Here is a 55,246-nt window from a genome sequence, read left to right as displayed (position 1 = left end):
GGACTCATCTGGCGCAATCTCGGCATAGACGGCGGCCAGTTCTGGGTGCGGCTGGGTATCCCAGGCCTTCTTCAGCACACGGCCCGCATAGCGGCCTTTGCCTTGTTCAATGTAGCCACGCGCAGCCATTACGGCGGCGGGGATCAGGTCCGGCGACAGGCGGTTGGCTTCAATCGCGGCCTCGCGCGCCTCAATAGAGCTGCCTTCCGCAATCACATCCTTAGCTTCCGACAGCGCCAAGACCGCGTCGCGGCGTTTGTGGACATCGCGTGGCAGGGAACCGTATTTCAGCTTCGCGTTCAGCGTCTTGCGCGCCGCCGACCAATCCTCATTGCCAGCTTGCAGCTTCAACAACAAATCTTGCGTTTCTTCATGCTTGGGTTTCAGGGCGAACGCCTTCTCAGCCAATTTCAGCGCCGTGTCAGTATCCCCCTCAGCCAGCTTTTGCTTCATGATGCCACGCACTCCCACAAAACGCGTTCGTTCGTCGCTCAACAGCCGTTTGTACACATCCTGCGCCTTGCGTGTGTCGCCTGATTGCTCGGCCGCTTGTGCCGCGATCAGGTTGGTCAGCTCCGGGCGCTTGAGATATTTCTCCGCCTTGGCCGCCTTGGCCATTGCGGTCCGCCCCTCGCCCGACGCAAGCGCCATTAAGCCATCCGCCAGTGCCTCAAACCCTTTGCGTTCGCGCGAGCGGTCAAAATAACGCGAAATTGCGGTCTCGTCGCCGTTGAGGAACCGGAAGGTCGCTACCAGCAGGCTCAGAAGTTTCAACGCCACCCAAAACGCGAAAAGCAGCACAATAAGGCCGACAATCGCAACCAAAGGCGTCAGCGTGTATTCGGTATTCGCCACCGATATGCGCACCTCGCCGCTGGTTTCCAGAAGCTGTGTCACGCCAAGGGTCAACCCAATGACAACCAGAACGAAAACCAGAATTTTAACCAAAGACCAAATCATCTAAACTGTCCTAACTGCCGTTTAACGCGGCAGACACCGCTTCATATCCGCTGACTGCGCCCAACCGCGCCTCAACCTGTGCGCGCCACCCGTCAAATGCGGCGCGTGCTGCATCCGGAAGCCCTTCGATTTCCGTCAAAGCTTGCGCGTAGTCCTCGGCCTTCACGGCCGCTTCCGCGCGCGACAAAATTGCGTCGCCGTCATCGCCTTCGCGCGGGGTCAAGGAACGCGCACCAAGCTGATCCTTCAAAAATAATTGCAGCCGGCTTTGCGTGTCATCACCTGCCTCGGCGCGCATCGCCTGCGCAAGCGCGGCCCGCGCAGCGCTTGGAAAAGCCTCCTGCACGCTGCCCGCTGTCGGCGCACCCTCAGCGGCCACGGCTTGAAGCCCGTCCGGCACCTCAACCGCCCCCGCAATATCGCCCAATGCAGCATCAAACGGCTCGCCACTGACCAATGCAAGGCGCACTTTTTGCAAAGCGCCGCGCGCGATCACACGGGCCTCGGCCTCCTCCGCGCTGATTTGCTGCGCCGCTGCTGCCTCCATCTGGTCTTGCGCCGCCGCAGCCATGTCGGCCACTTGCGATTGCAGCTGCGCCAATTCCTCACGCTGCGTGTTGAGCAAAATCTGCACATCATCGGGCAGCTTAGTCGTGCCGTCGCTGCGCGTTAGTGCGTCCAGACGCTCCGACAGCGCAGTAATTTCAGATTTGAGCGCCTCGGTCGCGCCATTCAGGTCGGACAATCCCGTGCCCACTGTGTCGCCAAGCGCAGCTACATCGCCCGACACTGAGTCAATCATCTCAGATTTGCTTGCCAGATCGACCTTGGCCGCTTCCAGTTCCGCCTTGATCGCGGTCAGCTCGGACATGTCGCGTTCTTGCCATCCCTGCGGGAAAGCGAGCATGGCAATAGCAAACCCAATCGCACCCGCAAAGACGCCGCCCAACACCGGCCCAAACATTCCGCCGGATTTTTCCGCAGCGACCGGCGCGTTAACGGGCTCTGGCTGTTCGTCAGGCACATCATCCGCCTCACCCAAATCTTCATCCGGGGCAGGCTCCAACTTTGCTTGATCTTGGTCGTTCACTTCGTGGTCAACAGGTTCAAGCTCAGTATCATGCTCATCAGCTGGCGGCGCGTCCGGCGTCTTGTCGTCGTCTGCCGACGATTCCGCAGACATCGCCTCATCCGTAGCCGGCTTGATGCTGTCATCAAACACGGCCCGCTCAGAGGTTTCAGACCCAGTTTCGACGATTTCTGCGTCTTCCACGCGCTCCTCAGCACGCGGCTTGGAGCCTTTTTTTCCAGACGAAGACTTAGGAGTTTTGGCCAAATCAGGCCTCCATTCTTGAAATCACAGACGAGTCGGAACATGCGCCCCGATGCAGCATAGACCGGAATTCAAATAAGCCTCAAGCGCGCAGGGCTGCGGCCAACTGCGACAACTCCGCCAACATAGATGGCGCATTTGGCGCGTCGCAAATGCGGATCGAGGCATAGCCTTCCGGGTCCAGAGGCTGCGCGATTGCGGGGCTTAGGCAAACAGCATGCAGCTTGGCCCGCACCCCGGAAAAAAGATTGCTTTGAAACAGCCGAGCGGTTCGCGGGGAAAAAAGTGGCACAACCACCTCTTGGTCGACCTCCAGCATATCCAAGGCGCGCGCGCTTAGCGTCATTTCGCGCTGACGGTAGGCCACCAGCCGTTCCGCTCCATCGACGTCACCCGCAATCGCGGCACCGCTCAGATGCAGCAGCTGCTCACCATGGCTTTCGCGCTTGATCAACGCGTTCAGCGCCGCCAAATCGCCATTTGCCGAGATCGTCGAAGCGCCCGCGCTGCGCGCCACTTGCGCGGTCCGCGCGCCCACACAAAACGCCCGCATCCCCACCGGTCCATTGAGATGACGAAAAGCAATCGCCCCGTTCTGCGACGTCAGCGCAACCGCGCCATAGGCGCTAAAATCTACCTCTAAATCCAGAAACTCTGGTTCCAGAAGCGACGAAATCACAACCCCCAGATCACCGCCAATCGCACGGCGCAGCTGCAATGCGAAGCGCTGCGATTGCGCCTCTGGGCGCGTCAACAAAACCTGCATCACCGGGGTCTGAGCATTGTAAGGATCATGCTTGGGTGTTACCTGCCTCCTGCATCCCGCGCAACATCGGAGCCCGCTATGGCCCAGAGTTTGACCAACTGTTTGACCCTGCTTGGCATTGAAAGCAGTTGCGATGACACCGCCGCCGCGGTGGTACGGCAAGGGCCCGACGGGGCGGGGCAAATCCTCAGCTCGACCGTCTTTGGCCAAACGAGGCTGCATGCGGCCTTCGGTGGTGTCGTCCCCGAAATTGCCGCACGCGCACATGCCGAAAAGCTCGATCACATGGTCGAGGCGGCCTTGGAGCAAGCCGAAACCACACTCTCAGACATAGACGCCATTGCCGTCACCGCCGGACCGGGTCTTATTGGCGGCGTCATGTCAGGTGTCATGTGTGCCAAAGGCATCGCCGCGGGCGCACGCAAACCCTTGATCGGCATTAACCATCTGGCCGGGCACGCGCTGACCCCACGCCTGACGGATGGCTTGGCGTTTCCATATCTGATGCTGCTCGTCTCAGGCGGCCACTGCCAGTTTCTGCGCGTCACATCTGCCACAGACTTCACCCGCCTCGGCGGCACCATAGACGACGCCCCGGGGGAGGCCTTTGACAAAACCGCCAAGCTCATCGGACTTGCGCAACCCGGCGGCCCGGCTATCGAACATGCCGCCAAATCAGGCGATGCCAAACGGTTCAAACTGCCGCGCCCGCTGCTGGACCGCGAAGATTGCGACATGTCATTTTCTGGACTGAAAACCGCCGTTCTGCGCGCCCGTGATGCGCTGATCGCGGCGCAAGGCGGCCTCTACGTCCAAGACCAAAACGACCTCGCAGCAAGTTTTCAAGCCGCCGTCAGCGATGTTCTGGCCGAAAAGTCCCGACGCGCACTGGCCCAAGCCGGGGTCGACACAATCGCAGTGGCAGGCGGTGTCGCGTCGAACCAAACCATCCGCGCAGCGCTTGAACAGGTCGCGCAGGACGCGGGCGCCACCTTCGCAGCGCCGCCACTCGCGCTATGCACTGATAATGCGGCGATGATCGCCTGGGCGGGGATCGAACGCTTCCGGTTGGGCCTGTTCGATGACATGTCCCTCGCCGCACGCCCTCGCTGGCCGCTCGATCAATCAGCACGCCCCATGCTCGGGTCAGGTAAAAAAGGGGCCAAAGCATGAGCAAAATCATCGTTGCAGGCGCCGGCGCGTTCGGCACAGCTTTGGCACTTGCCATTGAAAAGCCCGTGACATTGACCGGGCGCGATATTTCCGCGCTTCAGAAAACCAGAACCACCGACAGGCTGCCCGGCGTTACCTTGCCCGACCGCATCACGCTCGACCCCGACCCAATCGTCGGCCCACAAGACACGCTGTTGGTCGCGATCCCGATGCAGGCCATGTCCGGCTATTTGAAGGGTCGCAGCATGGCCCCCAAAGCCGCAATCGCCTGCTCAAAAGGCATCGAACTTGCCACCGGGCGCGGCCCCAGCGCCGTGCTGAAAGAAACCTTGGGCGTCCCCACCGCGGTCCTGACCGGCCCAAGCTTTGCCACCGACATTAGCGAAGGCAAACCCACCGCGCTGACGCTTGCTTGCGAAGACAAAGGCCTCGGGTCTGAACTGCAAACTGCGCTCACCTCCGACACGTTGCGCTTGTACCTATCCGACGACCCGGTCGGGGCCGAACTGGGCGGGGCATTAAAAAACGTAATCGCCATTGCCTGCGGGGTCTGCATGGGTGCGGGCCTTGGCGAAAGCGCACGCGCTGCACTCATGACACGGGGCATGGCCGAAACCGTGCGGCTGGCGCTAAAAATGGGGGCAAAGCCCGAAACGCTCAACGGCCTGTCAGGCTTTGGCGATCTTGCGCTGACATGTACCTCCGCCCAATCGCGCAATTATAGCTTTGGCTTCGCACTTGGGGCCGGCGAAATGCCACCGGAAGGCAAAACCGTCGAAGGACGCGCAACCGCTCAGGCAACCTTGGATGTGGCGAAAAATTTCGGCGTAGATATGCCGATCACGCGGGTGGTGGCCGGTTTGACGGCGCAGGACTTGACCGTCCCGCAAGCCCTGTCGCAGCTTTTGTCCCGCCCGCTGACATCGGAATAAGGAGTGCGAACCATGGCGTATTGGCTATTCAAATCGGAAACGACCACATGGTCCTGGGACCAGCAAATGGCCAAAGGTGAGGCTGGCGAAGAATGGGACGGTGTGCGCAATTATCAGGCCCGCAACTTCATGCGGCAGATGAAAATCGGCGATCAGGGTTTCTTCTACCATTCCCAAAAGGACCGCGAAATTGTCGGGCTGGTCGAGGTGATCGCCGAGGCGCATCCAGACAGCACCACAGATGATGAGCGCTGGGAATGCGTTGATATCAAAGCCATTTCGTCGCTGCCAACGCCCGTGCACCTCGATGACATCAAAGCACGCGAAGACCTTGCCGATATGGTGTTGGTCAAGAATTCGCGCCTGTCTGTGCAGCCCGTGACCGAAGCCGAATGGCGCATCATTTGTGGTATGGGCGGACTCTAAACGAGCTTTGAACAGACCAACAAAAAAGAACGGGACCCCAACAAACGTTGGAGCCCCGTTTCTACCCCACGCGCTGCATCGCTTCGCACCACATGACTATTCTCGCACTCGTACAATACGCGATTTGATCGGTCGCACGCAAACAAATTGCCCCGAGCATTCATGTCAATTTCGACACAAATGCAAACGCCCGCCACTATGATGGGGCGGGCGTCGCGTTAAATCGGTCGTGCTGGCTTAGCCGTAAACGGCCTCTTTGCCGAAATGCTTGGTCAGCATGTAATAAACAACCGCGCGGTATTTGTTGCGCTCAGATTTGCCATAAGTTTCGATCACGGAATTGATCGCTTCCATCAGCGCGGGGCTGTCGGCGAGACCCAATTTCTTGATCAAGAAGTTGTTTTTGACGGTTTCCAGCTCGTCCGGCTGGCTGCCCGCAACGGTCGAGGCATCCGCGTCATAGATCGACGGGCCGCAGCCGATTGTGACCTTGGTCAGCAGGTCCATGTCGGGCGTCATGCCACATTTGTTTTTCAGATCATCTGCGTATTGCGCGATCAGGTCATCTCTTTTGCCCATATGAGCGTCTCCCACCTTAGTGTGTTCACCCCGAAATTTGAGGCCTCAATCGCCCTGAACTGCCGGGCGTGGATCAGAGGTTAATGTCTAAAGAAGCCAAAACAAAGGGGAAATTCTGTGCGGCAGGCACTCGGCTTTGGCGACCTTACCTGCATGTCCCCCAACCGCGCGATTGCAGATGGAAATGATCGGCATGCAAGCTGTTGTAATCCGGGCTCAAGACCGTCTCAAACCACCGGCAGGCTTGGTCGCGGATCGTCTCAAAGAATGGCAATTCGCGGTCCCAATCAGTGATCAGGCTCACGCGGCGGCCGTCGGCCAGCGCAAACCCTGTGATATCAATCGCCTCCGCCGTCGCATGCAAACTCATCCGGGTGCTCGACCCGCGAATGGGCCTGCAATTGTAGCTCGACAAATGCCCGATCCTGACGACGTCGCTGCCCAAATGCGCCCGCGCCGCCGGTTGCAAGCTGTGCCGTTCCCACATCGCCATCCGCAAAGCCACGCTGCAGGTTGTCTCAACAGTGGTGAGCGCAGCACCGCCTATCCCCGACAAAGCCACCCGGTTTTCGATCCCGCAGCTCTCTGAAACCTCCAAATCCGCCATCGGCGTGAACGCTGAATCTGCCTGCCCCAAAACCGCCATGCACAACGCGGGATCATTGGCCGCACTGTTCAATTTGTAGGGGGTCAGAAACGTCACTGGGTCCGCAACGTAAAGCCGTTTCAATGGGTTCCAGTGGCGCGGTACAGGCGATGAAGGGTGGATCAGCGCCAGATATCCTAGCCCCAGCACAACACAAAGCAGGATCGACAAGAAAACAAAACGCAGCGCTGACATGCTCAGTTCAGAACCACGCCCGTCTTGGCCCCATGATTGGTCTTTTTGTCAAACGCCCGGTCGGCCCTGTTATACTTGCGAACAATCGGGCGGGTTTTCTTGCAGTTGGCCTGCTCGATTTCATGCGCCGCAGCGATCCCATGCGCCCCATGCTGTTCTTCATGCTGCTTCAGGGCGGCAATCATCCGGTCCCAATTGGCCCGAAACGCGGGGCTCAGCGCGCTGCGGTTGGTGTGTTTCGGCATTGTGTAAGTCACGACAACGCGCACCTCACACGCCGCAGACCACTTGATGTCCCAACGCGTGTAGGCCCAATAATTCTTGGGCCCACGCCGCTTCATCTGTGCGCCAAGGTCTTTGGCGGTGAGGCCGTCGACCTTGTAAAACACCTCCCTGATCTTGATCTCAGGCACGGCAATCGCTGGGGCCGACAAAAGCCCCAACACACACGCGGTCAGTGTCGCGCGCAACGCCAAATCAGTAGCGATAATGTTCCGGCTTAAATGGGCCATCCTGCGCAACCCCAATGTAGTCCGCTTGTTCTTTGGCCAGCTTGGTCAACTTCACGCCAATGCGGTCAAGGTGCAAACGCGCGACCTTCTCGTCAAGATGCTTGGGCAGGATGTAGACCTCGTTCTTATAGGCCTCGCCATTGGTCCAAAGCTCCATCTGGGCCAAAACCTGGTTGGTAAACGATGCCGACATCACGAAAGACGGATGCCCGGTGGCGTTGCCAAGGTTCAGCAAACGCCCTTCGGACAGCAGGATCAACCGGTTGCCGCTTGGCATCTCGATCATATCCACCTGCTCTTTGATGTTGGTCCATTTGTGGTTCTTCAGCGCGGCCACCTGAATTTCGTTATCGAAATGGCCGATATTGCCCACGATCGCCATGTCCTTCATCTCGCGCATATGCTCGATGCGGATCACGTCCTTGTTGCCGGTAGTGGTAATGAACACGTCAGCGGTTGACAGCACGTCTTCCAGAAGCACGACCTCAAAACCGTCCATTGCCGCTTGCAACGCGCAGATCGGGTCAACTTCGGTGACTTTCACGCGCGCGCCCGCGCCCGCCAGTGACGCCGCAGACCCTTTGCCTACGTCGCCGTAGCCCATGACAACGGCAACTTTACCAGCCATCATCGTATCAGTCGCGCGGCGGATACCGTCTACGAGGCTCTCTTTACAACCGTATTTGTTGTCGAATTTCGACTTGGTCACCGAGTCGTTCACGTTGATCGCGGGGAACGGCAATTGCCCGTTCTTGAACAGATCATACAGACGATGCACGCCGGTCGTGGTTTCTTCAGAGACACCTTTGATCTGGTCGCGCATCTTGGTGAACCACCCGGGGGAGGCCGCCATGCGTTTGGCGATCTGTTGTTTGATCACCTCTTCTTCTTCAGATGTCGGAACGGCCAGAACTTCTTCGCCCGCCTCAGCGCGCGCGCCCAGCAGGATGTAAAGTGTCGCGTCGCCGCCATCGTCAAGGATCAGGTTGGGGCCGTCTGGGAACATGAAAGACTTATCAAGATAGTCCCAATGCTCTTCCAGAGATTGGCCTTTGACCGCGAAAACTGGCGTGCCGCCCGCAGCAATCGCCGCCGCCGCATGGTCTTGCGTCGAAAAGATGTTGCACGACGCCCAGCGAACATCTGCGCCAAGTTCAACCAGCGTCTCAATCAGAACCGCTGTCTGAATGGTCATATGCAGCGAACCCACGATCCGCGCGCCCGACAAAGGCTTGCTTTCACCGTATTCCGCGCGCAACGACATCAGCCCCGGCATTTCCGTTTCTGCAATGTCCAGTTCCTTGCGGCCAAAGGCGGCAAGCTCGATATCTTTTACAACGTAGTCTTGGGCCATCTGACCAGCTCCTGCATCCAAAATTTGCTTGCGAATAACACCTCACCGCCCCCTCGACAATGCGTCTTGCCCATGGAAGAAAATGTGCCGCAGCAAGGGGGCGACAAATGGCCAAACAACCGCGCGCATGGCAGCGCATGTTATCCGGACGCAGGCTTGATCTGCTCGACCCAACCCCAATGGATATCGAGATCGAGGATATCGCCCACGGGCTTGCCTTCGTCGCCCGTTGGAATGGGCAAACCTATGGCGACTTCCCCTATTCCGTGGCCGAGCATTCGGTGCTGGTCGAACAGCTATACAGCGCTGCCAACCCGGACGCGCCGACCAAATGGAAGCTCGCGGCCCTTCTGCATGACGCGCCGGAATACGTCATCGGCGACATGATCTCCCCTGTAAAATCCGCTGTGGGACCGGGCTACGCCGAGCTTGACGACCGCCTGACCGCCGCAATCCACCTGCGCTTCGGCCTGCCCGCCGCAATCCCTGTGGCCGTCAAAAAGCAAATCAAAAAAGCCGACAAAATCTCTGCGTGGCTGGAGGCGACCCAAATCGCAGGCTTCTCAATCGAGGAGGCAAACAAGTTCTTCGGCGCGCCGGCAAGCGATCTGCTCCTGCCCAACGTCTTAAAGCCCCGCCCACCAATGGAAGTGAAAGCTGATTTCATCGCCCGCTTTCAGGATCTTTCGTCATGAAAATCCGCCCCGTAACCCCCGCCGACATCCCGCAAATCACCGCGATCCTGAACGCCATTATCGAAATTGGTGGCACCACGGCCTACGAAGACCCGCTCGACGCCAGCTATTTCGACCGCTTCCTGCATCCCGAAAACGCAAAGACCTTTCTCCATGTTGCCGTGGCGGAAGATGGCATCGAAGGTCTGCAATGGATGAGCCCCAACCCCGCCCCCGAGGCAAATATCGGTGGCATCGCCACATTCGCGCGCCCTGGCACCACCGGGCGCGGCATTGGCACGGCACTGTTTGAAGCGACCCGCGCCGCCAGCATCGCGGCGGGATTTACCGTGCTAAACGCCACCATCCGCGCCGACAACACCAGCGGCCTCGCCTATTATTCCAAAATGGGGTTCGTGGATCATTCGATCACCCCCCAAGTCCCGCTCAAAGACGGCACGCTCGTTGACCGCGTCCACAAACGGCTTTCGCTCTAGACGCTCGATTTCAACCAGTCGGCAAAAACCTTCAACCGGTCAACGCGCTGCCCGGGCTTCGTCAATATGTAATACCCCAGCTCTGTTTGCTCGGCCGCAAACAGGCAAACCAGACGCCCAGCCGCGATGTCGGCCTCAACCAAGGCCAATCCCTGCAGTGACAAACCATAGCCCGCGCGCGTCGCGGCCAGCACCATCGTATTGGCGGTAAAGTTGGTCACATCGGCCGCATCCAGATCAAGCCCCTGTTCCGCAGCAAAGAGGCGCGGTTCGGCCCGGCCCGGTTCCAATAACCATTTCTGCTTTTGAAGCGCGGCGATATCGCCGCATTCGATCCCCTTTGCGCGCTCAGGGGTAGCGACGACCACGTTGCCGGCGCTGACCAGATATTCTGCATCAACACCGTCCCAGCCCCCGCGCCCGTACCGAATGGCCATGTCAAACCCGTCACGCGCCAAATCAACAAGTTCATAGCCCGGAACAAGCGCAAGCTTCACCTCTGGGTGCTCCGCCCAAAATCCACCAATGCGCGGCATCATCCAGTTTTCCGCAAAACTTGGCGTCATGGCGATTTGCAGCGGGCGATCCGCACCGACCTGACGCGTGGCCTGGACGCCATGCGCAATCTGGGAAAACCCGTCCTGCAACGCGTCGGCCAACACCCGGCCCGCTTCCGTCAACGCCATACCGCGTCCTTCCCGCACAACAAGGCTTTGGCCCAACTCGGCCTCTAGACTGCGCACATGCTGCGCAATTGCAGCATGGGTCACATTCAGCTCCCGCGCCGCTGTTGAGAACCCGCCCAACCGCGCCATAGCCTCAAAAGCCCGTAACGCCGCAAGGGAGGGGATATCACGCCACTCCATATGTAACCCTAACTTACATTACAGAATTCTTTCTGACTCTCATATTTTGCCACTAAGTGCAACAAATAGGGCAACGCAACATCAGAAAGGAGAAAGCCATGCTTTCAATCATCGCCGATGCCCTTATGACCGCAACCCGCCAGGATCAACGTCCATGGCGCCACCATGACAAGCATCACGCCGACCGGTTCATCCCGGAGGCGCGCAAGCGGGCCGACAGCGAGGCCCGCCGTCACAACCCCTATTCCTACTTCCAGTAATCAATCGAAGGAGGTTCATCATGACCCCGCAAATCTTGCGCGCCTTGTACGAAAAACAACAAAAGCCGCGACGTAAATCATCAAAAACGACCATTCTGTCCCCTCGCGCAAGCAAGGCAAACAGCATCGCCGGACCAAGGCGGTTCCTATGACCAGCACCGACACCATCCTCCCCGGTCTGGGCGAAAAAGAGCGTATCGCATTCGTCTTGAAATGGGTGGCCGCAGCGATCCAAATCCTGGGCTACGCCGCGACAGCCTTCGCCATCACGCCATGGAACATCTATCTGTTTCTGATCGGTGTGCTGGGCTGGTTCGTCGTAGGCCTGCTCTGGAACGACCGCGCCATCATACTGATCCACATCGTGGCGCTCGGGGCGATGATCGCAGGTCTGGCCAGCACCTAAGCTGGCGCGCAATCGCGCCCGGCACGCGCGGTGGTTCCGTCACTCTCCCGGCGGGACCACCCGACAAAATCACCACCGGCAAAGTGCAACACAATACCACCGTCAAAAGCGGCGTAACTGCCCCCTCGCAAGCAAGCGCCCTGCGAAACGGGGCCAGAGCCCAGCAGCTTTTCCATGGCGAAAACCGCGGAATGATCCGTCCGGCCAAAATCTATGCGCTGCGGGCGGCCTAAAAGCTGGACACCACCGGCGTCCAAAGAAAACGGGATCGTGGGCACCGGCGGCGCGACCGTGCCACATGCGGACAACGCCAGAGCACAAAAACCCGCGAAAGCGCGCATCAGCGCGGGCTGCGCTTGGCCAAAATGCGCTGCAAAGTCCGACGGTGCATGTTCAATCTGCGCGCGGTCTCAGATACGTTGCGGTCACACAGCTCATAGACCCGTTGAATATGCTCCCACCGCACGCGATCAGCCGACATCGGGTTCTCAGGCGGCGGCGGCAGCTCGTCATCGCCTGCAAGTAGCGCGTTGGTCACATCATTGGCGTCGGCAGGTTTCGAAAGATAGTCCGTCGCGCCGATTTTCACCGCGGCCACAGCCGTCGCAATCGCGCCGTAACCAGTCAAAACCACGATCCGCGCATCCGGGCGTCGGGCGCGCAGCACTTCCACCACGTCCAGCCCATTGCCATCTTCCAGCCGAAGATCGACAACCGCGTAGGCTGGTGGGCGCGCAGTCGCGACAGCCTTTCCGGCAGCCACGCTTTCAACAGCCTCAGGTTCAAACCCGCGTTTTTCCATGGCCCGCGCCAAACGGCGCAAAAAGGGTTCGTCGTCATCAACAATCAGCAGCGAGCGGTCATCACCAATTTTGTCCAGCAATTCGGCCATAGGACATCTTTCCGATTAAGTTCCGTGTTGGACAGTAGGTAGCACCATCTGCCAGCCGGTCAAACCACCCATCAAGACGCGGCCTGCGCGTAGCAGGCCACCGTCGCGGCCATATCTTCCGGCAACGCGTCGCGGCGGAAGAAATCTACAAACCCGTGTTCGGGCAACACCAGATAGGTAAACGTGGAATGATCCACGAGGTAGTCATCCCCACCCCCGGCCTGCCGCCGGTAGAAAGTGCGATACGCTTGGCTGGCGGCTTTCACCTGCTCAGGCGATCCCGTCAGTCCGATCATCTTGGGGTGCATGACATCAGCAAATTCGGCCACCACCTCTGGCGTGTCCCGTTCCGGATCGACCGAGATAAACACTGGTGTCGCGTCAATGCCCCGCTGCGCCAAAGCGTCCACCGCCTCGCCGTTGCGATACACATCCAACGGGCACACGTCCGGACAATAGGTGTACCCAAAGTAAATCAGGCTTGGCTCGGTTATCACATCCGTATCCGTCACGGTCTCACCCGCGCCCGACACCAACGTGAACGGCCCGCCAATGTCGCCGCCCGCGACGGCGCCTTGGGTGCATTGTGCAAACTGATCATCGTCGTCGCCTGAGCCTTTGATCATCGTGTAGCCGAAAACCCCAGCAAGCATCACCACCAGTAGCCCTGCCGCCACCCAAACCAGTTTCTTGTCCATGCCGTTTCCTTTTCACGCCGATTTGCCACGTTGATCCGCCATTCGGCCTCCAGTATCAATCAGCCATGTTGACGCTGCCAATCACAATCCGCTGATGCTGTTCAGCACCCCCGCCATCGGGCAGTATTCCGCGCGCAACGGCATCGTTCGGCTGCGCACGCTCATCATTCTCAGGTGGCTCGCAATCTTGGGGCAGGGCGGCACGATCTTTGTCGCCAGTCAGGTGCTCAGGCTCGACATACCGTTGGGGGCCTGCATGCTGGCTGTTGGTGCGTCCGTCATTTCAAACATCGTCACAATCGCCATTTTCCCCGAAAACCGCCGCCTGTCGGAGCGTGAGGTCTCGCTGACATTGCTGTTCGACCTCACCCAGCTTGCGTTTTTGGTGTTCCTGACCGGCGGGCTGAACAACCCGTTTGCGCTGCTGATCCTCGCCCCCATCACCGTCTCGGCGATGACCCTACGCAGCAAGTCGGCCTTGCTGATTTGCGGGCTGGCCGTGGTTTTGGTCAGCGTGCTGGCCCGCTACTACGTGCCACTGCGAACCGAACAGGGCGCCATCCTCGAAATGCCGCTGGTCTTTTTGGCAGGCTTCTGGGTCGCGATCATGATCGGCATCGTGTTTCTGGCAATTTATGCAGGGCGGGTCACGTCAGAAACCCACGCGATGAGCCAAGCCCTGCTGGCCACCCAAATGGCCCTCGCGCGTGAACAAAAGCTAACCGATCTGGGCGGGGTGGTCGCCGCTGCAGCGCATGAGCTGGGCACGCCGCTCGCCACCATCAAGCTGACCAGTGCTGAGCTGATGGAAGAGCTTGAAGACAGCCCTGACCTGAAAGAAGACGCCGCCCTGATCCGCGAACAGGCCGACCGATGCCGCGACATCCTCCATTCGATGGGCCGGGCGGGCAAAGACGATCTGCACTTGCGCAACGTGCCGCTCAGCGCGCTACTCGAAGACGCCGCCGAGCCGCATCTCGACCGCGGCAAACAGGTCGCCTTCGACTACACCATGCCAGAGGATGACGACGCCCATATGCCATTGGTGACCCGCAAACCCGAGGTCATACACGGGCTGCGCAACCTGATCCAAAACGCCGTCGATTTCGCTGATCAACGGGTGTGGATCGACGCAAGCTGGTCGCAGGACCGCATCACGATCCGCGTCATAGATGACGGGCGCGGCTACCCGGTCGATCTGCTCGGGCGCATCGGCGATCCTTTCATAAGGCGGCGCAAACGCAACAAGGACGTAGCGCAGAGGCCGGAATATGAAGGCATGGGGTTGGGGCTGTTCATCGCCAAAACCCTGCTGGAACGCACCGGCGCCGAGGTGCAATTCGCCAATGCCACAACAGGGTCCGTGGCCGGCGCACAACCCGGCCGCACCGGCGCGATTGCACAGGTCAGCTGGCCCGCATCAGCGATTTTAGCCGACACCCAAACCGGGCACTCAAAGGGTCTCGGGGAAAACACACAAATCCAGATTTAACGCACCATTAACCGAGTTGTGGAATCTTGCCAGCGTTTCGCTGATCATTCCCAAAGGATGTGCCTGTGCCCGCAATGCTGCTCTCGCCCTATTTGGCCGTATTCCTAGCTGGCTTGGCCTTGGGCGCCATCGCCTGCTTTTCGACGCGAATGACACGCAAGACATCACAAGGTCACAACACTGGCGAACCTGAACCGCAGGAAATGGTGTTTGACGGCGACCAGTTGGTCAGCGCCTCCGCCTCCGCCCGGATCGCCCTGTCGCCGGAAGACCTCGAAGACGGACCTCTGCCCCGCCTTGTCCAGCGGCTGGGTGAGCTGTTCCCGCAATTCACCCTCGCATTTGATGCTGCCCGCAAAGAAAGCGCACAGTTCGAGCTGATGGAAACCTCGACCTCCGGGGTGATCAAGGTCGCGGTCGATTGCGACGGCCCGCGCGCCGCGTTCAAAATCACCGGGCTGCCCGATCTGCTGGCCAGCCGGGTGTTGCTCGACCGCGCCGTGTCAGAGGCCAATGAACACGAATTGGCTGTGCTGCGCGGTACTGTGTCCACCTCGCCGTCGATCATCTGGCGCGAAACCCGCATGGGCGAAATTGACTGGGTCAATTCAGCCTATATTGCGCTGGTCGAACAGGCCGATGAAACACCGCAAACCGGCTGGCCCCCACGCCGCCTGTTTGAAGGTGCCTCCATCACTGCACTGGGCGAGTCCCCGCACCCCCGCCGCTCCCCCATCACGCTGGCCGACGGCACCACCCATTGGTACGACGTCACCAGCTTCGGCCATGGCAACAGCACGCTGCATTACGCCACCGACACCAGCAAAACGGTCCAGGCCGAAGAGGCGTTGCGCAATTTTATGCAGACCCTGACGCAAACCTTCGCCGCATTGCCCATTGGCCTCGCTATTTTCGACCGCACGCGGCAGTTGCAACTGTTCAACCCCGCCCTGATGGACCTCACCACGCTTGAACCCGAATGGCTTGCCGCACGCCCAACGCTCTATGATTTCGTCAACCGAATGCGCGAAAAGCGGATGTTGCCAGAACGCAAGGATTTCAAGGACTGGCGCGCCAAGATCAATGAGCTCGACAAGCTCGCCGTCGACGGCACCTATGCCGAAACATGGGTTCTACCCACCGGCCAGACCTACAAAGTCACCGGCAGGCCGCACCCGGAAGGCGCCGTCGCGTTTCTGATCGAAGATATCTCGGCTGAAATTTCACTCACCCGCAAATTCCGCCGTGAGCTAGAGCTGAGCCAATCGCTCATCGACAACCTTCCCGATTCCATCGCTGTGTTCGACGCAGACGGCAACATGGTCCTGTCGAATGAAGCCTATTGCGCGCTTTGGGACGTCGACCCCGAACTTGTCATTGGCCAGGCCAGCATCGTTGAGGCCACACGCCAATGGCAGAGCAAGAGCCTGCCAACGCCGCTTTGGGGCGATATCCGTGAATTTGTCGGCCACGCCGGCGACAGGGCCGAATGGTTTGGCTCCGTCGATCTTGAAGACGGGCGCCAATTGGCGTGCCGCCTGATGCCGCTTGCGGGCGGCGCGACCTTGGCCAGTTTCGCCGATATGACCGCCACCGCTGAGCCGCTGCGCGAGGTTGCTGGCGCCACGCTCTGATCTTGCCTTGCGAGCGCTGCGTGTTGGCGTAAAACTGCGCCAATGGACCGCGCGCTTAACTTTGACCTCTCGCTTGACGATCTGCCCGCGACCGATGCGCTCGCTGCAGCGCTTGCCGACATTGCGCATCCGGGCCTTGTCATCTTGCTCGATGGTCCCGTCGGTGCCGGCAAAACCACCCTCGCGCGCAAGACCATCCAAACATTGCTGGCGGCCTGTGATCTTTATGAAGACGTCCCATCCCCGACCTTCACCATTGTACAAACATATATGGCCGACACGTTGGAGATCTGGCACGCAGACCTCTACCGCCTGACCGCCACCGACGAACTGGTGGAATTGGGCCTCGACACAGCCTTTGACGACGCGTTTTGCCTGATTGAATGGCCCGACCGGCTGGGCCAAAGCGCGCCCGAACATCTCTCCATTGATCTCAGCTACGCCGACGCGGAAGACGCCAGACACGCGCGCATTTCAGCAACCCATGGCGCGCAAGACGATTTGGCAAGCTTGCGCCAAAGGCTCGCTGCATGACGGATCGCAAAGCCCAAATTGCGACCTTCCTGACACTGTCGGGCTGGGGCAACGCCCGACGCCATACCCTCGCAGGCGATGCGTCAAACCGCAGGTATGACCGGCTCGAAAAACCAAACGGCAGCTGCGCCGTGTTCATGGACGCCCCTCCGGACAAAGGGGAGGATACGACCCCTTTCATCCAGATCGCAGAATACCTGCGCCGCAACGATTTAAACGCGCCCGAAATCTACGCCCGCGACACGCAAAACGGGTTCCTGTTGATCGAAGATTTAGGCGACGATCTCTTCGCACGGGTCCTCCAAGACGCGCCCGAAAATGAGCCCACGCTGTATCTCGCAGCCACCGACGCCCTGCTGCATTTGCACGCGCAAAACCCGCCAGACATCCCCGGCTACGGCCCGGTTGAAATGGCGCAAGCCGCCTGCCTCGCCTTGGATTGGTACGCAAAATTTGCGGGCCAACCGGTCAGAGAAGATACGCGCCAGACCTTTGAAACCCTCGTCAAAGATGCCCTCAACTCAGTGTTTACGGACAAAAGCGTCACCGTGCTGCGCGACTACCACGCCGAAAACCTGATCTGGCTCCCGGATCGCACCGGCCTTGAACGCGTCGGTCTGCTCGACTTTCAAGACGCGATGTTGGGCCATCCGGCCTATGATCTCGCCTCCCTTCTGCAAGACGCGCGCCGCGACGTGGGCACCGAAGCGCAAGAGATCTGTATCACACACTATGTTCAGAAAACCGGCACTGACGCGGACACCTTTGAGCGAGCCTTCGCAACTTGTAGTGCCCAGCGCAATCTGCGGATCATTGGCGTTTTCACACGGCTGTGCGTGCGCGACGGCAAGCAAAGCTACCCAGACCTTTTGCTGCGCGTCTGGCGCAATCTCTTGCAGGACCTGAACCACCCCAGCCTGACACCACTCGGCACATGGGTCCGTCAAAGCCTGCCAGCGCCCACCCCGGAAATCATCGCGCGCATCAAGGCCGCGCATGTCTAAGCGCGACATCATGATCTTCGGCGCGGGTTTTGGTACCCGTATGGCGCCGCTGACCAACACCCAGCCAAAGCCCTTGATCAAGGTCGCGGGCAAGGCGCTGATTGACCACGCCATCAACCAAGCGCGCGACGTTGCAGGAACAATCCACGTAAACGCCCATCACCGCGCAGACCAACTCGCGCAGCATTTGCCGACGGAAATAACGCTGCACCGCGAAGAACCAGACATACTCGACACAGGTGGCGGCCTGAAAGCCGCGCTTCCGCAAATGCAGGGCGACAGCCTGTTTACCCTCAATTCCGACGCCATTTTTGCGGGTCCCAACCCGCTGCACCTGCTGCAGCAGGCATGGCGTGACGACATGGACGCGCTCTTGCTGCTGGTCCCGCTGGGGCGCTGCGTCGGGTACACGCGCGAGGGCAATTTCAGCATGCGTGACGACACCACGCTGCTGCGCGACAGCGCGGGCGACGTCTATACCGGCGCGCAAATCATCCGCCACGACGTGATCAGGGAGGTGCCGGACACAGTGTTCTCCCTTACCACCGTTTGGAAAAACCTGCTCGATCGGAAAACCGCCTTCGGGCTGCGCTATCCCGGCCGCTGGGCCGATGTCGGCACCCCCGCGGGCATCAAGCTCGCTGAAGACATGCTGCGCGATGTTTGATCCCTGCGACCACCCGCGCGTCTTCGGCCTGCCCATCGGTGTCGACTTCCCGCAAGCGCTGGTCGCCGGGCTCAAGCACCGATTGAAAGATCACCCGCCCGAGGCCATGGCCCGTGTCGAGATTTACGTCAACACCAGCCGCATGCAGCGCCGTATCCGTCAACTGTTCAACGCAGACGGCGCGTATTTGCTGCCGCAGGTCAAGCTTGTGACTTCGCTGCACGCCGACCCTGCCCTTGATCTGCCACAACCCGTTGACGGCCTCGCGCGTCGGTTGCAGCTGGCCCAGCTGACCCAAAAGCTGATCGACAGCGATGCCAGCCTCGCCGCGCGCGACGCCGCCTTTGATCTGGCCGACAGCCTCGCCGACCTGTTGGAAGAAATGCAGGGCGAAGGCGTCACGGCAGATGACATCGCCAAAGTCGACGTCGAAAATCACTCTGCCCATTGGTTGCGCAGCCAAAAATTCATCGCTCTGGTGCAGGATTTTCTGGGGCTCGACGCGCCCCCGGATACAGAACGCCTCCAACGTGATGCGGTCGAACGTCTCGCATCAATCTGGCAAGCGAAACCGCCCGTGCACCCAATTTTGGTCGCGGGCTCCACCGGCTCGCGCGGTACCACCCGCGCGTTCATGCGCGCGGTTGCGCAGCTGCCCCAAGGCGCGCTGCTATTGCCCGGCTTTGACAACGACATGCCGCAAGCCGTCTGGGACCAGCTCGGCGGGAAACACCCGCACGAAGATCACCCGCAATTTCGCTATTTCGCCCTGATGCAGGAACTGGGCCTCACCCTGCGCCAGATCCAGACTTGGTCAGACGCCAAGCCGCTCCATCCCGGACGCAACGCGCTGACCTCCCTTGCGCTGCGCCCCGCGCCCGTCACCGATGCGTGGCGCGACGAAGGCCCAAAACTCGGGGCGCTGTCCGAGGCTGTTGAAACGCTGACACTGCTGGAGGCCCCGACCCAACGGCTCGAAGTTCTCACAATCGCCCTGCGCCTGCGCGAGGCCGTCGAAAACCGCGAAACCGCCGCGCTCATCACCACCGACCAAACCTTGGCCCGCCGCGTCAAAGCCGCCCTGACCGCGTGGAGCATTGAACCCAATGACAGCGCCGGGGCGCGGCTGGACTTGTCGCCACCGGGTCGGCTGTTGCGCCTCAGCGCCGCCATGATCGGCAAACCGGTTGAACCCACCGCCCTACTGGCGCTTCTCAAGCACCCGCTGATCTATGCCGACGACCGCCGCGCCCATCTGGCGCGCACGCGGTCACTGGAAATGACCCTGTTGCGCGGCGCAGGCCCCGTGATCAACCGCGCCGAAACCACCCGTTGGGCGGAGGATCGCGAGCCTGAAGACCCCGGCAGCATCGCGTGGAACACGTGGCTTTGGGACTGTCTCGACGCGCTTGCAAGCAGTCAAACGACTGCGCTTGAAACACTCGGCACGATGCACGCCGAACAAGCCCTGCGCCTGACCAAAGGCCCCGAAAATGGAACGCCGCACCTGTGGCTCAAAACGGCGGGCGAAGCCGCGCAAACCCTGATGCGCAAGCTGCAAGACGCCGCCGCCTCCGCCGGTCCGCACAGCGCTTCAGACTACGCCGCCCTCATCGCCAAGCTCCTAGCCCGCGAAGAGGTGCGGGAACCCTTCTTCACACATCCCGACATCATGGTCTGGGGCACGCTCGAAGCCCGCGTTCAGGGCGCCGGCCTGGTGATCCTTGCGGGCTTGAACGACGGCACGTGGCCGCAACTGCCCGATCCCGATCCGTGGCTAAACCGGCAAATGCGCAAAGACGCGGGCCTGCGTCTGCCGGAAGCGCGCGTCGGCCTGTCTGCTCATGATTTCCAGCAAGCCATAGCAGCGGGTGAGGTTTGGCTAACCCGCGCCACCCGCGATGCGGAGGCCGAAACCGTGCCCTCCCGCTGGATAAATCGCCTGTCCAACCTGATGCAGGGCCTGCCAGATGGCGGGCAACAGGCCTATGCCGAGATGCAGGCGCGTGGCAAAAAATGGCTCGATCTCGCGCGGGCCTATGAGGCACCGCGCATCAAATTGTCGCCAGCTCCGCGCCCGTCCCCGCAACCACCACTTAGCACGCGCCCGAAGGAGCTGTGGGTCACCCATATCGAAACCCTGATCCGCGACCCTTACGCCGTCTACGCGCGCCACATCCTGAAGCTGAAGCCGCTCAAACCCCTGCAGGCCACGCCGGATGCCGCCCTGCGCGGCGACGTCATCCACAAGATCCTGCAAGCCTTCATTGCGGAGCATCCAGACACTCTCCCCGACAATGCAGAGACCCTGTTCGCAGCCCGCGCCCAGCAGTTTTTCGACCGCCATATCAGCTGGCCCGCCACCCGCAGCTTCTGGATGTCCAAGCTGCGCCGCGCGATCCCGTGGTTCATCCAGACAGAACGCGCCCGCCGCGCCCTTGCCGCACCAACCGCGTTTGAGGCGGATGGCACGCGAACCAGCGCACAGCTCGATTTTCAGCTCAATGGCCGCGCCGACCGCATTGACCGCGACGAGGCGGGTGCGCTGGTGCTCTACGACTACAAAACCGGGCAGCTGCCCAGCGACAAGGTACAAAAGCACTTCAACAAACAGCTGCCGCTGCTCAGCGCGCTCGACTACGAAGGCTTCAAAAACGCCCCCGTCAAACAGGTCAGCTATATCGGCCTCGGCGCTAGCCCGGCGGAAATAGCCCTACCAACCGATCCTAACGAACAAGCGGAAACTTGGGCCCAACTCGAAGCGCTCATTGCCGAATACACGGACCTTGAAAAAGGCTACACCTCCCGCCGCGCGGTGTATGAGGAACGCTGGTCGCAAGATTACGACCTCCTCGCGCGCTGGGGCGAATGGGACCGCACCGATGAGCCGCAGCCGCAAAAGGTATCGCATGGTTGACGACGCCACCCGCGCCCAGATCGACGCCGCAGCGCCCCAACGCTCCACATGGCTATCGGCCAATGCGGGGTCCGGCAAAACGCGCGTGCTCACCGACCGCGTGGCGCTGCTGTTGCTGCAAGGCACCCAGCCGCAGCACATCCTGTGCCTGACCTACACCAAGGCCGCCGCCTCCGAGATGCAGAACCGGCTGTTCAAACGCCTCGGCGCTTGGGCAATGATGGATGACGATGCGCTGACCCAAAGCCTGCTCGATCTTGGCGTGGCGCGCGGCGAATTGAACAGCGACACGCTGCGCAAGGCCCGCGTGCTGTTCGCCAAAGCGATTGAGACGCCAGGCGGCCTCAAAATCCAGACGATCCACTCGTTTTGCGCAGCACTCCTGCGCCGCTTCCCGTTAGAGGCGCAGGTTTCCCCCGCCTTTACCGAGATGGACGACCGCGCAGGCACCCAATTGCGCGCCGAAGTCCTCGATCAAATGGCTGCAACTGACCCAGATGCGCTGGACGCGTTTACGGCGCATTTCACAGGCGAAGACCCCGATGCGTTGCTGTCGGAAATAATCCGCAATCGCAATCACTTCGCAACGCCGCGCGAAGATACCGCCCTGCGACAGGCCTTCGGTCTGCACCCCGAAACCACAGCCGAAACGCTGCTCGCCACCGTGTTCACCGGTACTGAGGCTGACCTCATCGCCACCATCCTGCCCGCGCTTGAAGCCGGAAAAGACAGCGATCAAAAACTGGCGCGCGCGCTCGCCCGGCTGGATCTCAGCGACCCCAATCTAAACACCTTGGCGGTACTGGAAACCCTGTTCCTCTCCGGCGCCAAAACCAAGACCCCGCATCGGCCCAAAAGCTTCCCTCCCACAAAGCCAGTCGCCCAATCCATGGGCCCCGCCTTTGACGCGTTCAATGACTGGCGCACCCGCACAGCCGATGCCCGCGACACCCGCCTCGCGCTGCAATCCTACGCCCGCACCAAAGCGCTCAATGCCTTTGCCCAGCCCTTTCTGGCCCGCATCGAGGCCGCCAAATTGCAACGTGGATGGCTCGATTTTGACGACCTGATCCGCAAAGCCCGCGACCTGCTGACGGACCCTTCGGTCGCCGCTTGGGTGCTGTTCCGGCTCGATGGCGGCATTGACCACATCTTGGTCGACGAAGCGCAGGACACGGCGCCGATGCAATGGGACGTGATCCGCCTGCTGTCAGAAGAATTCTTCACCGGCCAAGGCGCGCGTGACACGCAGCGCACGATCTTTGTGGTCGGCGACAAAAAGCAATCGATCTATTCCTTCCAAGGCGCCGACCCGGCGGAATTCGACCGGATGCGCGCCTATTTCGCGCAGCGCCACGCTGAGGCCGAAACAGCCTTCGCCGCGCGTGAGCTGCTCTATTCCTTCCGCTCCGCCGCGCCCATCTTGCAGCTCGTCGACACTGTCTTCACCGATGATCTGCGCCGCGGCATGGGCGCGCCGCTCGATCACCGTGCCTTCCGCGCAACCCTGCCCGGCCGCGTCGACCTCTGGCCATGGGTGGAGGGTGAGGAAACCCCCGAAGAAAAGGACTGGTTCGACCCGGTCGATACTGTCGGCCAGGATCACCCCTCCGTCCAGCTGGCGCGCAAAATCGCCGAACATATCCGGTACCAGATCACGCATGGGCAAATTACCCAAGCAGTGCGCAAAGACGGCCAGGACCAGCTCGAAACCCGCCGCCTGAAAGCCGGTGACTTTCTGATCCTGGTGCAGTCACGCTCTGCACAGGGCGGGTTGTTCCATGAAATCATCCGCGCCTGCAAAACCCTTGGCCTGCCCATGGCCGGCGCCGACCGCCTGCGCATCGGCGCAGAGCTCGGCGTGCGCGATCTGGTCTCGCTGCTGTCGTTTCTCGAAACCCCGCAAGACGATCTTGCCCTGGCGGAGGTCATCCGCTCCCCCTCGGCAACCTGTCGGAGCAAGACCTGTTCACCCTCGCCCACGGTCGCGACGGGACCCTTTGGGACCGGCTCGACGCGCGCGCGACCGATTTCCCCGACCTGCACGCGATGCTTCTCGATCTGCGCGACAAAGCGGATTTCATGCGCCCTTACGACCTGCTCGAACGCGCGCTGACACAGCATCACGGGCGCACCCGTTTGCTGGCGCGCCTCGGCACAGAGGCCGAAGACGGCATCGCCGCATTGCTCGATCAAGCGCTCGACTACGAACAATCGGAAGCGCCCACGCTCACCGGGTTTCTCAGTTGGCTCGCCACCGATGACGTCACCATCAAGCGTCAGGTCGACAGCGCCGGTGACGTTATCCGCGTCATGACGGTGCATGGCGCCAAGGGTCTGGAAGCCCCGATTGTGATCCTGCCGCAAACCGGCGCCACGACCACGACGATCCGCGACGACATCTTGCAAGGCGCGCATGGCCCGATCTGGAAATCCAAATCCGCTGACGCGACGGAGCAGCAGATCGCCGTCACAGACGCGATGAAGCAGCTCGACGCACAGGAAAACATGCGCTTGCTCTACGTCGCCCTCACCCGCGCAGAAAGCCAGCTGATCATCTGCGGCGCGGGCAAGCAACCCGTCAAAGGCGACAGCTGGTACGAGATCGTGGAACGCGGCCTGAAAGCCGCGGGCGCAGAACCCACCACGGACCTCGCCCTGCACCTGTCAAACGGCGATTGGCCCGCGACCATCGACGCGGCGCAAGCCGAAAAAGCGCAAACCACGCCGGACCTGCCGGTCTGGGTCACTGGGCTCGCGCCGCCCCCAGTCGCGAAGCTTGATCCTTTGGCGCCGTCCGATCTTGGCGGTGCCAAGGTGATGCCCGGCCCGCCCGATACCCTGACAGAAGCGCAGGCCAAAGCGCGCGGAACCATCATTCACAGCCTGCTCGAACATCTGGCCAATTGCCCGCCAGAAGACCGCGCGCCGCGCGCCGCGCGTCTCTTGCAGGGCTACGAAAACCCTTTGGCCGAAGACCTCGCAGCCTACGCCATCCGCGTCATCGACTCTGCCGAGCTCGCCCCCGTCTTCGACCCCAGCGCATTGGTCGAGGTCAGCCTGACCGCTACCTTGCCGGAGCTGAACGGGCGGCGCGTCGCGGGCGCGATCGACCGACTCATCGTCAATGATGACACCGTCCGGGCCATCGACTTCAAATCCAACCGCGACGTTCCCGCCCGCGCGCAAGACGTGCCCGAAGGCGTCCTGCGCCAATTGGGGGCTTACGAAGCGGCGCTGTCGCAAATCTACCCCGACAAACGCATTGAGACCGCGATTCTATGGACACAAACCGCCACGCTCATGCCGCTCACGCACGAGATCGTGAGGCAAGCCCTCCTACGTGCCCATATATCTTGACGCGGGCCCCAGCGCTTCATAGGTATCTTACCCAATCAACTCTTTTTCTCCCGGAGGGAATCTCTCATGGCCACTGTATCCGTGACCGACGACACTTTTGATGCTGAAGTCCGCCAATCCGACGTCCCCGTGGTCGTTGATTTTTGGGCGGAATGGTGTGGCCCCTGTAAGCAGATCGGCCCCTCGCTCGAAGAACTTTCCGCCGAATACGAAGGCAAGGTCAAAATTGTCAAAGTAAACGTCGATGAAAACCCCAACTCGCCCGCTCAAATGGGCGTGCGCGGTATCCCGGCGCTGTTCATGTTCAAAGATGGCGAAGTCGTCTCCAACAAGACCGGCGCGGCGCCGAAGGGTGTTTTGCAAGGCTGGATCGACGAAAACGTCTGATCCCGGCACATAGATTGAAAAGCCCCGGCGACGCGCTCGACCGGGGCTTTTTTTATGCCTTCTGCACACCGGTGATCGGGAACACCTCTTCGATTAGGCCGTAATCGGTCACCCCAAAGGTAAACCGCGCGCGGTCGGGGAATATCTCCAGCAACCCGAAATTATCCGTGTCCTCCCGCCCGTCGGGAAAATCCTCAGACACGCGTCGTCCCCGCGTCTGCGCCACACCAGATGAAATACCTTCAACAAACCCTACATGCCGCACATAGGCGTTTCGATGGATATCACCCGACAGAAAAATCGGATTCGGGCAGGTTTTGAACCGCGCCTCAAATTCCGGGTAGAACCGTCGGTAGTGCGAAATATCCTCGCCCAATTGGTTGCTGGACCCGATGGTCGAACCGCAACACACCACCGTCGCCAAAACTGCGTCATCCTGTGCGCGTTGCAGCTGTCCCCAGAGCCACGCTTCCTGCGCCTCTCCCAGAAACTGTGCAGACGCACCGACCTCGCGAATGTCCTGACGGTAAAACCGCCCGTCCAGCATGATGACCAAAACGCCGTTCAGCATATAGCTGCAATAGATCTCGCCCGGTTCCTGTGTCAGCTGGTCGGCGCGTACTCCACGCGGGCTGAGATGGCTCAGAAACTGCAACCGCGCTTCTTGCCGCCGTTCCAACCCCGTCGCGCCGATTTGGCGCCCTTCAATACTGTCGCCCACCGCGTTATTGGGCCCGATATCGTGATCATCCCAAGTGGCCAGCGTCGGGCATCGGTCAATGGCGTAGCGAAACTCAGGATCGTTCAGGCGGGTGCGATACTTTTCCGCCATGTCGTCAATATGCCAGCCAGTATTTTTGGCATAGATATTGTCACCCAGCAGCAGCAGCAAATCCGGCTGTCGCGCCGCGATCCAGCGCCACATCGGCTGCTCAGTGCGCCGGGGTGAACAACAGGACACAAAGATGATCTTCGCCAGTGGCTCTGGCTCAAATTCGCCCAATAGTGGATTGGTCAAAGCGGTCATCCGGCACTGCTGTCATTGCCCCGAGGATAACGCGCCCACCCAGCTTTAAAAGCAAAAAGCCCGGGCCATTTCTGGTCCGGGCTAAGTGTCAAAGGCTCAAAAGGGAGATATCAGCCTTTGGAAAACTCCGGGTATGCTTCCATCCCCAGCTCGGCCATATCTAGGCCTTGGATTTCATCTTCTTCGCTGACGCGGATGCCCATGATAGCTTTCAGGATGAACCAGACGATCAGGGAGGCGACGAAGGTAAAGATACCGTAAGCTAGGATACCCACGATCTGTGTGCCCAGCGACGCATCGGAGTTGTAGAAAACAACCGCGATGGTGCCCCAGATGCCTGCGAACAGGTGAACAGGGATCGCGCCAACAACATCGTCAAGCTTGAACTTGTCCAGCATTGGGATCGTGAAGACCACGATGATACCACCGACAGCACCGATCCAAAGCGCGCCAAACAATGTTGGGGCCAGAGGCTCAGCTGTGATGGACACCAGACCAGCCAAAGCACCGTTCAGGACCATGGTCAGATCAGGCTTCTTGTACATCACCTGAGACAGGATCAGCGCAGTGACAGCACCGGCAGCAGCAGCCATGTTGGTGTTGGCAAAGATGCGCGACACGTCAGAGACATCGCCCACAGTGCCCATCGCCAGCTGCGAACCGCCGTTAAAGCCGAACCAGCCGAGCCACAGGATGAACGTCCCCAAAGTCGCCAGCGCAAGGTTGGAACCCGGCATTGGGTTGACCCGGCCGTCTTTGTATTTGCCCAAACGTGGGCCCAAGACGATTACACCAGCCAAAGCAGCCCAGCCACCGACGGAGTGCACAACTGTCGAACCAGCGAAGTCAGAGAAGCCCATTTCAGACAACCAGCCGCCGCCCCACTGCCAGGACCCGGAAATCGGGTACATCAGGCCAGTCAGAATGACGACGAATATCAGGAAGGGCCACAGCTTGATCCGCTCGGCAACAGCACCCGACACGATCGACGCGGTCGCGGCAACAAACACCAACTGGAAGAAGAAGTCCGACCCGACAGAGGCGTAATCAAGCGCCGCATCGGCAGCCGCAACGCCCACAGGGTCCAGAACGGTCTGGCCACCAATGGCGAAGTAGCCGTTAAAGTCGCCCGGATACATCGTGTTGAAGCCAACCAGCCAGTACATGATGGCCGCGATGGAAAATAGCGCGATGTTCTTGGTCATTTGCATGGTCACGTTCTTGGAACGCACCAAGCCGCCTTCCAGCATGGCAAACCCAGCAGCCATGAAGAAGACAAGGAAACCCGCCATGCAGAACAGCAGGGTTGTCATGATATAGGGGCCGATCTCGTCGAAGCTTGGCGCCGCATCTTGCGCGACCGCAAGGCTTGGCACCAAGACGGCAGCGGCCGCGATTGGAAGAATTTTGTTGAGTGTCATGTTACGAATTTCCCTCGAGTGCAGGCGCTTACAGCGCTTCGTCATTGGTTTCGCCGGTCCGTACGCGCACCGCTTGGGCCACATCGAGGACGAAAATCTTGCCGTCGCCGATTTTGTCGGTCTTGGCGGTGGTGGCGATCGTTTCGACCACTTGGTCGGCCATTGCATCGGCAACGACGATCTCCAATTTTACCTTTGGCACGAAATTCACGGCGTATTCCGCGCCGCGGTAAATCTCTGTGTGACCAGACTGCGAGCCGAAGCCCTTTATCTCAGTCACCATCATTCCGCGCACGCCGATGGTGGTCAGCGCCTCGCGGACCTCCTCCAGCTTGAATGGTTTGATTGCAGCAATAATCAGTTTCACTGTTCTTCCCTTCGAAAAGCCCCTCGCTAGGGCGGGCGATGGGGTAACAAACAGCCTGATCACGGAAGGTTTCAACGGAATCACCGCCGGTTTTTGGTGAATCGGCGGGCGTTTCACATATTATTTGCACAATTATTAGTCATTGCCTATTTTTTAGGCATTCAATGTTTTAACTTTGATGAATATTCCCCCTAACCCCGCAGCATTCCTCCCTGTATCTTTAAGACAAAAGAAACAGACTCGTACGAGCAGCAGGTTCAGCACATGAGCAATTCAGGTCGACGCAAGCCCACCTTGGTCGCGGATAAGCGCTATACAAAGCCCGCCAAAAAACCCGCTGCACCGAAGCGGAAAAAACCGGCTGCGCGCAAGAAAGCCAAGAAACGCGGCATTATTGGCCTGATCTTTGCGCCATTCGTTTTCCTGTTCCGTCTGATCTGGTTGATCACATGGCGCGCCGCCGCCGTGGCGGCCCTGATCCTGCTAGCCGCCGTTGGCTACACCTACACAACGCTGCCCGATCTTGAGGCCTTGCTAGACGGCAGAAGCCGCGGCTCCGTCACGCTGCTCGACAATGAAGACGTCGTCTTCGCGTGGCGCGGCGATCAGTTTGGCGGCGCGATCTCAGCCACATCCGTCGCACCGGCCCTGAAAAACGCGGTCGTCGCCACCGAGGATAAGCGCTTCTACCGCCATCTCGGCGTCTCCCCGCGCGGCATCGCATCCGCCATGCGCATTAACATGCGCGAAGGCCGCAAACCCTGGCAGGGCAATGGCGGCTCTACGATCACGCAGCAAACCGCCAAGCTGCTGTGTCTGGGCGTTCCATATGATCCCGAAACATGGGCCACGGAAACCGCCTATGAGGCCGATTGCCGCCGCACCACCCTTGCGCGCAAGGGAAAGGAGGCGATCTACGCCCTCGCGATGGAAGCCAAATACACCAAGGACGAAATCCTGTCGGTCTACATGAACCGCGCCTATTTGGGCGGCGGCGCCCGTGGATTTGAAGCAGCCTCCCAGCTCTATTTTGGCAAAGGCGCGGCGCAGGTTTCCGTGCCCGAAAGCGCGATGATGGCAGGGCTTTTGAAAGCCCCATCGACCTACGCGCCGACCGCCAATCTGAAGCGCGCCCGCGACCGCGCCGCGACGGTCCTGCGCCTGATGCGCGAACAAGGCTATATCACCTCCGCTGACGAAGCCGCCGCAAATGCAGCGCCTGCAGGCTTGTCGAAAGCCGCCAAAGCCCGCGCCGGCGGGTTCTTCGTCGATTGGGTCATGAACACCGCGCCCGACTTCCTGACGCGCGACACCACGGAAGACGTCATCATCCATTCGACCTTCGACAACCGGCTGCAAACGGCCGCCGAGGACGCATTGGACTACGTATTTGAGACCAAGGTCAGCGAAGGCTCCAAAGCGCAGGCCGCCATCGTTATCATGTCCGCCGACGGCGCCGTGCGTGCCATGGTCGGCGGTCGCGAAAAGGTCACCGGCGGGTTCAACCGCGCGACAGATGCCAAACGCCAGACCGGCTCCGCGTTCAAGCCCTTCGTCTATGCCGCCGCGATGGACCGGGGCTTTCAATATGACAGCACGGTCGAAGACGCCCCGATCACAATCGACATCCCGGGCTCAGGGCCCTATTCGCCCAAAAACTACGAACGCGACTTCAAGGGCCTGATGACCCTGACCGATGCGCTGCGCCTGTCGATCAACACGGTCGCCGTCTCCGTGTCGGAGGCCGTGGGCCGCGAAAACGTGCGTGATGTCGCCACCCGCTTCGGCATCGACAACAAGCTCGCCGATGGCCCTGCTTTGGCGCTTGGTGCCTCTGAAAGCACGCTGTTGGAAATGACCGGCGCCTATGCGGGCATCCTCAATGGCGGCAACGCCGTCACGCCCTACGGGCTGACCGAACTGCGTCTCAAGGGCGACAACCAGCCGCTCATGGGCAAGGAAGGCGGCATCGGGGAACGCGTGATCTCACCCCAGGCCGCGCAGCAGCTGACCTATATGATGTACCGCGTCGTCTCCGACGGCACCGGCGGGCGGGCACGGCTCAGCGACCGTGAGGTCGCGGGAAAAACCGGCACAACAAGTGCCGCCAAAGACGCTTGGTTCATCGGTTTCACCGCGCAATATGTCGTGGGTGTCTGGATGGGCTATGATGACAATACGCCGCTCAAAGGCGTCACCGGCGGCGGGCTTCCGGCAGATATCTGGCGCGAAACCATGCTCCGCGTCACCGAAGGTGAACCAGCCCAACCATTGCCGATGACCCGCCCCGCACAGCCACCACGCGTCAAACCCATTGTGCCGCAAGGCGGGCGGACGGTCGTTGGCGGCGGCAACCGCCAGCAACCCCGCCCCGACTCGGTTGAAGATGCGCTGATCGGCGTGCTCCGCAGTATATTTGGGAATTAGGTCTAGCCAGCCTTACGCAGATCAGCCGTCAACCGGGACACAGACCCGCCACGCCGATCCAGCATCGCGCCAATCTCGGCGCGCTCCGATGTCAGCGTGTTGATCCCCTCAATAATGATGTTGGAAATCTTGGCTGAACCGCTCCGGTCCGAAACCAACCACGTCACGCTGAACGGGGATTGCCCACGCAGCTTGGCGGTCGTGTCGACCTGCACATCGCCCTTCACCGGGCGCGAGCCATTCACCGTGATCTCACCGCCAACAAATTCGTTGAACCGCTTGCCGTATTTGCGGGTGAAATACCCACGGAACGCTTTGACATAGGCATCCACCTCCGATTTGGTGGCTGTCCGCCGCGCCGTGCCCAGCGTCACCAAGGCGATGAAATACACATCTGCGTAGCGGTTAAACACCCGCTCGAAATCGCGGATCATCGCGTTTTGCGACTTACCCGACGCAATAATTTTGTTGATGTCGCTCACGGCGGAGGTCACGAGCCGTTCGGCCTGCCCGCCGGTCACAGCCAAAGCAGGGGTAGATGCAAGTGCCGCGCCTGCGGCAACGCCCAACGTAAAGTGGCGCCGGTTGATCAAAGTACGGTTCATCATATCATTGCGATCCATAAATATCATCATAGAGGTCGGAATAGTCCAAATCCTGCTCCCCAGATAATTTGAAGCGGCGGTTTTGCAAGTAGAGCAGACGCGCTTGTGAATAGCTGTCAGCGCTCTCGTAGAGCACTTCATCCACTAGCTCGCGAAATTCGTAACGGTCATCGACCTTCGCCAAAACCCCTGCGCCGGTCGCCGCAACGCGGTCCGTCCCGCCAAAGACGGTGTTGAACGGGTTGGTGATCGTATCAACCACTTTGCCGGCCGCCGCACGCGCCGTGCTTGGGCCCAAAACCGGCAATTCCAGGTAATTTCCTTCCTTCACGCCCCATGTATACAGCGTCTCGCCAAAGTCGCTGGGCTTTTCGGGGATCCCCGCCTCGGTCGCCACATCGATCGTACCAGCCAGACCAAAGGTCGCGTTCACCAAGAATCGGAACGTGTTGCTGCCCGCATCCGCGATGCGGAATTGCAGCAGGTCATTCAAGATCGTGCTCGGCAATCCAAGCGTTTCTGCCACATTGCTGATCGCTTTGCGCGCAGGCGTCGGCGTGGTTTTGCCGTAAGCATTGGCGACTGGGCGAACTATCGCGCGGTCCAACCCCCGGTTGAATGCATGCGTCTTGCGGTTTTCCGCCTCAAAAGGGTCATCAATGCCCGTTTCGCGCGGCGCAGGCGCGCAGGCCGTCAGCGCCAACGATGCGCCCAAAACAGCCAAAACAACCAAGTTTTTTACCTTAAAATCAAAAGAATAACGCAACTGAGACCTCAATCCACAAACATTAGAATCCAATTAATTCGGTTTTAGTCCCACGCGGCCCAAAGCGCCAGAGTGGCTATTCTTTGCTTATCTTTGCATCTGGTAGCGCTTTGATAAGACTTCATCCCGATGATGTACCAGCGTTTTGTGACGCACACAATTAAGGCGAGGCACTTGCGACAACACCCTTTGCATTCGGGCCGCATTGAATTGACGGCGGCGCGGCGCGAAAGCCGCCATTTGTTCTGGACCGCCTTTCTGTTCAGCGTCTTCGTCAACCTGCTGATGCTCACCGGGCCACTCTACATGCTGTCGGTTTATGACCGGGTCCTGGGCAGCCGGTCGGAGGAAACATTGATCGCGCTGTCGCTGCTGGTGGTGTTTCTCTATGCGATGATGGGCGTCTTGGATTATGCGCGCGGGCGCATCATGGCGCGGGTTGGCGCACGGTTCCAAGACAGACTTGATCGACGCGTATTCTCAGCCATGCTCCAAAAATCGACGCGCGTTGGTCAGCAAGATAACAGAACCGGGCTGCGCGACCTCGAAGCCGTCCAATCCTTCCTCGGCTCCCCCGCATTGCTGGCCTTTTTCGACATTCCCTGGACACCGGTATTTCTGGCCGCGATCTTCATTTTTCACCCCATGCTCGGCTATCTGGCAGTCGGCGGCGGCGCCGTTCTGATCCTGCTCACCTTGATCAACCAACGCATCACGCGCCAACCGCAACTGGACGCAAGCCTGAACGCGATGCAGGCCAACCGGCTCAGCGATGACATCATGACCCAGCCTGAGATCATTCAAGGCCTCGGCATGCGGGAAGCCAGCTTCAACCGCTGGCAAACAATCCGCCAAAAGGCGCTGAGCAGTTCGTTGTCGCGCAATGACCGCTCCGGTTCGATCACATCCTTGACCAAATCGCTGCGGCTATTCTTGCAATCAGCCATGTTGGGTTTAGGCGCATTTTTGGTTCTGCGCGGCCAACTGACACCCGGCGCAATGATCGCAGGCTCCATCCTGCTGGGCCGCGCCTTGGCCCCGGTTGAGCTGGCCATAGGGCAATGGGGATTGGTGCAACGCGCCCAACTGGGCTGGCAAAGTCTCACAGCCCTGCTGTCAGAAGTGGCAGAAATGCCCGCTCGCACCCCATTGCCACGCCCCAAGGCAAAACTTGTGGCTGATCAGGTTACGATCATTCCACCGGGCGAAAAACAAGCCACTTTGCGGATGCTCAGCTTTGATCTAGATCCCGGCCAAGCGCTGGGCGTCATTGGCCCGTCGGGCGCCGGGAAATCGACTTTGGCGCGCGCGCTGATCGGCGTCTGGCACATCGCTGGCGGGAAAATCCGCATCGATGGCGCCGCGATTGATCAATATGACCCCGATGTGCTGGGCCAGCATGTTGGGTATTTGCCCCAGAAAGTGACGCTTTTTGATGGCACGATTGGCGAAAACATCGCACGTCTGGACCCGCAAGCAGACCCCGCCAAGATTGTTGAAGCCGCCAAAAAAGCCGCCGCGCATGAGCTGATTTTGCGCCAGCCCCAAGGCTATGACACGCCCTATTCGGCAACAAATGGTAGGCTATCAGGCGGCGAAATGCAGCGTATTGGACTGGCCCGCGCGTTGTTTGGCGATCCCGTCATCGTGGTGCTGGATGAACCCAACGCCAATCTCGACAATGAGGGCTCGAACGCGCTCAACGCCGCCATTCGCCAGATGAAAGAGGAAGGTCGCTCGGTGATCATCATGGCCCACCGCCCCTCCGCCATTCGCGAATGTGAAATGCTTCTGGTCCTTGAAAACGGTATGCGCCGCGCCTTCGGCGCACGCGACGACGTGCTCAAAACCACGGTACAAAATCACAAAACCATCGCACGCAAAGCGGCACCAGGCGGGATCACATGAACGTATCAGCAACAAAATGGTCCGCCAAACTGCCGGCGACAATCGGGCTTTTCGCCGTGGTCATCCTGCTCGCCGGTTTCGGAAGCTGGGGTGTCATGGCCAATATCGCGGGCGCAATCATCGCCTCTGGCCGGATCGAGGTCGAACAAAACCGCCAGATCGTCCAACACCCTGATGGGGGCGTCGTCGCCCAAGTGATGGTGACCGAAGGCGCGCAAGTGAAAAGCGGCACCCCGCTAATCGTGCTGGAGGGGCGTCAACTGCGCTCCCAGCTCAATGTGGTCGAAGCGCAGCTGTTCGAAATCCTCGCACGCATCGGCCGGTTGCAGGCTGAACGTGACGGTACATCAGCGATCACACTACATCCCATCCTGGCCGAGGCCCGTCAGGGTCACTCTGAGCTGACCAAACTGATCGACGGGCAAGAACGCCTGTTCCGCAAACGGGTTCAGGCCAACAATCAGGCGCTGGATCAGCTGTCCAAACGCAAAGCCCAGATTGCCAATCAGATCGACGGTATCGATGCGCAACAAGACGCGATGCAATCGCAACTCGATCTCTTGGCGCAAGAGCTGATCTCGCAACAAGACCTGCTCGACAAGGGTCTCGCACAAGCCGGGCGCGTGCTGGCCTTGCGCCGTGAAGAGGCCGGGTTGCGCGGCCGATTGGGTGAGCTGACCGCCTTGAAGGCTGAAAATGAAGGCCGAATAACAGAATCTGATCTCGAAATCCTGCGCCTGCGCACCCAGCGCGAAGAAGACGCAATCACACAGCTTCGCGACCTTGAAGCTCGCGCATCCGAACTGCTGGAACAGCGCCTGTCGCTCGAAGATCAACTGTCGCGTTTGGTGATCACGGCGCCAGTCTCAGGCCTCGTGTTCGGTCTGACGGTCTTTGCCGAGCGCGCCGTCATCCGCCCCGCCGATCCGCTTCTCTATATCGTCCCCCAAGATCGCCCTCTGGTGATCACCGGTCAGATCGATCCCGTTCATATCGACGAGGTTTATCTGGGTCAGGACGTCACGCTGCATTTCACCACCTTTGACGCGCGCACCACGCCGGAGGTATTCGGCACGGTCAGCACAATCTCGGGTGATGTGTTCACCGATCAAACCAGCGGGCAGGCCTATTACCGCGTCGAAATGGTCCTGAACGCGGGCGAAATTGACCGGCTTGGCGCAGTTTCGCTGGTGCCCGGCATGCCTGTCGATGCGTTCATCCAAACCGGCAACCGCGCGCCGATTGCCTATCTGATCAAACCGCTCACCGATTATTTCAAAAAGGCCTTCCGGGAGACCTAATCGCGGTTGCCCCTCAAAAGCCTTGCAAGTAGCGTCAGCGCAAACTGATCACTTGCAGGAGCGGACCATGCCCGGACAATTCGAAACAAAACTGGCAGAACTTGGCATCACATTGCCCGACGCCCCGGCGCCTGCCGCCAATTACGTCCCCTTTACCCGGGTCGACAACACGCTCTTCGTCTCCGGCCAGATCTCGAACGGCTCGGACGGTTTGGTTCAAGGCGTCGTCGGCGACACGATGAGCGTCGAAGAAGGTGCAGCGGCAGCGCGGCTCTGCGGCATCAGCTTACTGGCCCAGGTCAAAGCGGCATGCGACGGCGATCTCGACCGGTTGGAGCGCGTGATCAAACTGACCGGTTTCGTCAACTCCACGAAGGATTTCACGGACCAACCCAAGGTGATCAATGGCTGTTCGGACTTCCTTGTTGAAGCTTTGGGCGACGCAGGGCGCCATTCGCGTTCCGCCGTCAGCGCCGGGGCGCTACCATTGGGCGTCGCCGTTGAAATCGAAGGCATCTTTCTGCTGAAGTCTTGACGCTACCAGACGCTTTCCTCAACCGGCCTATTGCGCATCGCGGCCTGCATGACCGCGCGCGCGGGATCGTTGAAAACTCCCGCGACGCCTTTGCCGCCGCTATTGCGCAGGGCTATGGCATCGAATGCGACCTGCAATTGTCGCATGACCATGAGGCGATGGTTTTTCATGACTATGACATGGCGCGGCTGACCGGGCGCCGCGGCCCGATCCAAACCCGCAGCGCCGCTGATTTGCGCGACACCCAGCTCACCAACAGCACCAATATGATCGAACCGCTGGGCGCGATTCTGGCCCAGGTCGCGGGCCGTGTACCATTGCTGATCGAGCTGAAAGACCAAGACGGCGCCATGGGCGACAACATCGGCCCATTGGAAGAACGCACCGCGCAAGCGCTGCGCGGCTATGACGGCCCCGTCGCCCTGATGTCGTTCAACCCGCACACGACCAAACGGATGAAACAGCTTTGCCCGGACCTGCCCTGCGGTATCGTGACCTGCGGCTATGATCGCAATGATTGGCCCTTGCCACGGGCAACGCGCGACCGGCTGCGTGACATCCCAGATTACGAAGAGAGCGGCGCCTGTTTCATCTCGCATCAGGCCGAGGACTTGGAACGCCCGCGCGTGGCAGAGCTGAAGGCGCAAGGTGCACGCGTCTTGTGCTGGACGATCCGGTCGCAGACCCAGGCGGATGCCGCGATGGAAATTGCCGACAACATCACCTTCGAGGGCTTCCAACCCACTTGACCTGCCCACGTGGAAAGCCATCTCAAAAGGAAACCCGAAACGCGTTTCAAAGGCAGGTATGAGCCAGACCGAAGTCGAAATAACCGTACTTGCCAGCTTGGAAGGCATCGCCCCCGACGACTGGGATGCCTGCGCCTGCCCGGAAGACAAGGACGGCCGCCCGAACGACCCGTTCACAACATACCGCTTCATGCGCGCGCTTGAGACCTCCGGCTCGGTCGGGCCGGGCACGGGTTGGCAGCCGCAATATCTGATCGCCCGCGCGGGTGGCGAGATGATCGCCGCAGCGCCGCTTTACCTGAAAAGCCACAGCCAGGGCGAATACATCTTCGACCACAACTGGGCCCACGCCTATGAGAATGCGGGCGGGCGCTACTACCCAAAGTTGCAACAGGCCGTGCCGTTTACCCCCGCCACAGGACGGCGTTTCCTGACCAAGCCCGGCTGGGACGACACCGGCATCGCCGCCCTGACCCAAGGCGCGGTGCAACTAGCCGCCAATAATGAGCTATCCTCGCTACATATCACCTTCTGCACCGAGCAGGAGGCCGAAGCGGGCGCGCAAATGGGCCTGCTTCAGCGCAGCAGCCAGCAGTTCCACTGGCAAAATGACAGCTACGCGGATTTCGACGCATTCCTGGCGACGCTGTCCTCGCGCAAGCGCAAAAACATCCGCAAGGAACGCAAGCAGGCCAACGAATTTGGCGGCCAAATCCTGTGCCTGACCGGCAACGACATGGAGCCCGAACATTGGGACGCGTTCTGGCTGTTTTACCAAGACACCGGCGCGCGCAAATGGGGCACGCCCTATCTGACGCGGGCGTTTTTTGACGAAATGCACCAGTCAATGCGCGACGACATGTTGCTGGTGCTGGCCGAACGCGGCGGGCGCTACATCGCGGGCGCGCTGAATTTCATCGGACGGCAAACGCTCTACGGCCGTTACTGGGGCTGCCAGGAAGATCACCCCGCCCTGCATTTTGAACTATGCTACTACCGCGCCCTCGATTTCGCGATCGCGCAGGGGCTTTCGCGGGTCGAAGCGGGCGCGCAAGGTTCCCACAAGCTGGCCCGGGGCTATTTGCCCGTTGAAACCCATTCGCTGCATTGGTTGCGCGATGACGGTTTCCGCGACGCTATCGCCAAATACATCGACGCCGAACGCGGCGCCATCTCTGAGGAAATTGAGATTTTAACCGATTACGGCCCCTTCAAGAAAACCGCAGGAGACGACCATGACTGATCTCGACACATCCAGTTTGGAAGCGGCAGGCTGGACCAAAACAGCCGACGGTACCGCGATTGAAAAGAGCTTCAAGTTCAAAAACTTCGTCGAGGCCTTCGGCTTCATGACCCGCGCCGCGATCCATGCCGAAAAACTCAATCACCACCCCGAATGGTTCAACGTCTACAATCGCGTCGAGGTGAAGCTGACCACCCACGATACCGGTGGCCTTTCGGAACTGGATATGAAATTGGCATCCGCAATGGAGCAACTGACGCAGTAAAGCGACACCTATGGAAACCCTCACCAATCTCTTCAACACCCCGATCTGGAACGGACGCAGCCTGTCCGACCTGATGACGCTGGAATTTCTGGTAACAGCCGCGGGCAATATAGTGACCGCAAGCGTCATCGTATTGCTGGCTTTCATCGTTTCCGCTTGGATGGCGGGCCGCATCCGCCGCCTGGCCGACCGCCATAAACGCCTCGATCAGACGTTGTTCCACTTCCTGTCCAACATCGTGCGCTACGTGATCCTGGGCTTCGCGGCACTGATCATTTTGAACACGTTCGGGGTGAAAACCACCTCCGTTGTGGCAATCATCGGTGCTGCTGGTCTAGCCATTGGTCTGGCCTTGCAAGGCACCCTGTCAAACGTCGCAGCGGGCGTCATGATCATCCTGTTCCGCCCCATCAGGTTGGGCGATTTCGTCGTGATCAACGACAAAATGGGCACCGTGAAGGACATCTCGCTCAATTTCACCGAGCTTGCCGCCGTCGGCAATTTCCAGATCATCGTGCCCAATTCTGAGGTCTGGGGAAACACGATCATCAACTATTCCGTCTACCCGACCCGCCGCGCAGAATGGGAATTTGGCGTGGGCTACGGCGCAAATCTGGCCGATGCCGAAAAGATCATACTCGACACGATCATGGCCGACCCACGCTCCAAATCCGACCCGGAGCCGTTTATTCAGGTCAACAACCTCAACGCGTCCTCCGTTGATTTTCTCGTCCGCGTCTGGTGCGATAGTGGCGACTACTTCCAGTACCAGGCCGATATGAAACGCCGTGTGAAAGAGGCGCTCGACGCCGGTGGCATCGACATTCCATTCCCAACACGCACCATCGTTCAGGCCCAGACGTAAGGCACAAAAAAGGCGGCCCAGAGAGCCGCCTTTTGAAACCGTATCGCGCGCAGATCAGATCGCGTCGCGCAGCGCCTCGCCGCCCGAGATATCGCAAACGCCGGGATTGTCTTCGACCTGCAGCACTTTCACGACACCATCTTCCGCCATCAGCGCATAGCGCTTCGACCGGCCATGCAGCCCGGCGGGCGGCGCGTCAAAATGCATGCCAACCGCTTTGGTAAACTCGGACGCCGCATCGCCCAGGAACGTGATCCCGGCCTCCGCACCACCGGTACTGTCGCCCCAGGCTTTCATTACGAACGGGTCGTTGACGGCCACGCAGATCACCTCATCCACGCCCTTCGCATCAAAGTCGGCTTTGGTACGCATGAAGCTTGGAACATGCGCCTCGGAACATACGCCGGTATAAGCGCCCGGCAGCCCAAACAGGACCACTTTGCGGCCCTTGGTGAAGCTGGCCATCTGCACCTGCTCCGGGCCCTCGGCCCCCATGCGGACCAGCGTTGCGTCGGGAAGTGTGTCGCCTACAGAAATGGTCATGTCGGGTCTTTCCATGATTGAGTTTTTCATTAACCGTCATATAGGGTCACAAGCGGCGAAGGCCAATTGGAAAAGGAAACTCGCATGACACATGTTGTGGTGGTGGGCGCCGGTCAAGCCGGGTCCTCGCTCTGCGCGAAACTGCGCAATTTGGGGTTTGAGGGCGACATCACACTGATCGGCGATGAGCCTGTACCACCCTACCAACGTCCACCCTTGTCCAAGGCCTACCTGCTGGGCGAGATGGAAGAAGCGCGGCTCTATCTGCGCCCCGAAGCCTTCTACACCGACAACAAGATCACGTTGCGCCTGGGCACCCCGGTAAGCAAAGTTGATACAACGGCGAAGACCCTGACGCTGGGCAGCGAGACGCTCAGCTACGATCATCTGGCCTTCACCACCGGGTCGACCCCGCGCAACCTGCCTGCAACAATTGGCGGCCAGCTACCCGGCGTTTTCACCGTCCGCAGCCTGGCCGATGTGGACGCCATGGCGCCCCATGTCACAACAGGCAAACGCGCGCTGGTCATCGGCGGCGGCTATATCGGGCTGGAGGCCGCAGCGGTCGCGCGAAAGCGCGGGGTTGAGGTCACACTGGTCGAGGCGTCGGAGCGTATCTTGCAACGCGTCGCGTCCCCTGCAACGTCCGACTATTTCCGCAACTTGCATCAAGAACACGGCGTCACGATACGCGAAGGCGTCGGTCTTGAAACCTTGCTCGGCCAAGACGCAGTCACCGGGGCCGTGCTGGCCGATGGCACCAAGCTGGACATAGATTTCGCCATTGTCGGCATCGGCATCATGCCTGCAACGGGCGTGGCTGAGGCCGCAGGCATTACCATCGAAAACGGTATCAAAACCGACCTGCAGGGCCGCTGTTCCGCGTCGGGCACATGGGCCGCCGGCGACTGCGCCTCCGTCCCGCTGGGCGGCGCGCAACTGCGGATCGAAAGCGTCGGCAACGCCATTGATCAGGCCGAACTGGTCGCCGAAAACATCATGGGCGCCGCAAAAGACTATATGCCCAAACCTTGGTTCTGGTCTGACCAGTATGACGTGAAACTGCAAATTGCGGGACTGAATATCGGCTATGACAATGTGGTCGTCCGCGCCACTGAAGGCGCCGTGTCGCATTGGTACTACAAGGGCGATACACTGCTGGCTGTCGACGCCATGAACGACCCGCGCAATTACATGATTGGCAAGCGCCTGATCGAGGGCGGTAAGCACCCTGCGCCAGATGTGATCGCTGACCCTGACACCGACATGAAAGCGCTTCTGCGCGCATGAGGATCATCGCCGGCACCCATCGTGGCATCGCACTGGCCGAGCTTGGCAAAGGCGACGCAGGCGCCCATTTGCGCCCCACCACCGACCGCATCCGCGAAAGCCTGTTCAACATGCTCAGCGGCGGGCGGTTTGGCGATCCGATCACAGACGCCCGCGTGCTGGATCTGTTCGCAGGCACCGGCGCATTGGGGTTGGAGGCATTGTCGCGCGGCGCGGCGCGGGCGTGTTTCGTTGAAAACGGCCGCGCCGGGTTCAAACTGATCAGCAAAAACATCGCTAAGTTGCGCGCGGCCGAGGCCACAACCGTGCTCACCCAGGACGCAACCAAGCTGGGCCCGACGCCATATGCGCCGTTCGATCTGGTCTTTCTCGACCCGCCCTATGGCAAGAATTTGGGCGCTGCGGCGCTGGAACGCGCCCTCTCGCAAGGTTGGATCGCCGACAACGCGCTGATTGTTTGGGAAGAAGAACGCCCGCAAACCGCGCCTAAAGGCTTCGCGGTGCTAGAGACCAAAACCTACGGCAACACCGTCGTCACTCTGCTGGAGCCCGGCCAATAAACCAACCAATAAAAAAGGCCGCCCCCAATGGGACGGCCTTCCAAATCTGTTCAAACGCTACGATCCGTTTGCAGCAACAAACGCCCGCGCGTCTTCCACCAACGCGGCACCATCAAGGCCCTTTGCAGTCATCTCCGCGATCCATTCGTCCGTCACTTCCACGCCCAGCGCTTTGATACGATCCGTTTCGGCTTCGCTCAAGGTCGCGATCTCATTGCCGTCGGCGACCATAGCATCGCGCCCCACAACATCGCCCTGATCATGCGCGCGACCGGCCCAGGCGCTCGCCTCAATGCCGGAATTCGCGTCAATCACTGCCTTCAAATCATCGGGCAGCGCATCATAGCTGTTTTGATTCATCGCCCAGATAAAATACAGGTTATAGAGCGACTTGTCGCCCGCAACATCCGTATGGCTATCCGTCAGCTCGTTCAGTTTCAACGATGGCGACATCTCCCAAGTGATCACACCACCATCCAAAACGCCCTTCGACAGGGCCTCAGGGAAGGCGGGCACGGGCATGCCCACAGGCACCGCTCCTAGCTTGTCCAGCAATAGCGTCGCCGGGCGCGATGGTCCGCGCAACTTCAGCCCTGCCAGATCTTCGACCGTCGACAGAGCGGGGCCCTTCTTATGCACAATGCCGGGGCCGTGCATGTGGGCCGCGATTAGTTTCACGTCCTTGAAGTCGTCCATCAGGTGTTTCTCGGTGAATTGCCACGCCGCGCGGGACGCATCCTCGCCCGATTTGGTCACCATAAACGGCAGCTCCATCGCCTCCGCTTCAGGGAAACGGCCCGGCTGGTAGCCCGGGATCACCCAGCCGCCATCGACCGCGCCGTCGCGGATCAAGTCGTACTGGTTTGGCGCTTTGCCGCCCAATTGCATGAACGGGTACAGCTCAACTTTGATGCGCCCGTTTGAATCTGCCTCAATCTTATCGGCCCAGGGCTGCATGAAATAGGTTGGGTTCGCCGATTTCGGCGACACAAAATGCTGGAACCGCAAAGTGACCTCTTGCGCATAAGCGCCCGTGGTCGTCGCCAATGCGATCAAAGCTGCGGATGTAGTTTGGAAAAAGGTCATGTCAGGCGACCTCCATATAGGTCAAAATTCAGCGGCGCGATCCCCGCCGCGCCACCGTGATTATGTAGTCATCGTATAGCTACTTGCAAGCAATTCGCAGCACAACTTGTGCCCCTCAAGCCTTGTTCACTGCTTGGTAATATGGGATGCTCCATAAAAATCGAGCATATAAATAACGACATAACAGGCCGAAAAAACGCCCATGCTAGACGCCACAGATCTGCTGTCAGAAGTCTTTGGCTTCGACAATTTCCGCCCCGGCCAGGCCGAGATCGTGGAGGCCGTCTGCAAAGGCGAAAACACGCTTGCCATCATGCCCACGGGCGGCGGCAAATCGCTGTGTTTCCAGCTGCCCGCGCTCAGCCGCGAAGGGTTGACCGTCGTGATATCGCCGCTGATTGCGCTCATGCGCGATCAGGTCCGTGCGCTCAAAGCCGCGGGCGTTTCCGCCGGGTGCCTCACCTCCGGCAATACAGAGGAAGAAAGCGATGACGTCTTCGCAGCCCTGCGCGAAGGCCATCTCAAGCTCTTGTACCTCGCCCCGGAACGGCTCGCCAAAACCGCCACCCAAGACATGCTGCGCCGCGCCAATGTCACGATGATCGCCGTCGATGAAGCGCATTGCGTCAGCCAATGGGGCCATGATTTCCGCCCCGATTACCTGCGGATCGGGCAGCTGCGGCAGGCGCTGAACGTGCCCCTCGCCGCCTTCACCGCGACCGCGGACACCGAAACGCAGGCCGAGATCGTGACCCGTCTCTTTGACGGCGTCCAGCCCACTACGTTCCTGCACGGCTTCGACCGGCCCAACCTGAACCTCGCCTTTCAGGCCAAAAACAGCCCGCGCAAACAAATTCTCGACTTCGCCAATGCGCGCCGCGGCCAATGCGGCATCGTCTATTGCGGCACACGCGCAAAGACCGAAAGCCTCGCCCGCGCGCTTGCCGAAGACGGGCACAGCGCGTGCCATTACCACGGCGGCATGGACCCCGAAGACCGCCGCCACGTGGAGGCACGCTTCAGCCGCGAAGACGGGCTCATCGTCACGGCCACCGTCGCCTTCGGGATGGGCGTCGACAAGCCCGACGTGCGCTGGGTCGCCCATGCCGACCTGCCCAAATCCATCGAAAGCTACTACCAGGAGATCGGCCGCGCGGGCCGCGACGGCGCACCTGCCGACACGCTGACCCTGTTTGGCGCAGACGACATCCGCTTCCGCCGCCAGCAGGTTGATGAAGGCCTGGCAGAAGCCGACCGCAAAATCGCGGACCACGCGCGGCTCAACGCTCTTCTGGGCCTGGCGGAGGCGCTGACCTGCCGCCGCGAAAACCTGCTCGGCTATTTCGGCGAAACGGACATCACCTGCGGCAATTGCGACCTGTGTGAAACACCGCCCAAGACCTTTGATGCCACAACCCCGGTGCGCAAAGCGCTGTCGGCCATCCTGCGCACCGATAGTTGGTTCGGCGCGGGCCACCTCATCGACATCCTGCGCGGCCAGATGACCGACAAGATCAAGGCGCGCGGCCATGACCAGCTGCCCACCTTCGGGCTGGGCGACGACATGAACAAGCATGAATGGGGCGCGGTGTTCCGCCAGATGATGGGCCATGACCTGATCCGCCCCAACCCCGACCGGCACGGCGCGCTGTTCATGACCGACAAGGCGCGCCCTATCCTGAAGGGCGAGGCCACGATCACCTTGCGCCGCGACACGATCACCAAAACCGCAAAAGGCCCGCGCGTGCGCCAATTGGTGTCGGAAGAAGACGCGCCGCTGCTCTCCGCACTCAAGGCCAAACGCCGCGCCTTTGCCGAAGCGCAGGGCGTCCCCGCCTACATCATCTTCAACGACAAAACCCTGATCGAAATGGCCCAAACCCGGCCCGGCGATCTCGACGCCTTCGCCCGCATCTCAGGCGTCGGCGCCAAGAAGCTGCAAAATTACGGCCAAGGGTTTCTTGAGGTGATCAACGGCGCTGAGGCGCAGATGCCGCACCCGGCACGCCGCAAATTGGCCGGCGGCGCGGCGGGGTCGCTCTTTGATCTTTTGGAGGCGGCGCAATCAAAGCTCAAACACGGCGAAAGCGGCTTTGACAAACCGCTGACCTGCTCGGCCTCGCTTTTGGCCAAAGTGGCCGAACAACGTCCGCGCGACCAAGCCGCCCTGCAACGCCTGCTGGGCGATCGCCGCGCCGACCGGTTCGCGCAGGCCTTTCTGGATGTTTTGGCTGAGGCCTAAACACCCCTTGAGGCCCCGCCAAACCCCGCTACATTCACCCCAGAACCAAAGGGGACCCCGCCATGCTGACCGTCATCTCGCCCGCCAAGAAACTCGACATGTCCGACGTCGCTATGGCGGTGACCCAGCCCGACTTTCAAGATGAAGCCAACGCACTGGCCGCCTCCGCCCGCAGGCTCAGCAAAAAGCGATTGGGCGCGTTGATGGGGCTGTCTGACAGCCTCGCGCAGCTGAATTACGACCGCTTTCGCGCTTTTGAAGCTGCCTCAAGCCCTGAAAACTCCAAAGCCGCCGCGCTGATTTTCGCAGGCGACACCTATACTGGGCTGGAAGCTGGCAGCCTCGACGCCGACGAAATGGACTATGCGCAATCCCACCTGCGCATCCTGTCCGGGCTCTACGGCCTGCTCAAACCCAAAGACGCGATCCAGCCCTACCGGCTGGAAATGGGCAGCCGCCTGAAAACCGGGCGCGCCAACTCGCTCTATGAATTCTGGGGCGACAAAATCGCGCAGCAGCTAAACGCGCAGGCCACGGCCCAAAACGCCACGTATCTCGTCAATTGCGCCAGCCAGGAATATTTCGGCGCGGTCGACCTCAAAACACTCGAACCCGCTGTTATCACACCCACTTTCCTCGAAGAAAAACCCGGCGGCCCCAAGATCGTCAGCTTCTTCGCCAAACAAGCGCGCGGCGCCATGGCGCGTTTCATCATCCAAAACCGCGTGACCTCGCCCGAAGGCCTCAAAGATTTCGACACCGGCGGCTACAGCTACGACCCGGATCAATCCACCACAACAAACCCTGTCTTCTATCGCTCAGAGGCCGCACTCAATGCGTTCCGCGAAGCGTCATAGGCTTCATTGTTTCAAAAATATTCCGGGGGGCGCCGCAGGCGCGGGGGCAGAGCCCCCTCCAACCAAGTGTGCCATAAAACCGCACTTCGCCCTCGGCAAAAACAAACCCCTTTGACCCATACCCCCGCTTTCCGCTAGCCTCAGACCTGCACCCAAATGCGCCGCAAGAGCGCAGCAAAACAAATCGGGCGCAACGAGGCAAAGATGAGCAAAACCAGTCGCAGAGCGTTCCTGCTAGGCACCGGCGCCCTTTTGGGCGGCTGGGGCATGAACAGGTTTCACACCGATCCGATCCCAATGGGCACCAGCCTGACCGCGCCCATTGGCGATCCGCTTTTGCTCAATGACGCGTCCGAGCTGTCGCCCACCAAAGTCGCCAAACACATCACCGTCACAGATAAATTTGACGCCCAAACCATCGCCGCGCTGCGCACGGAGCTGAAAGAGGCAGCAGATCAAAACCGCCCCGTGATAGCCTCCGCCGCGCGCCATTCGATGGGTGGCCAGTCTATGGCCCGCATGGGCACGACCTACACCATGGCGCATGACTGGATCGAGCTGGACAAATCCAACCTCACTTACCGCACCGGCGCGGGCACCCGCTGGTCGACCATCATCGCCCGCCTTGACGCCGAAGGGTTTTCGCCCGCCGTCATGCAGTCAAACAATGATTTCGGCGTCGCCGCCACCTATTCCGTCAACGCCCATGGCTGGCCCGTTCCCTTCGGGCCCATGGGCGCGACGGTCCGCTCAATCCAGATCATGCTCGCCGACGGCCAACTGATCACCGCATCGCGTGAGGAAAACACCGATATCTTCTTCGCGGCCATGGGCGGCTACGGCCTCATCGGCATCATCACCGAGATGGAGGTCGACATGGTCCCTAATTCCCGGCTGGAACCCACCTATACCATGGTCGAACCCCTGAATTTTGGTCCTGAATTTGTGCAGGCCATCAAAGGCACGCCGAACGTACAAATGGCCTACGGGCGCATGGATATCGCTAAGGACCGCTTCCTCGAAGAGGCGATGATGATCACCTACCGCCCGACCTCGGATCAAGCAGACCTACCGCCCGCGCCCGGCTCCGGCTGGCTGTCCAAACGCGCCCGCGACATTTTCCGCGCGCAGCTGGGCAGCGATATCGCCAAACACGGCCGCTGGTGGTTTGAAGCACAGCTCGGCCCCATGATCGGTGGCGGCGCCACGACGCGCAACACACTGCTAAATGAGCCGGTCATCACGCTCGACGACCGCGACCCCACCCGCACCGACATCCTGCATGAATACTTCATCAGCCCCGAAAATTTCGGTGGCTTCGTTGCCGCCTGCCGCGACATTATCCCGTCCTCCTATCAGGAGCTGTTGAACATCACCCTGCGCTACGTCCAGCCCGACCGCGAAAGCTGGCTCGGCTACGCGCCCGTGGACCGCATCGCCGCCGTGATGCTGTTCAGCCAGGAAAAATCTTTGCGCGCCGAAGAAGACGCCAAGCGCATGACGCAAGCCCTGATTGACGCGGCCATCCGGCTGGGCGGTACTTATTATTTGCCCTACCGCCTCCACGCGCGCCCTGATCAGATCGCCGCTGGCTATGCCGGCCTGCGCCCCTTCGCCGCCAAAAAGCGCGCGATGGATCCGAAACTTTTGTTCCGCAACGCGCTGTGGGACCAATATATCGCGAGGGTCTGACATGACCGCACTGCGCCTCATCGCCTTTGGCTACGCCGTCGTCCTGTTCATCGCCGCGTCGCTGAACTACCTGCCCATCCCCGGCATCATCGACGCCGATGGCCGCGCTTTCGGGGTTTTCGCGCTCGATCTCTTTGATGACAGCCTGCATGTGGCCTCCGGCCTTTGGGCGCTGGTTGCGGGCCTGATCTCGCACCGCGCCTCCAAACTGTTCCTCACTTGGTTCGGCGCGCTCTACCTGCTCGACGGCGCAATGGGCCTCGTCACAGGCTCGGGCTACCTCGATTTCGGCATTTTCGTCTATGGCTGGTACGAATACCCCAGCTTCCTGATCAAGCTCGCCGCCAACACGCCGCATATTGCCCTAGGCGGATTCGCCGTCATCGCGGCCCGCCTGTTTGACCGCGCATGAAACGCCTCGCCAAATGGGTGGGTGCGGCCCTGCTTGCGTTGATCTTGATCGTCACAATCCCGATCCTCGCGGTCGAAACCATGTGCCGCGGCGACTTTCTCGTACAAAAGCCCGCCACCCATATCACGCAAGACACCCGCCCCGAGGCGCGCACCTATATGGTCTACCCCGAATGGCACATCGTCTACGCCTATGAGGGCTATGCTGAGGCGCTCCAATCAGGCCATCCGCATAACTTCCCCTACCTGCAAGCCGTCACCGGCTTCTGGACCTCGCTTTGCGGGCTCACGCAAAAAGCCGACGCGCTCGGCGAAGCGGGCTTCAATTCCAAGGCCACGATCTACACAATCGGCGCCTCCTTCACGCTAGAGATGCTCTTCAAAGCCGCCTATGAGGAAACCATCGGCCGCGTCTTCACGGCCCTCGCGCCCACGCCACAAGATCAGGTCGAAGCCGACATGGCGGCGGATTACGCCACCTTCCTGCAACAGGTGCCCTGGTACAAATACGACTTCCCGACATGGTCAGACACGCTCTGGCAGGCGCAACCGGTCGATATCCGCGGCTGGGAACGCCGCCTCGCACTTGGCCTCGAATGGGGCGCAAAGACCCAATATGCCAAACTCATCGCCCAGGCCGTCGCAGGCCTTGGCGCCGACGAGTTGACCATGCAAATCGCTGTCCGTGGCCCGCTGCCCGACCTGCCCCAAATCAAAATCCTGTCGCAGCAAGATGACATCACGATCGCCGAGGTCCCCCGCTACCGCATCTTCACCACTCTCGCCCGCCAAATCGCCAATGCTGGCGGCAGTTTCGTCGAGATTGCCGGCAATGACGACATCCTCGTCTCCATGATCCATGACGGCGGCGATTTCTACGAGGCCCAGGGCCACGAACTCATCTCCCGCACCGCGCGCGTCGGCTTCCCGCAAGACCGGTTGCTCATCGCCACCAAGGTCGCTGATCTGCACAAAGTGTTTTTGGACTATCCAAACACCCCTGTTACGGTCGAGCATATCTACGACTACTAAACCGGCTTCATTGTTTCAAAAATATTCCCCCCGGAGGGCCCGCCCGTCATGACGCGCAAGCTCGCAATTCTGGTCACGATCCTCACCGGCTGGCTCACCCTCGCCACCGCCGCCATGCTGCCCGGCTCCATTCAAACCGCAGCCATTCCCGCAGGCACGACGCTGCCCGACAACATCGCCATCATCGGCAAACGCGGTCCCCTTCTGATCATCTTCAGCGAGGACCCGGATTACGTCAAAAACCTCTACGCCCAGGGCGCTACATTCGTTCTCCCCGCCCGCAAGAAAACCTGCCTCAATCTGCAAAATGTCTGAATTGCGCGCTCTGATGCGCCGCCATCCTCATGCGGGCACCGTCGATTGGATAGGCCTGCGCCCTGAACGGCTCGCGCCTGTAACGATCGTTGAAAATGCAGAAATTTTGCTGCACGGCCTCCGGGGCGACCATCACTCTGCGGCCGGTCCGCGCGCGCTCACGCTTATCCAGGCCGAACACCTCTCCGTCATCGCGCGCCTAGCGCGCGCTGTGGTCACGCCAGATATGCTTCGGCGCAACATCGTCGTCTCAGGCATCAACCTCACGGCGCTCCGTCACGAACTTCTCCAGCTCGGGACCGCGCGGATCAAACTCACCAAACCCTGCGCGCCCTGCTCAAGAATGGAACGCACCATTGGCCCCGGCGGCTATAATGCGATGCGTGGTCACGGCGGCTGGTATGCTGAGGTCATCACCCCGGGTCATGTCAGCCTGCATAACGCAGTTAAACCCGACCCACAGAAGACATAGGCCGCATCACAGATACCACGCACCCGGCAAAATGCGTGGCAACCCAGCCAATTTGGCCGCGCAAGACTTCAAGGCATCGACTTTCGCCGCAACCCGAACGATCAAGCGTGCAACAGGGCGTCCGCTTATGTCCATCGGGGTATGCGGGTAGGCGAGAAAGGCTGTGTTGGTCATGTCTTGGGCTCCTCAAATACGATGAACCCAGCCTCCCCGATCTCGCCCGACACTGCATGAGCAGGATTGCCCATAGGTCTTTGGGCAAATTTACCCATGCGATCCAGCGCGGTTTCTGTAGTCTGTCCGCATGTCACAACCCGCCCTCTCCCCGGAAGAGCTGTCCGAGCTGATCGGCCTGGTCTACGATTCCGCCTTTGAGGATGTGCAGTGGCAATCCTTCTTGGAACGTATTTGCGACATGTACCCAGGCGTCAGAGCAATCGTTTTAGGCATCGACGGCGATCATCAAACGACCAAATTTACCGGCGATGCGCATAGCAACGCGATATCGACCGAACCCGCCCTTGTGACATATAAAATCAACGGCTTTCCCGTCGCAGAAGCGATGCGTCAAACGCCGAACGGCTTTGTGGCGCGGTCCCGCAAATTTGTTGATGAACAGGAATGGCGGATGTCGCCCATGTATCTGGACTACATGAAGCCCGAAGGTCTTTGCCATACCATTCACATCAAACTGGACCATAACGGTGACCGCGCCGCGCTGATTTCATTTGCTATCCCTGAAGACCCCAAGCTTGAAGCGCAGCTCCACGATCCGCTTTTTGAAACGCTCAGGCTCCTTGCTCCCCATGCAAGCAGGGCAAACCAACTCGCCCGTGCGCTTGCTTTGGCGAAAAAGGCGACAGAAGTGTTCAGCGGCTTTCTCGACGGGGTGATCCTGCCCATGTTGGTCACCAATGCCGAGGGGAAATACCTGTTTGGCAATGCAGCCGGTCGCCGTGTTCTGGAGCGCGGCGATCCCTTTGCCCAAACTGAGGATAGTCGCCTGCAATTGACCGACAGTTTTGACACCGCTGATCTCTACCACAAACTGGCAGAGGCCAATCGCGATATGGTGCAAAGCGGATTGCGCGTGGCCACGGGTGACAGCCCGCTTATGCTGGCGATTTCTCCGTTTCGCCCGTCAATGCGCGACGCAAGCGCGGCTGACAAACACCTCCTCGATGAAGAACGCATGTTCGCGATTTTTGTAGGTCAGTCAGAACGCGATGCCGTGAACACAGGCCTGCTGGAAGACGTGTTTGATCTGACAAAACGCGAAGCGGAAGTCTGCAAAGAGGTGATGGCAGGTGAAAGCGTTGCCACCATTGCAAAGATGTCGGGCCGTTCGCCCAAGACCGTGCGCAACCAAATCCAGATGATCTACGAAAAAATCGGCGTTTCGACCAACACCGAACTTATGGACAGCTTGTCGGTCTTTCGGACCGTCGGCACTATGTTTGAAAGCAGCTCAGACGCAGAACACCGTGCGCTTCCAGCGTCCAAATAGACGCAAAAGGGGGCCGCAACTGGCCCCCAATTCGTGGTAAACCAAAGGTAAAGAATTTTTAGCTTTGGTTTTATTTCAATCGGTTAGAAAGATCCCCGCATGCGGGGCTACCCCGCCCGCGACGCCCGCTTGCGCTCATGCGGGTCCAGATGGCGCTTTCTCAGCCGCACCGCATTCGGCGTGACCTCGACCAGCTCATCATTGTCGATGTAGGCAATCGCCTCCTCCAGCGACATCCGCACCGGCGTCGTCAGGCGCACTGCCTCATCCGTCCCGGAAGCCCGCACGTTGGTCAATTTCTTGCCCTTCAGCGGGTTCACTTCCAGATCATTCTCCCGGCTATGCTCGCCAATGATCATGCCCTGATAAACGGCCTCCTGGCTGCCAATGAAGAACTTACCGCGGTCTTCGAGGTTGAAGATCGCATAGGCCACCGAGACCCCGTTCTCCATCGAGATCAGCACGCCCGCGCGCCGCCCCGGAATGTCGCCCTTATGCGGCGCCCATTCGTGGAACACGCGGTTCATCACGCCCGTCCCGCGGGTATCGGTCAGAAATTCGCCGTGATAGCCGATCAGCCCCCGCGACGGCACGTGCGCGATGATCCGGGTCTTGCCCGCACCGGCTTGCTTCATCTCGGCCAGCTCGCCCTTGCGCACGCCGGTGATCTTCTCAATCACCGCACCAGAATACTCGTCATCCACGTCGATGGTGACTTCTTCCACCGGCTCATGCCGGACGTCGTCAATCTCTTGAAACAGCACCTGCGGGCGCGAAATGCTCAGCTCGAACCCTTCACGGCGCATATTCTCAATCAACACACCCATCTGCAATTCGCCGCGCCCGGCCACCTCGAACGCGTCTCCGCCCGGCGTGTCGGTGATCTTGATCGCCACGTTGCTTTCGGCCTCTTTCATCAGCCGATCGCGGATAACGCGGGACTGCACTTTTTTGCCGTCCTTACCCGCCAAGGGGGAATCGTTGATCCCAAAGGTCACCGTAATCGTCGGCGGGTCAATCGGTTGCGCCGGGATCGCTTCGTTTACATCGACCGCGCAGATCGTATCCGCCACGGTCGCCTTCGACATGCCGGCCAAGGACACAATGTCTCCCGCCTCCGCCAGGTCAATCGGCTCCGTCGTCAACCCGCGCGAGGCCAGGATCTTGGTGCAGCGGAACTGCTCGATCTTCGTCCCGTCGCGCGACAACGCCTTCACGGTCTCGCCCGCTTTCAACGTCCCGCTCTCAACGCGGCCCGTCAGCAACCGGCCAATGAACGGGTCAGAGCCCAAGGTTGTGGCCAACATCCGGAACGGCGCGTCGCGCTGCGCCATTTGCGCGGGCGCGGGCACGTGATCCACGATCAGATCCAAAAGCGCCGACAGATCCTTGCGCGGGCCATCCAGTTCCATATCTGCCCAGCCCGACCGGCCAGACGCATACATGGACGGGAAATCCAGCTGATCATCATCCGCGCCAAGGTTGGCAAACAGATCAAAGCATTCGTCCAACGCGCGGTCCGGCTCGGCATCTTGCTTGTCGACCTTGTTCAGCACCACAATCGGGCGTAGCCCCAGCGCAAGCGCCTTGGAGGTCACAAATTTGGTCTGTGGCATCGGCCCTTCGGCGGCATCCACCAGCAGCACAACCCCGTCCACCATCGACAGGATCCGCTCCACCTCGCCGCCGAAATCGGCGTGGCCGGGTGTGTCCACGATGTTGATGCGGATGCCCTTCCACTCGACGGAAGTCGCTTTCGCAAGGATCGTGATCCCGCGCTCGCGTTCCAGATCGTTGCTGTCCATGGCGCGTTCTGCCACGGCCTGATTGTCGCGGAACGAGCCCGACTGTTTCAGAAGCTCATCCACCAAAGTGGTCTTGCCATGGTCAACGTGCGCGATGATCGCAATATTGCGAAGGTCCATACCGGTCTGCCTTGTAAAGAAGGTGTTGCGCGCGCACTAACGCACCCGGACCTCAAAGGCCACCCCCGATAGATCAACAGCGCCAATCTGGCGCCGCATGCCTCTCCATTTGGTCAAAAATATTCAAATGCCTGGTTGCCAACCGGCACATCGCCAGATCATCGCGGGCTCACAGACCAAAAAGCGCCAAGCAAAAGCGCGCGCGCAGCGCTCCGTTGGATTACCGCAACCGCTCCAAAACCCGCAGGCTGGCATAGCCATCCGGGATCAACCCTTCGGACCGCTGATAGGCCCGCACCGCATTGATTGTCAGCGGCCCGATTTTGCCGTCGATCTTCTTGGTGTCAAAGCCGCGCGCGGTCAGCCGTCGCTGCAACTCCTTGCGCTCGGCAAATTTCAAGGCGCGGTCGCCGCGCGGCCAGCTGGCTTCAATCGGCCCGGCCCCGCGTATCCGGTCCGACAGGTGGCCCACCCCAATCACATAAGCATCGGCCGTATTGTATCGCTCGATCACCTCGAAGTTCTTAAAAATCATGAAGGCCGCGCCCTGCGCGCCCGCCGGAAGCAGGATCGATCCCACGCCGTGGTCGGGCACAACCCGCCCATTCATGCCTGTCACACCCAAAGCCCCCCAGGCGGACGGCAATTTCAACGTCTTGCGATTGGCCAACGTATAATCAAACCCGTCCGGCAACCGCACCTCAACTCCCCAGGGCTGGCCCGTCACCCAGCCAAACCGCGCCAGATAATTAGCGGTCGAGGCTAAGGCATCCGACGGATCATCCCCCCAAATGTCGCGCTTCCCGTCGCCGGTGAAATCCACCGCGTAATCCAGATACGAGGTCGGGATAAATTGCGTGTGCCCCATCGCACCCGCCCAGGACCCGGTCATTGACCGCGGCGCCACGTCGCCTGATTGTAAAATCTTCAATGCCGCAATCAGCTGCCCTTCGAAAAACGCACCGCGCCGCCCGTCAAAGCTCAGCGTCGCAAGCGATCCGATCAGATCCTTGCTGCCGCGAAACGTCCCATAGGCGCTTTCCAGCCCCCAGACCGCCGCCACCACATGTTTGTCGACGCCGTATTTTGCCTCAATCCGGTCCAACACTGCGTTATGTTTGCGCAACGCCGCGCGGCCATTGGCGATACGCGTGTCGCTGGCCGCAGAATCTAGATAGTCCCACAGCGTTTTGGTAAATTCCGACTGGTTGCGGTCGCGCTTGATCACATCCGGATCGTAAGTCACGCCCGCAAAGGCCCGGTCAAACGTCGCACCTGTGATGCCCTTGGCCAAAGCGCGGCCCCGAAACCCTGTGATCCAGTTCTGAAACCGCGCGTTTGAAGCCACGTTCACCACCGGACCCTCGGCCACGGCGCGTATCTGGGGTCGCAAGGACCGCGCAACGCCCCCCATTTCGGCGCCCACCAAAGCCACACCGGCCGTACTGGCGCGGGAGACCTCGGCAATCGGCCGAAACTCCGGACGCGGGGAGTTCTCCGCAGCAACGCTCGGGTCCGCCAGGAGCACCAAAGCCAGAAATGTCGCAAATCTTTTCATGATGAAACCGCCCGGATTTTTCCGATTATTGTTGGCCTTACGATAGCTCGAAAATGATGCCCAAGGAACCCGCTAAGTTGTCGCCCTCCGTAGGGCCAACAATTGGGACAAAACAACTTGCCAGCAAACAAACGCGCTCCGCGGCGACGTAGGTCGATGTTTCAGGCAAAGGCTGCTTTGCGGACGAAGCTGCCGTTGACTTGGCAACACTTCTTTCGCTTAATGCCCAAATGGTTTTCGAGTAGATATCACGGATTTGGAGTATCACTTGGGTCGTCCGACGAAATTTGATGGCATGGTGCATGACGTTTGTGCGGGGATGGGTTTTTGTGGTGGTGTCGTAGACGGAAGGCCACGCCATATCATTGATTACATACCGTTATCTGGCGTTGTGACGGCAGACCAGTTTGCTTCCTGGGTGCTGGAGGCCGAAGGTATGTCGTCAGAACGAGGCGACCCGTTCTGGTCTGACTTGCGTGCCGTGTTCATAAAGCACATGGGAAGTGAAGCAGTCGGTGCCGAAGCCCTTAAAGGCGGACTTTACAGATAACACTTTGGGGCTCAAAGCGGACATTCAGAGCCACGCCCTTACGTCCGTCGCGCCGCCTTTTTGCGCAGCTTGCTGCCCTTTTTGCGGCTTTTGACCAGTTTGCGCTTGCTGCCACCCGAAGGCCTGCCGCCGCTGGGTCCACGCGCCATTTTGCGGCCCTCAACGTCCAGCAGCTCCAGCGTTAGCCCGCCCGTCATCGGCGTGGCCTCCGCGATACGCACGGTGACGCGCTGCCCAAGGCCCAGAACCAGCCCCGATTTCTCGCCCCGCAGCGTTTGCGCGTCGCGATCAAACTGGAAGTATTCGCGCCCCAAGCTGCGCACCGGCACCAGCCCGTCCGCGCCCGTTTCATCAAGCTTCACAAACAACCCAAAGCTCACAACGCCAGAGACGCGGCCTTCAACTTCTGTCCCAATCCGGTCCGACAGGAAGGACGCCAGATACCTGTCCGTCGTGTCCCGCTCCGCCACCATGGAGCGCCGCTCGGTCGTGGAAATATGCTCGCCAGTCTCCTTCAACCCCTCCTCAGCCGCCGCGTCGAGGCCGTCATCGCCCCAGCCATG

Annotated in this window: 55 protein-coding genes and 1 pseudogene (2 of these 56 only partly in view); 34 read left to right on the top strand and 22 right to left on the bottom strand. The window is 60.2% G+C overall.

Going from position 1 to position 55,246, the window contains the following annotated elements:
- The 3 genes from ACZ1G7_RS14230 to ACZ1G7_RS14220 all read right to left on the bottom strand — a co-directional run.
- A protein-coding gene (locus ACZ1G7_RS14230) for a heme biosynthesis HemY N-terminal domain-containing protein (RefSeq protein WP_472660045.1) crosses the window boundary here: on the bottom strand, window positions 1-960 show its 5' portion. The gene continues 525 nt to the left of window position 1, outside the view; 960 of the gene's 1,485 nt are visible here — the first part of the coding sequence; its start codon is at window positions 958-960; its stop codon lies beyond the left edge, outside the window.
- A gap of 10 nt (window positions 961-970) precedes the next feature.
- Window positions 971-2,233 (bottom strand): COG4223 family protein, encoded by a 1,263-nt coding sequence (locus ACZ1G7_RS14225; protein WP_472660044.1) that lies wholly within the window; start codon window positions 2,231-2,233, stop codon window positions 971-973.
- Window positions 2,234-2,375: 142 nt separating this feature from the next.
- Window positions 2,376-3,059, bottom strand: a complete 684-nt coding sequence (locus tag ACZ1G7_RS14220; protein WP_472660043.1) for a uroporphyrinogen-III synthase — start codon at window positions 3,057-3,059, stop codon at window positions 2,376-2,378.
- A 78-nt stretch (window positions 3,060-3,137) separates the two neighbouring features.
- Here ACZ1G7_RS14220 and tsaD point away from each other — a divergent pair, with 78 nt between their 5' ends.
- Genes tsaD through ACZ1G7_RS14205 form a run of 3 tightly spaced genes read left to right on the top strand, consistent with a single transcriptional unit; the run spans window position 3,138 to window position 5,590 of the window.
- Window positions 3,138-4,232 (top strand): tRNA (adenosine(37)-N6)-threonylcarbamoyltransferase complex transferase subunit TsaD, encoded by a 1,095-nt coding sequence (gene tsaD / locus ACZ1G7_RS14215; protein ID WP_472660042.1) that lies wholly within the window; start codon window positions 3,138-3,140, stop codon window positions 4,230-4,232.
- Window positions 4,229-5,164: an NAD(P)H-dependent glycerol-3-phosphate dehydrogenase gene (locus ACZ1G7_RS14210; protein WP_472660041.1), complete on the top strand. Its 936-nt coding sequence runs from the start codon at window positions 4,229-4,231 to the stop codon at window positions 5,162-5,164. Before tsaD ends, ACZ1G7_RS14210 begins: the two co-directional genes overlap by 4 nt.
- Window positions 5,165-5,176: 12 nt before the next feature.
- On the top strand, window positions 5,177-5,590 hold the full coding sequence (locus ACZ1G7_RS14205) for an EVE domain-containing protein (RefSeq protein ID WP_472660040.1): 414 nt from the start codon (window positions 5,177-5,179) through the stop codon (window positions 5,588-5,590).
- A 237-nt stretch (window positions 5,591-5,827) separates the two neighbouring features.
- On the opposite strand, the gene ACZ1G7_RS14200 is transcribed toward ACZ1G7_RS14205, so the two are convergent.
- From ACZ1G7_RS14200 to ahcY, 4 genes are all read right to left on the bottom strand, one after another.
- Window positions 5,828-6,169 (bottom strand): DUF2853 family protein, encoded by a 342-nt coding sequence (locus tag ACZ1G7_RS14200; RefSeq protein WP_472660039.1) that lies wholly within the window; start codon window positions 6,167-6,169, stop codon window positions 5,828-5,830.
- A 145-nt stretch (window positions 6,170-6,314) separates the two neighbouring features.
- Window positions 6,315-7,010: an extensin-like domain-containing protein gene (locus ACZ1G7_RS14195; RefSeq protein WP_472660038.1), complete on the bottom strand. Its 696-nt coding sequence runs from the start codon at window positions 7,008-7,010 to the stop codon at window positions 6,315-6,317.
- Between the two features lie 2 nt (window positions 7,011-7,012).
- Window positions 7,013-7,522: a DUF922 domain-containing protein gene (locus ACZ1G7_RS14190; protein ID WP_472660037.1), complete on the bottom strand. Its 510-nt coding sequence runs from the start codon at window positions 7,520-7,522 to the stop codon at window positions 7,013-7,015.
- Window positions 7,488-8,876, bottom strand: coding sequence for an adenosylhomocysteinase (gene ahcY / locus ACZ1G7_RS14185; protein WP_472660036.1), 1,389 nt, complete (start codon window positions 8,874-8,876; stop codon window positions 7,488-7,490). Before ahcY ends, ACZ1G7_RS14190 begins: the two co-directional genes overlap by 35 nt.
- Window positions 8,877-8,983: 107 nt before the next feature.
- Between ahcY and ACZ1G7_RS14180 the strand changes: the two genes are divergently transcribed.
- Entirely contained in the window at window positions 8,984-9,571 is a 588-nt protein-coding gene (locus ACZ1G7_RS14180) for an HD domain-containing protein (RefSeq protein ID WP_472660035.1), read from the top strand.
- The gene (locus ACZ1G7_RS14175; RefSeq protein WP_472660034.1) at window positions 9,568-10,047 is read left to right on the top strand and encodes a GNAT family N-acetyltransferase; all 480 of its coding nucleotides are present in this window, start codon (window positions 9,568-9,570) and stop codon (window positions 10,045-10,047) included. Before ACZ1G7_RS14180 ends, ACZ1G7_RS14175 begins: the two co-directional genes overlap by 4 nt.
- Here the strand turns inward: ACZ1G7_RS14175 and ACZ1G7_RS14170 are convergent.
- Window positions 10,044-10,913 (bottom strand): LysR family transcriptional regulator, encoded by an 870-nt coding sequence (locus ACZ1G7_RS14170; RefSeq protein WP_472660033.1) that lies wholly within the window; start codon window positions 10,911-10,913, stop codon window positions 10,044-10,046. The two genes, ACZ1G7_RS14175 and ACZ1G7_RS14170, sit on opposite strands and share 4 nt — an antisense overlap.
- Window positions 10,914-11,011: 98 nt before the next feature.
- Between ACZ1G7_RS14170 and ACZ1G7_RS14165 the strand changes: the two genes are divergently transcribed.
- Together ACZ1G7_RS14165 and ACZ1G7_RS14160 are read left to right on the top strand one after the other, a co-directional pair.
- Window positions 11,012-11,173 (top strand): hypothetical protein, encoded by a 162-nt coding sequence (locus ACZ1G7_RS14165; RefSeq protein ID WP_472660032.1) that lies wholly within the window; start codon window positions 11,012-11,014, stop codon window positions 11,171-11,173.
- A 148-nt stretch (window positions 11,174-11,321) separates the two neighbouring features.
- Complete coding sequence (locus ACZ1G7_RS14160) at window positions 11,322-11,579, top strand: DUF6552 family protein (protein ID WP_472660031.1); 258 nt, start codon at window positions 11,322-11,324, stop codon at window positions 11,577-11,579.
- On the opposite strand, the gene ACZ1G7_RS14155 is transcribed toward ACZ1G7_RS14160, so the two are convergent.
- The 3 genes from ACZ1G7_RS14155 to ACZ1G7_RS14145 all read right to left on the bottom strand — a co-directional run bounded on the left by ACZ1G7_RS14155 (window position 11,576) and on the right by ACZ1G7_RS14145 (window position 13,169).
- Window positions 11,576-11,920: a hypothetical protein gene (locus ACZ1G7_RS14155; RefSeq protein WP_472660030.1), complete on the bottom strand. Its 345-nt coding sequence runs from the start codon at window positions 11,918-11,920 to the stop codon at window positions 11,576-11,578. The two genes, ACZ1G7_RS14160 and ACZ1G7_RS14155, sit on opposite strands and share 4 nt — an antisense overlap.
- Window positions 11,920-12,471: an ActR/PrrA/RegA family redox response regulator transcription factor gene (locus ACZ1G7_RS14150; protein WP_472660029.1), complete on the bottom strand. Its 552-nt coding sequence runs from the start codon at window positions 12,469-12,471 to the stop codon at window positions 11,920-11,922. Before ACZ1G7_RS14150 ends, ACZ1G7_RS14155 begins: the two co-directional genes overlap by 1 nt.
- 71 nt (window positions 12,472-12,542) lie before the next feature.
- Complete coding sequence (locus ACZ1G7_RS14145; RefSeq protein ID WP_472660028.1) at window positions 12,543-13,169, bottom strand: SCO family protein; 627 nt, start codon at window positions 13,167-13,169, stop codon at window positions 12,543-12,545.
- A 94-nt stretch (window positions 13,170-13,263) separates the two neighbouring features.
- Here ACZ1G7_RS14145 and regB point away from each other — a divergent pair, with 94 nt between their 5' ends.
- The 8 genes and pseudogenes from regB to trxA all read left to right on the top strand — a co-directional run bounded on the left by regB (window position 13,264) and on the right by trxA (window position 25,164).
- Complete coding sequence (regB, locus tag ACZ1G7_RS14140; protein ID WP_472660027.1) at window positions 13,264-14,661, top strand: sensor histidine kinase RegB; 1,398 nt, start codon at window positions 13,264-13,266, stop codon at window positions 14,659-14,661.
- A gap of 74 nt (window positions 14,662-14,735) precedes the next feature.
- Window positions 14,736-16,295, top strand: coding sequence for a PAS-domain containing protein (locus tag ACZ1G7_RS14135; RefSeq protein WP_472663739.1), 1,560 nt, complete (start codon window positions 14,736-14,738; stop codon window positions 16,293-16,295).
- Window positions 16,296-16,337: 42 nt separating this feature from the next.
- Window positions 16,338-16,829 carry a tRNA (adenosine(37)-N6)-threonylcarbamoyltransferase complex ATPase subunit type 1 TsaE gene (gene tsaE, locus ACZ1G7_RS14130; protein WP_472660026.1) on the top strand — a complete coding sequence of 164 codons (492 nt, stop codon included), beginning with the start codon at window positions 16,338-16,340 and terminating at the stop codon, window positions 16,827-16,829.
- Window positions 16,826-17,833 carry an aminoglycoside phosphotransferase family protein gene (locus ACZ1G7_RS14125; RefSeq protein ID WP_472660025.1) on the top strand — a complete coding sequence of 336 codons (1,008 nt, stop codon included), beginning with the start codon at window positions 16,826-16,828 and terminating at the stop codon, window positions 17,831-17,833. The genes tsaE and ACZ1G7_RS14125 overlap by 4 nt, the downstream gene beginning before the upstream one ends.
- Window positions 17,826-18,500 carry a nucleotidyltransferase family protein gene (locus tag ACZ1G7_RS14120; protein ID WP_472660024.1) on the top strand — a complete coding sequence of 225 codons (675 nt, stop codon included), beginning with the start codon at window positions 17,826-17,828 and terminating at the stop codon, window positions 18,498-18,500. The genes ACZ1G7_RS14125 and ACZ1G7_RS14120 overlap by 8 nt, the downstream gene beginning before the upstream one ends.
- Complete coding sequence (gene addB / locus ACZ1G7_RS14115; RefSeq protein ID WP_472660023.1) at window positions 18,493-21,417, top strand: double-strand break repair protein AddB; 2,925 nt, start codon at window positions 18,493-18,495, stop codon at window positions 21,415-21,417. Before ACZ1G7_RS14120 ends, addB begins: the two co-directional genes overlap by 8 nt.
- Window positions 21,410-24,777 (top strand): annotated as a pseudogene (gene addA, locus ACZ1G7_RS14110) (double-strand break repair helicase AddA). The gene addB and the pseudogene addA overlap by 8 nt, the downstream one beginning before the upstream one ends.
- Before the next feature lie 66 nt (window positions 24,778-24,843).
- Complete coding sequence (gene trxA / locus ACZ1G7_RS14105) at window positions 24,844-25,164, top strand: thioredoxin (protein ID WP_472660022.1); 321 nt, start codon at window positions 24,844-24,846, stop codon at window positions 25,162-25,164.
- Between the two features lie 52 nt (window positions 25,165-25,216).
- Here the strand turns inward: trxA and ACZ1G7_RS14100 are convergent, their stop codons facing one another.
- The 3 genes from ACZ1G7_RS14100 to ACZ1G7_RS14090 form a co-directional block, all read right to left on the bottom strand.
- The gene (locus ACZ1G7_RS14100; RefSeq protein WP_472660021.1) at window positions 25,217-26,191 is read right to left on the bottom strand and encodes an alkaline phosphatase D family protein; all 975 of its coding nucleotides are present in this window, start codon (window positions 26,189-26,191) and stop codon (window positions 25,217-25,219) included.
- Between the two features lie 110 nt (window positions 26,192-26,301).
- On the bottom strand, window positions 26,302-27,612 hold the full coding sequence (locus tag ACZ1G7_RS14095) for an ammonium transporter (protein ID WP_472660020.1): 1,311 nt from the start codon (window positions 27,610-27,612) through the stop codon (window positions 26,302-26,304).
- Between the two features lie 28 nt (window positions 27,613-27,640).
- Complete coding sequence (locus ACZ1G7_RS14090) at window positions 27,641-27,979, bottom strand: P-II family nitrogen regulator (protein ID WP_472660019.1); 339 nt, start codon at window positions 27,977-27,979, stop codon at window positions 27,641-27,643.
- 264 nt (window positions 27,980-28,243) lie between these two features.
- On the opposite strand from ACZ1G7_RS14090, the gene ACZ1G7_RS14085 reads away from it, so the two are divergent.
- On the top strand, window positions 28,244-30,406 hold the full coding sequence (locus ACZ1G7_RS14085; RefSeq protein ID WP_472660018.1) for a transglycosylase domain-containing protein: 2,163 nt from the start codon (window positions 28,244-28,246) through the stop codon (window positions 30,404-30,406).
- Window positions 30,407-30,408: 2 nt separating this feature from the next.
- On the opposite strand, the gene ACZ1G7_RS14080 is transcribed toward ACZ1G7_RS14085, so the two are convergent.
- Together ACZ1G7_RS14080 and ACZ1G7_RS14075 are read right to left on the bottom strand one after the other, a co-directional pair.
- A complete protein-coding gene (locus ACZ1G7_RS14080) occupies window positions 30,409-31,029 on the bottom strand; it encodes an MlaC/ttg2D family ABC transporter substrate-binding protein (RefSeq protein ID WP_472660017.1) in 621 nt (206 codons plus the stop codon).
- On the bottom strand, window positions 31,016-31,744 hold the full coding sequence (locus tag ACZ1G7_RS14075; protein WP_472660016.1) for an MlaA family lipoprotein: 729 nt from the start codon (window positions 31,742-31,744) through the stop codon (window positions 31,016-31,018). The genes ACZ1G7_RS14080 and ACZ1G7_RS14075 overlap by 14 nt, the downstream gene beginning before the upstream one ends.
- Before the next feature lie 207 nt (window positions 31,745-31,951).
- On the opposite strand from ACZ1G7_RS14075, the gene ACZ1G7_RS14070 reads away from it, so the two are divergent.
- The 7 genes from ACZ1G7_RS14070 to ACZ1G7_RS14040 all read left to right on the top strand — a co-directional run bounded on the left by ACZ1G7_RS14070 (window position 31,952) and on the right by ACZ1G7_RS14040 (window position 38,643).
- Window positions 31,952-33,685 carry a type I secretion system permease/ATPase gene (locus tag ACZ1G7_RS14070; RefSeq protein WP_472660015.1) on the top strand — a complete coding sequence of 578 codons (1,734 nt, stop codon included), beginning with the start codon at window positions 31,952-31,954 and terminating at the stop codon, window positions 33,683-33,685.
- Entirely contained in the window at window positions 33,682-34,986 is a 1,305-nt protein-coding gene (locus ACZ1G7_RS14065; protein ID WP_472660014.1) for an HlyD family type I secretion periplasmic adaptor subunit, read from the top strand. Before ACZ1G7_RS14070 ends, ACZ1G7_RS14065 begins: the two co-directional genes overlap by 4 nt.
- Before the next feature lie 67 nt (window positions 34,987-35,053).
- Complete coding sequence (locus ACZ1G7_RS14060; protein WP_472660013.1) at window positions 35,054-35,521, top strand: RidA family protein; 468 nt, start codon at window positions 35,054-35,056, stop codon at window positions 35,519-35,521.
- Window positions 35,518-36,270: a glycerophosphodiester phosphodiesterase family protein gene (locus tag ACZ1G7_RS14055; protein WP_472660012.1), complete on the top strand. Its 753-nt coding sequence runs from the start codon at window positions 35,518-35,520 to the stop codon at window positions 36,268-36,270. The genes ACZ1G7_RS14060 and ACZ1G7_RS14055 overlap by 4 nt, the downstream gene beginning before the upstream one ends.
- Before the next feature lie 58 nt (window positions 36,271-36,328).
- Window positions 36,329-37,513: a GNAT family N-acetyltransferase gene (locus ACZ1G7_RS14050; protein WP_472660011.1), complete on the top strand. Its 1,185-nt coding sequence runs from the start codon at window positions 36,329-36,331 to the stop codon at window positions 37,511-37,513.
- Entirely contained in the window at window positions 37,506-37,778 is a 273-nt protein-coding gene (locus tag ACZ1G7_RS14045) for a 4a-hydroxytetrahydrobiopterin dehydratase (RefSeq protein WP_472660010.1), read from the top strand. Before ACZ1G7_RS14050 ends, ACZ1G7_RS14045 begins: the two co-directional genes overlap by 8 nt.
- 10 nt (window positions 37,779-37,788) lie before the next feature.
- Window positions 37,789-38,643 carry a mechanosensitive ion channel family protein gene (locus ACZ1G7_RS14040; protein WP_472660009.1) on the top strand — a complete coding sequence of 285 codons (855 nt, stop codon included), beginning with the start codon at window positions 37,789-37,791 and terminating at the stop codon, window positions 38,641-38,643.
- A gap of 54 nt (window positions 38,644-38,697) precedes the next feature.
- On the opposite strand, the gene ACZ1G7_RS14035 is transcribed toward ACZ1G7_RS14040, so the two are convergent.
- The gene (locus ACZ1G7_RS14035) at window positions 38,698-39,186 is read right to left on the bottom strand and encodes a redoxin family protein (RefSeq protein ID WP_472660008.1); all 489 of its coding nucleotides are present in this window, start codon (window positions 39,184-39,186) and stop codon (window positions 38,698-38,700) included.
- 84 nt (window positions 39,187-39,270) lie between these two features.
- Between ACZ1G7_RS14035 and ACZ1G7_RS14030 the strand changes: the two genes are divergently transcribed.
- Together ACZ1G7_RS14030 and rsmD are read left to right on the top strand one after the other, a co-directional pair.
- Window positions 39,271-40,476 (top strand): NAD(P)/FAD-dependent oxidoreductase, encoded by a 1,206-nt coding sequence (locus ACZ1G7_RS14030; protein WP_472660007.1) that lies wholly within the window; start codon window positions 39,271-39,273, stop codon window positions 40,474-40,476.
- Window positions 40,473-41,036 (top strand): 16S rRNA (guanine(966)-N(2))-methyltransferase RsmD, encoded by a 564-nt coding sequence (gene rsmD / locus ACZ1G7_RS14025; protein WP_472660006.1) that lies wholly within the window; start codon window positions 40,473-40,475, stop codon window positions 41,034-41,036. Before ACZ1G7_RS14030 ends, rsmD begins: the two co-directional genes overlap by 4 nt.
- Window positions 41,037-41,093: 57 nt before the next feature.
- Here rsmD and ACZ1G7_RS14020 read toward each other — a convergent pair whose 3' ends face one another.
- Window positions 41,094-42,122: a TRAP transporter substrate-binding protein gene (locus ACZ1G7_RS14020; RefSeq protein WP_472660005.1), complete on the bottom strand. Its 1,029-nt coding sequence runs from the start codon at window positions 42,120-42,122 to the stop codon at window positions 41,094-41,096.
- A 202-nt stretch (window positions 42,123-42,324) separates the two neighbouring features.
- Between ACZ1G7_RS14020 and recQ the strand changes: the two genes are divergently transcribed.
- The 7 genes from recQ (at window position 42,325) to ACZ1G7_RS13985 (ending at window position 49,143) form a co-directional block, all read left to right on the top strand.
- Window positions 42,325-44,364 (top strand): DNA helicase RecQ, encoded by a 2,040-nt coding sequence (recQ, locus tag ACZ1G7_RS14015; protein ID WP_472660004.1) that lies wholly within the window; start codon window positions 42,325-42,327, stop codon window positions 44,362-44,364.
- Between the two features lie 62 nt (window positions 44,365-44,426).
- Complete coding sequence (gene yaaA / locus ACZ1G7_RS14010; protein ID WP_472660003.1) at window positions 44,427-45,221, top strand: peroxide stress protein YaaA; 795 nt, start codon at window positions 44,427-44,429, stop codon at window positions 45,219-45,221.
- 204 nt (window positions 45,222-45,425) lie between these two features.
- Complete coding sequence (locus tag ACZ1G7_RS14005) at window positions 45,426-46,913, top strand: FAD-binding oxidoreductase (RefSeq protein WP_472660002.1); 1,488 nt, start codon at window positions 45,426-45,428, stop codon at window positions 46,911-46,913.
- Between the two features lies 1 nt (window position 46,914).
- The gene (locus ACZ1G7_RS14000; RefSeq protein WP_472660001.1) at window positions 46,915-47,325 is read left to right on the top strand and encodes a hypothetical protein; all 411 of its coding nucleotides are present in this window, start codon (window positions 46,915-46,917) and stop codon (window positions 47,323-47,325) included.
- Complete coding sequence (locus ACZ1G7_RS13995) at window positions 47,322-48,356, top strand: hypothetical protein (RefSeq protein WP_472660000.1); 1,035 nt, start codon at window positions 47,322-47,324, stop codon at window positions 48,354-48,356. Before ACZ1G7_RS14000 ends, ACZ1G7_RS13995 begins: the two co-directional genes overlap by 4 nt.
- A gap of 48 nt (window positions 48,357-48,404) precedes the next feature.
- Window positions 48,405-48,671 carry a hypothetical protein gene (locus ACZ1G7_RS13990; protein ID WP_472659999.1) on the top strand — a complete coding sequence of 89 codons (267 nt, stop codon included), beginning with the start codon at window positions 48,405-48,407 and terminating at the stop codon, window positions 48,669-48,671.
- 13 nt (window positions 48,672-48,684) lie between these two features.
- The gene (locus ACZ1G7_RS13985; protein ID WP_472659998.1) at window positions 48,685-49,143 is read left to right on the top strand and encodes an MOSC domain-containing protein; all 459 of its coding nucleotides are present in this window, start codon (window positions 48,685-48,687) and stop codon (window positions 49,141-49,143) included.
- 6 nt (window positions 49,144-49,149) lie between these two features.
- Here ACZ1G7_RS13985 and ACZ1G7_RS13980 read toward each other — a convergent pair whose 3' ends face one another.
- On the bottom strand, window positions 49,150-49,317 hold the full coding sequence (locus ACZ1G7_RS13980) for a hypothetical protein (RefSeq protein ID WP_472659997.1): 168 nt from the start codon (window positions 49,315-49,317) through the stop codon (window positions 49,150-49,152).
- 130 nt (window positions 49,318-49,447) lie between these two features.
- Here ACZ1G7_RS13980 and ACZ1G7_RS13975 point away from each other — a divergent pair, with 130 nt between their 5' ends.
- Entirely contained in the window at window positions 49,448-50,650 is a 1,203-nt protein-coding gene (locus ACZ1G7_RS13975) for a helix-turn-helix transcriptional regulator (RefSeq protein WP_472659996.1), read from the top strand.
- Between the two features lie 107 nt (window positions 50,651-50,757).
- Here the strand turns inward: ACZ1G7_RS13975 and typA are convergent, their stop codons facing one another.
- Both typA and ACZ1G7_RS13965 read right to left on the bottom strand, forming a co-directional pair.
- A complete protein-coding gene (gene typA / locus ACZ1G7_RS13970; RefSeq protein ID WP_472659995.1) occupies window positions 50,758-52,575 on the bottom strand; it encodes a translational GTPase TypA in 1,818 nt (605 codons plus the stop codon).
- Between the two features lie 220 nt (window positions 52,576-52,795).
- Complete coding sequence (locus ACZ1G7_RS13965; protein ID WP_472659994.1) at window positions 52,796-54,133, bottom strand: lytic murein transglycosylase; 1,338 nt, start codon at window positions 54,131-54,133, stop codon at window positions 52,796-52,798.
- Window positions 54,134-54,401: 268 nt separating this feature from the next.
- Between ACZ1G7_RS13965 and ACZ1G7_RS13960 the strand changes: the two genes are divergently transcribed.
- Window positions 54,402-54,683, top strand: coding sequence for a hypothetical protein (locus ACZ1G7_RS13960; protein WP_472659993.1), 282 nt, complete (start codon window positions 54,402-54,404; stop codon window positions 54,681-54,683).
- Between the two features lie 38 nt (window positions 54,684-54,721).
- On the opposite strand, the gene rnr is transcribed toward ACZ1G7_RS13960, so the two are convergent.
- Window positions 54,722-55,246 carry the final stretch of a ribonuclease R gene (gene rnr, locus ACZ1G7_RS13955; protein ID WP_472659992.1) on the bottom strand. Its footprint extends 1,731 nt past the window's final position, so the window shows 525 of its 2,256 coding nt (coding positions 1,732-2,256); its start codon lies off the right edge, out of view; it ends in the stop codon at window positions 54,722-54,724.

The organism is Litoreibacter sp. JB4-2 (assembly GCF_055693445.1).
The sequence above is the reverse complement of the archived record's forward strand: the minus strand, read 5'-3'. Positions and strand labels throughout refer to the sequence as shown.

What these genes read in the sequence shown, in the direction of transcription:
- ACZ1G7_RS14220 (WP_472660043.1), bottom strand. Translation starts at nt 3,059, where the DNA reads ATGCAGGTTTTGTTGACGCGCCCAGAGGCGCAATCGCAGCGCTTCGCA.
- tsaD (WP_472660042.1), top strand. Translation starts at nt 3,138, where the DNA reads ATGGCCCAGAGTTTGACCAACTGTTTGACCCTGCTTGGCATTGAAAGC.
- ACZ1G7_RS14210 (WP_472660041.1), top strand. Translation starts at nt 4,229, where the DNA reads ATGAGCAAAATCATCGTTGCAGGCGCCGGCGCGTTCGGCACAGCTTTG.
- ACZ1G7_RS14205 (WP_472660040.1), top strand. Translation starts at nt 5,177, where the DNA reads ATGGCGTATTGGCTATTCAAATCGGAAACGACCACATGGTCCTGGGAC.
- ACZ1G7_RS14200 (WP_472660039.1), bottom strand. Translation starts at nt 6,169, where the DNA reads ATGGGCAAAAGAGATGACCTGATCGCGCAATACGCAGATGATCTGAAA.
- ACZ1G7_RS14195 (WP_472660038.1), bottom strand. Translation starts at nt 7,010, where the DNA reads ATGTCAGCGCTGCGTTTTGTTTTCTTGTCGATCCTGCTTTGTGTTGTG.
- ACZ1G7_RS14190 (WP_472660037.1), bottom strand. Translation starts at nt 7,522, where the DNA reads ATGGCCCATTTAAGCCGGAACATTATCGCTACTGATTTGGCGTTGCGC.
- ahcY (WP_472660036.1), bottom strand. Translation starts at nt 8,876, where the DNA reads ATGGCCCAAGACTACGTTGTAAAAGATATCGAGCTTGCCGCCTTTGGC.
- ACZ1G7_RS14180 (WP_472660035.1), top strand. Translation starts at nt 8,984, where the DNA reads ATGGCCAAACAACCGCGCGCATGGCAGCGCATGTTATCCGGACGCAGG.
- ACZ1G7_RS14175 (WP_472660034.1), top strand. Translation starts at nt 9,568, where the DNA reads ATGAAAATCCGCCCCGTAACCCCCGCCGACATCCCGCAAATCACCGCG.
- ACZ1G7_RS14170 (WP_472660033.1), bottom strand. Translation starts at nt 10,913, where the DNA reads ATGGAGTGGCGTGATATCCCCTCCCTTGCGGCGTTACGGGCTTTTGAG.
- ACZ1G7_RS14165 (WP_472660032.1), top strand. Translation starts at nt 11,012, where the DNA reads ATGCTTTCAATCATCGCCGATGCCCTTATGACCGCAACCCGCCAGGAT.
- ACZ1G7_RS14160 (WP_472660031.1), top strand. Translation starts at nt 11,322, where the DNA reads ATGACCAGCACCGACACCATCCTCCCCGGTCTGGGCGAAAAAGAGCGT.
- ACZ1G7_RS14155 (WP_472660030.1), bottom strand. Translation starts at nt 11,920, where the DNA reads ATGCGCGCTTTCGCGGGTTTTTGTGCTCTGGCGTTGTCCGCATGTGGC.
- ACZ1G7_RS14150 (WP_472660029.1), bottom strand. Translation starts at nt 12,471, where the DNA reads ATGGCCGAATTGCTGGACAAAATTGGTGATGACCGCTCGCTGCTGATT.
- ACZ1G7_RS14145 (WP_472660028.1), bottom strand. Translation starts at nt 13,169, where the DNA reads ATGGACAAGAAACTGGTTTGGGTGGCGGCAGGGCTACTGGTGGTGATG.
- regB (WP_472660027.1), top strand. Translation starts at nt 13,264, where the DNA reads ATGCTGTTCAGCACCCCCGCCATCGGGCAGTATTCCGCGCGCAACGGC.
- ACZ1G7_RS14135 (WP_472663739.1), top strand. Translation starts at nt 14,736, where the DNA reads ATGCTGCTCTCGCCCTATTTGGCCGTATTCCTAGCTGGCTTGGCCTTG.
- tsaE (WP_472660026.1), top strand. Translation starts at nt 16,338, where the DNA reads ATGGACCGCGCGCTTAACTTTGACCTCTCGCTTGACGATCTGCCCGCG.
- ACZ1G7_RS14125 (WP_472660025.1), top strand. Translation starts at nt 16,826, where the DNA reads ATGACGGATCGCAAAGCCCAAATTGCGACCTTCCTGACACTGTCGGGC.
- ACZ1G7_RS14120 (WP_472660024.1), top strand. Translation starts at nt 17,826, where the DNA reads ATGTCTAAGCGCGACATCATGATCTTCGGCGCGGGTTTTGGTACCCGT.
- addB (WP_472660023.1), top strand. Translation starts at nt 18,493, where the DNA reads ATGTTTGATCCCTGCGACCACCCGCGCGTCTTCGGCCTGCCCATCGGT.
- trxA (WP_472660022.1), top strand. Translation starts at nt 24,844, where the DNA reads ATGGCCACTGTATCCGTGACCGACGACACTTTTGATGCTGAAGTCCGC.
- ACZ1G7_RS14100 (WP_472660021.1), bottom strand. Translation starts at nt 26,191, where the DNA reads ATGACCGCTTTGACCAATCCACTATTGGGCGAATTTGAGCCAGAGCCA.
- ACZ1G7_RS14095 (WP_472660020.1), bottom strand. Translation starts at nt 27,612, where the DNA reads ATGACACTCAACAAAATTCTTCCAATCGCGGCCGCTGCCGTCTTGGTG.
- ACZ1G7_RS14085 (WP_472660018.1), top strand. Translation starts at nt 28,244, where the DNA reads ATGAGCAATTCAGGTCGACGCAAGCCCACCTTGGTCGCGGATAAGCGC.
- ACZ1G7_RS14080 (WP_472660017.1), bottom strand. Translation starts at nt 31,029, where the DNA reads ATGGATCGCAATGATATGATGAACCGTACTTTGATCAACCGGCGCCAC.
- ACZ1G7_RS14065 (WP_472660014.1), top strand. Translation starts at nt 33,682, where the DNA reads ATGAACGTATCAGCAACAAAATGGTCCGCCAAACTGCCGGCGACAATC.
- ACZ1G7_RS14060 (WP_472660013.1), top strand. Translation starts at nt 35,054, where the DNA reads ATGCCCGGACAATTCGAAACAAAACTGGCAGAACTTGGCATCACATTG.
- ACZ1G7_RS14050 (WP_472660011.1), top strand. Translation starts at nt 36,329, where the DNA reads ATGAGCCAGACCGAAGTCGAAATAACCGTACTTGCCAGCTTGGAAGGC.
- ACZ1G7_RS14045 (WP_472660010.1), top strand. Translation starts at nt 37,506, where the DNA reads ATGACTGATCTCGACACATCCAGTTTGGAAGCGGCAGGCTGGACCAAA.
- ACZ1G7_RS14040 (WP_472660009.1), top strand. Translation starts at nt 37,789, where the DNA reads ATGGAAACCCTCACCAATCTCTTCAACACCCCGATCTGGAACGGACGC.
- ACZ1G7_RS14035 (WP_472660008.1), bottom strand. Translation starts at nt 39,186, where the DNA reads ATGACCATTTCTGTAGGCGACACACTTCCCGACGCAACGCTGGTCCGC.
- ACZ1G7_RS14030 (WP_472660007.1), top strand. Translation starts at nt 39,271, where the DNA reads ATGACACATGTTGTGGTGGTGGGCGCCGGTCAAGCCGGGTCCTCGCTC.
- rsmD (WP_472660006.1), top strand. Translation starts at nt 40,473, where the DNA reads ATGAGGATCATCGCCGGCACCCATCGTGGCATCGCACTGGCCGAGCTT.
- ACZ1G7_RS14020 (WP_472660005.1), bottom strand. Translation starts at nt 42,122, where the DNA reads ATGACCTTTTTCCAAACTACATCCGCAGCTTTGATCGCATTGGCGACG.
- recQ (WP_472660004.1), top strand. Translation starts at nt 42,325, where the DNA reads ATGCTAGACGCCACAGATCTGCTGTCAGAAGTCTTTGGCTTCGACAAT.
- yaaA (WP_472660003.1), top strand. Translation starts at nt 44,427, where the DNA reads ATGCTGACCGTCATCTCGCCCGCCAAGAAACTCGACATGTCCGACGTC.
- ACZ1G7_RS14005 (WP_472660002.1), top strand. Translation starts at nt 45,426, where the DNA reads ATGAGCAAAACCAGTCGCAGAGCGTTCCTGCTAGGCACCGGCGCCCTT.
- ACZ1G7_RS14000 (WP_472660001.1), top strand. Translation starts at nt 46,915, where the DNA reads ATGACCGCACTGCGCCTCATCGCCTTTGGCTACGCCGTCGTCCTGTTC.
- ACZ1G7_RS13995 (WP_472660000.1), top strand. Translation starts at nt 47,322, where the DNA reads ATGAAACGCCTCGCCAAATGGGTGGGTGCGGCCCTGCTTGCGTTGATC.
- ACZ1G7_RS13990 (WP_472659999.1), top strand. Translation starts at nt 48,405, where the DNA reads ATGACGCGCAAGCTCGCAATTCTGGTCACGATCCTCACCGGCTGGCTC.
- ACZ1G7_RS13985 (WP_472659998.1), top strand. Translation starts at nt 48,685, where the DNA reads ATGCGCCGCCATCCTCATGCGGGCACCGTCGATTGGATAGGCCTGCGC.
- ACZ1G7_RS13980 (WP_472659997.1), bottom strand. Translation starts at nt 49,317, where the DNA reads ATGACCAACACAGCCTTTCTCGCCTACCCGCATACCCCGATGGACATA.
- ACZ1G7_RS13975 (WP_472659996.1), top strand. Translation starts at nt 49,448, where the DNA reads ATGTCACAACCCGCCCTCTCCCCGGAAGAGCTGTCCGAGCTGATCGGC.
- typA (WP_472659995.1), bottom strand. Translation starts at nt 52,575, where the DNA reads ATGGACCTTCGCAATATTGCGATCATCGCGCACGTTGACCATGGCAAG.
- ACZ1G7_RS13965 (WP_472659994.1), bottom strand. Translation starts at nt 54,133, where the DNA reads ATGAAAAGATTTGCGACATTTCTGGCTTTGGTGCTCCTGGCGGACCCG.